48 protein-coding genes and 3 pseudogenes (2 of these 51 only partly in view) are annotated in these 56,297 nt (G+C 68.0%); 22 read left to right on the top strand and 29 right to left on the bottom strand.

Going from position 1 to position 56,297, the window contains the following annotated elements:
• From J2X45_RS07925 to J2X45_RS07915, 3 genes are all read right to left on the bottom strand, one after another.
• Positions 1 to 1,220: the 5' portion of an ATP-binding protein gene (locus J2X45_RS07925; protein WP_310213429.1), read on the bottom strand. 118 nt of this gene lie to the left of the window's left edge; 1,220 of the gene's 1,338 nt are visible here — the first part of the coding sequence; it begins with the start codon at positions 1,218 to 1,220; its stop codon lies off the left edge, out of view.
• Positions 1,221 to 1,360: 140 nt separating this feature from the next.
• A complete protein-coding gene (locus J2X45_RS07920; protein WP_310213427.1) occupies positions 1,361 to 2,062 on the bottom strand; it encodes a response regulator in 702 nt (233 codons plus the stop codon).
• Positions 2,059 to 2,565: a MarR family transcriptional regulator gene (locus tag J2X45_RS07915; RefSeq protein WP_310213425.1), complete on the bottom strand. Its 507-nt coding sequence runs from the start codon at positions 2,563 to 2,565 to the stop codon at positions 2,059 to 2,061. The genes J2X45_RS07920 and J2X45_RS07915 overlap by 4 nt, the downstream gene beginning before the upstream one ends.
• Positions 2,566 to 2,645: 80 nt before the next feature.
• Between J2X45_RS07915 and J2X45_RS07910 the strand changes: the two genes are divergently transcribed.
• The 4 genes from J2X45_RS07910 (at position 2,646) to J2X45_RS07890 (ending at position 7,201) form a co-directional block, all read left to right on the top strand.
• Positions 2,646 to 3,536, top strand: coding sequence for a branched-chain amino acid aminotransferase (locus J2X45_RS07910; RefSeq protein ID WP_310213422.1), 891 nt, complete (start codon positions 2,646 to 2,648; stop codon positions 3,534 to 3,536).
• 223 nt (positions 3,537 to 3,759) lie between these two features.
• Complete coding sequence (locus tag J2X45_RS07900; protein ID WP_310213419.1) at positions 3,760 to 5,925, top strand: TonB-dependent receptor; 2,166 nt, start codon at positions 3,760 to 3,762, stop codon at positions 5,923 to 5,925.
• On the top strand, positions 5,835 to 7,019 hold the full coding sequence (locus tag J2X45_RS07895; protein WP_310213417.1) for a PepSY domain-containing protein: 1,185 nt from the start codon (positions 5,835 to 5,837) through the stop codon (positions 7,017 to 7,019). The genes J2X45_RS07900 and J2X45_RS07895 overlap by 91 nt, the downstream gene beginning before the upstream one ends.
• Positions 6,989 to 7,201 carry a hypothetical protein gene (locus J2X45_RS07890; protein ID WP_310213414.1) on the top strand — a complete coding sequence of 71 codons (213 nt, stop codon included), beginning with the start codon at positions 6,989 to 6,991 and terminating at the stop codon, positions 7,199 to 7,201. Before J2X45_RS07895 ends, J2X45_RS07890 begins: the two co-directional genes overlap by 31 nt.
• Before the next feature lie 6 nt (positions 7,202 to 7,207).
• On the opposite strand, the gene J2X45_RS07885 is transcribed toward J2X45_RS07890, so the two are convergent.
• Entirely contained in the window at positions 7,208 to 8,332 is a 1,125-nt protein-coding gene (locus tag J2X45_RS07885; RefSeq protein WP_310213411.1) for a phosphatidylinositol-specific phospholipase C1-like protein, read from the bottom strand.
• 76 nt (positions 8,333 to 8,408) lie between these two features.
• Between J2X45_RS07885 and J2X45_RS07880 the strand changes: the two are divergent.
• Positions 8,409 to 11,269, top strand: a pseudogene (locus J2X45_RS07880) (TonB-dependent receptor).
• Positions 11,270 to 11,327: 58 nt separating this feature from the next.
• On the opposite strand, the gene J2X45_RS07875 reads toward J2X45_RS07880, so the two are convergent.
• On the bottom strand, positions 11,328 to 11,723 hold the full coding sequence (locus tag J2X45_RS07875; protein ID WP_310213408.1) for a helix-turn-helix domain-containing protein: 396 nt from the start codon (positions 11,721 to 11,723) through the stop codon (positions 11,328 to 11,330).
• A 149-nt stretch (positions 11,724 to 11,872) separates the two neighbouring features.
• On the opposite strand from J2X45_RS07875, the gene J2X45_RS07870 reads away from it, so the two are divergent.
• Positions 11,873 to 13,816 (top strand): TonB-dependent receptor domain-containing protein, encoded by a 1,944-nt coding sequence (locus tag J2X45_RS07870; protein WP_310213406.1) that lies wholly within the window; start codon positions 11,873 to 11,875, stop codon positions 13,814 to 13,816.
• 95 nt (positions 13,817 to 13,911) lie between these two features.
• On the opposite strand, the gene J2X45_RS07865 is transcribed toward J2X45_RS07870, so the two are convergent.
• The 4 genes from J2X45_RS07865 to ahpC form a co-directional block, all read right to left on the bottom strand.
• A complete protein-coding gene (locus J2X45_RS07865; protein ID WP_310213404.1) occupies positions 13,912 to 15,825 on the bottom strand; it encodes a hypothetical protein in 1,914 nt (637 codons plus the stop codon).
• 68 nt (positions 15,826 to 15,893) lie between these two features.
• Positions 15,894 to 17,792 (bottom strand): hypothetical protein, encoded by a 1,899-nt coding sequence (locus J2X45_RS07860; protein WP_310213402.1) that lies wholly within the window; start codon positions 17,790 to 17,792, stop codon positions 15,894 to 15,896.
• A 112-nt stretch (positions 17,793 to 17,904) separates the two neighbouring features.
• Positions 17,905 to 19,488, bottom strand: a complete 1,584-nt coding sequence (ahpF, locus tag J2X45_RS07855) for an alkyl hydroperoxide reductase subunit F (protein ID WP_310213401.1) — start codon at positions 19,486 to 19,488, stop codon at positions 17,905 to 17,907.
• Between the two features lie 150 nt (positions 19,489 to 19,638).
• The gene (gene ahpC / locus J2X45_RS07850) at positions 19,639 to 20,202 is read right to left on the bottom strand and encodes an alkyl hydroperoxide reductase subunit C (RefSeq protein ID WP_310213399.1); all 564 of its coding nucleotides are present in this window, start codon (positions 20,200 to 20,202) and stop codon (positions 19,639 to 19,641) included.
• 172 nt (positions 20,203 to 20,374) lie between these two features.
• Between ahpC and J2X45_RS07845 the strand changes: the two genes are divergently transcribed.
• The 3 genes and pseudogenes from J2X45_RS07845 to J2X45_RS07835 all read left to right on the top strand — a co-directional run.
• Entirely contained in the window at positions 20,375 to 20,884 is a 510-nt protein-coding gene (locus tag J2X45_RS07845; RefSeq protein WP_310213398.1) for a lipocalin family protein, read from the top strand.
• Between the two features lie 91 nt (positions 20,885 to 20,975).
• Positions 20,976 to 21,392 (top strand): MAPEG family protein, encoded by a 417-nt coding sequence (locus J2X45_RS07840; protein WP_310213396.1) that lies wholly within the window; start codon positions 20,976 to 20,978, stop codon positions 21,390 to 21,392.
• A 321-nt stretch (positions 21,393 to 21,713) separates the two neighbouring features.
• Positions 21,714 to 23,672 (top strand): annotated as a pseudogene (locus J2X45_RS07835) (methyl-accepting chemotaxis protein); the annotation flags it as partial.
• Between the two features lie 235 nt (positions 23,673 to 23,907).
• Here J2X45_RS07835 and nadC read toward each other — a convergent pair.
• The 6 genes from nadC to J2X45_RS07805 all read right to left on the bottom strand — a co-directional run bounded on the left by nadC (position 23,908) and on the right by J2X45_RS07805 (position 30,741).
• Positions 23,908 to 24,765 carry a carboxylating nicotinate-nucleotide diphosphorylase gene (nadC, locus tag J2X45_RS07830; protein ID WP_310213392.1) on the bottom strand — a complete coding sequence of 286 codons (858 nt, stop codon included), beginning with the start codon at positions 24,763 to 24,765 and terminating at the stop codon, positions 23,908 to 23,910.
• 4 nt (positions 24,766 to 24,769) lie between these two features.
• Entirely contained in the window at positions 24,770 to 26,284 is a 1,515-nt protein-coding gene (locus tag J2X45_RS07825) for an L-aspartate oxidase (protein ID WP_310213390.1), read from the bottom strand.
• A gap of 156 nt (positions 26,285 to 26,440) precedes the next feature.
• Positions 26,441 to 27,541, bottom strand: a complete 1,101-nt coding sequence (nadA, locus tag J2X45_RS07820) for a quinolinate synthase NadA (RefSeq protein WP_310213388.1) — start codon at positions 27,539 to 27,541, stop codon at positions 26,441 to 26,443.
• 173 nt (positions 27,542 to 27,714) lie between these two features.
• Positions 27,715 to 28,155: a hypothetical protein gene (locus J2X45_RS07815; protein WP_310213386.1), complete on the bottom strand. Its 441-nt coding sequence runs from the start codon at positions 28,153 to 28,155 to the stop codon at positions 27,715 to 27,717.
• Positions 28,156 to 28,165: 10 nt separating this feature from the next.
• Entirely contained in the window at positions 28,166 to 29,071 is a 906-nt protein-coding gene (locus J2X45_RS07810; protein ID WP_310213384.1) for a kinase, read from the bottom strand.
• On the bottom strand, positions 29,071 to 30,741 hold the full coding sequence (locus J2X45_RS07805; RefSeq protein ID WP_310213619.1) for a sensor histidine kinase: 1,671 nt from the start codon (positions 30,739 to 30,741) through the stop codon (positions 29,071 to 29,073). Before J2X45_RS07805 ends, J2X45_RS07810 begins: the two co-directional genes overlap by 1 nt.
• Positions 30,742 to 30,904: 163 nt before the next feature.
• Here J2X45_RS07805 and pgsA point away from each other — a divergent pair, with 163 nt between their 5' ends.
• Positions 30,905 to 31,522 (top strand): CDP-diacylglycerol--glycerol-3-phosphate 3-phosphatidyltransferase, encoded by a 618-nt coding sequence (gene pgsA, locus J2X45_RS07800; protein WP_310213380.1) that lies wholly within the window; start codon positions 30,905 to 30,907, stop codon positions 31,520 to 31,522.
• 22 nt (positions 31,523 to 31,544) lie between these two features.
• Here the strand turns inward: pgsA and J2X45_RS07795 are convergent, their stop codons facing one another.
• Entirely contained in the window at positions 31,545 to 32,186 is a 642-nt protein-coding gene (locus J2X45_RS07795) for a DUF2306 domain-containing protein (RefSeq protein WP_310213377.1), read from the bottom strand.
• A gap of 108 nt (positions 32,187 to 32,294) precedes the next feature.
• Between J2X45_RS07795 and J2X45_RS07790 the strand changes: the two genes are divergently transcribed.
• Complete coding sequence (locus J2X45_RS07790) at positions 32,295 to 33,062, top strand: LytTR family DNA-binding domain-containing protein (RefSeq protein ID WP_310213375.1); 768 nt, start codon at positions 32,295 to 32,297, stop codon at positions 33,060 to 33,062.
• Here the strand turns inward: J2X45_RS07790 and J2X45_RS07785 are convergent.
• Together J2X45_RS07785 and J2X45_RS07780 are read right to left on the bottom strand one after the other, a co-directional pair.
• Positions 33,059 to 34,222, bottom strand: coding sequence for a patatin-like phospholipase family protein (locus J2X45_RS07785; RefSeq protein WP_310213373.1), 1,164 nt, complete (start codon positions 34,220 to 34,222; stop codon positions 33,059 to 33,061). The genes J2X45_RS07790 and J2X45_RS07785 overlap by 4 nt on opposite strands.
• A gap of 132 nt (positions 34,223 to 34,354) precedes the next feature.
• On the bottom strand, positions 34,355 to 34,564 hold the full coding sequence (locus tag J2X45_RS07780) for a cold-shock protein (RefSeq protein WP_004622582.1): 210 nt from the start codon (positions 34,562 to 34,564) through the stop codon (positions 34,355 to 34,357).
• A 301-nt stretch (positions 34,565 to 34,865) separates the two neighbouring features.
• Here J2X45_RS07780 and J2X45_RS07775 point away from each other — a divergent pair, with 301 nt between their 5' ends.
• Positions 34,866 to 35,060, top strand: coding sequence for a hypothetical protein (locus J2X45_RS07775; protein WP_310213370.1), 195 nt, complete (start codon positions 34,866 to 34,868; stop codon positions 35,058 to 35,060).
• Between the two features lie 6 nt (positions 35,061 to 35,066).
• On the opposite strand, the gene J2X45_RS07770 is transcribed toward J2X45_RS07775, so the two are convergent.
• Entirely contained in the window at positions 35,067 to 36,848 is a 1,782-nt protein-coding gene (locus J2X45_RS07770) for an SLC13 family permease (protein WP_310213368.1), read from the bottom strand.
• Positions 36,849 to 37,262: 414 nt separating this feature from the next.
• Here J2X45_RS07770 and J2X45_RS07765 point away from each other — a divergent pair, with 414 nt between their 5' ends.
• The 4 genes from J2X45_RS07765 to J2X45_RS07750 all read left to right on the top strand — a co-directional run bounded on the left by J2X45_RS07765 (position 37,263) and on the right by J2X45_RS07750 (position 44,153).
• A complete protein-coding gene (locus J2X45_RS07765; RefSeq protein WP_310213366.1) occupies positions 37,263 to 38,600 on the top strand; it encodes a PAS domain S-box protein in 1,338 nt (445 codons plus the stop codon).
• A 271-nt stretch (positions 38,601 to 38,871) separates the two neighbouring features.
• Positions 38,872 to 42,171: a carbamoyl-phosphate synthase large subunit gene (carB, locus tag J2X45_RS07760; RefSeq protein ID WP_310213363.1), complete on the top strand. Its 3,300-nt coding sequence runs from the start codon at positions 38,872 to 38,874 to the stop codon at positions 42,169 to 42,171.
• Positions 42,172 to 42,390: 219 nt separating this feature from the next.
• A complete protein-coding gene (locus J2X45_RS07755; protein WP_310213360.1) occupies positions 42,391 to 43,683 on the top strand; it encodes an SDR family oxidoreductase in 1,293 nt (430 codons plus the stop codon).
• The gene (locus J2X45_RS07750; protein WP_310213357.1) at positions 43,683 to 44,153 is read left to right on the top strand and encodes a DUF2269 family protein; all 471 of its coding nucleotides are present in this window, start codon (positions 43,683 to 43,685) and stop codon (positions 44,151 to 44,153) included. The genes J2X45_RS07755 and J2X45_RS07750 overlap by 1 nt, the downstream gene beginning before the upstream one ends.
• On the opposite strand, the gene J2X45_RS07745 is transcribed toward J2X45_RS07750, so the two are convergent.
• Positions 44,150 to 44,692, bottom strand: a complete 543-nt coding sequence (locus J2X45_RS07745) for a hypothetical protein (protein WP_310213353.1) — start codon at positions 44,690 to 44,692, stop codon at positions 44,150 to 44,152. The two genes, J2X45_RS07750 and J2X45_RS07745, sit on opposite strands and share 4 nt — an antisense overlap.
• 238 nt (positions 44,693 to 44,930) lie before the next feature.
• Here J2X45_RS07745 and J2X45_RS07740 point away from each other — a divergent pair, with 238 nt between their 5' ends.
• Complete coding sequence (locus J2X45_RS07740) at positions 44,931 to 46,850, top strand: hypothetical protein (RefSeq protein ID WP_310213350.1); 1,920 nt, start codon at positions 44,931 to 44,933, stop codon at positions 46,848 to 46,850.
• A gap of 9 nt (positions 46,851 to 46,859) precedes the next feature.
• On the opposite strand, the gene J2X45_RS07735 is transcribed toward J2X45_RS07740, so the two are convergent.
• The 4 genes from J2X45_RS07735 to J2X45_RS07720 are packed head-to-tail and all read right to left on the bottom strand — an operon-like array spanning position 46,860 to position 49,526.
• Positions 46,860 to 47,585, bottom strand: coding sequence for a class I SAM-dependent methyltransferase (locus J2X45_RS07735; RefSeq protein ID WP_310213347.1), 726 nt, complete (start codon positions 47,583 to 47,585; stop codon positions 46,860 to 46,862).
• Positions 47,585 to 48,028 carry a GtrA family protein gene (locus J2X45_RS07730; RefSeq protein ID WP_310213346.1) on the bottom strand — a complete coding sequence of 148 codons (444 nt, stop codon included), beginning with the start codon at positions 48,026 to 48,028 and terminating at the stop codon, positions 47,585 to 47,587. Before J2X45_RS07730 ends, J2X45_RS07735 begins: the two co-directional genes overlap by 1 nt.
• Positions 48,025 to 49,017, bottom strand: coding sequence for a glycosyltransferase family 2 protein (locus J2X45_RS07725; protein WP_310213343.1), 993 nt, complete (start codon positions 49,015 to 49,017; stop codon positions 48,025 to 48,027). Before J2X45_RS07725 ends, J2X45_RS07730 begins: the two co-directional genes overlap by 4 nt.
• 50 nt (positions 49,018 to 49,067) lie before the next feature.
• Positions 49,068 to 49,526, bottom strand: coding sequence for an Lrp/AsnC family transcriptional regulator (locus tag J2X45_RS07720; RefSeq protein ID WP_310213338.1), 459 nt, complete (start codon positions 49,524 to 49,526; stop codon positions 49,068 to 49,070).
• A 103-nt stretch (positions 49,527 to 49,629) separates the two neighbouring features.
• On the opposite strand from J2X45_RS07720, the gene J2X45_RS07715 reads away from it, so the two are divergent.
• The 3 genes and pseudogenes from J2X45_RS07715 to J2X45_RS07700 form a co-directional block, all read left to right on the top strand.
• Positions 49,630 to 50,421: a tryptophan 2,3-dioxygenase gene (locus J2X45_RS07715; protein WP_310213336.1), complete on the top strand. Its 792-nt coding sequence runs from the start codon at positions 49,630 to 49,632 to the stop codon at positions 50,419 to 50,421.
• Positions 50,397 to 51,581, top strand: coding sequence for an aminotransferase class V-fold PLP-dependent enzyme (locus J2X45_RS07710; RefSeq protein WP_310213333.1), 1,185 nt, complete (start codon positions 50,397 to 50,399; stop codon positions 51,579 to 51,581). The genes J2X45_RS07715 and J2X45_RS07710 overlap by 25 nt, the downstream gene beginning before the upstream one ends.
• A 73-nt stretch (positions 51,582 to 51,654) precedes the next feature.
• Positions 51,655 to 51,747: pseudogene (locus tag J2X45_RS07700) on the top strand (methanol dehydrogenase); the annotation flags it as partial.
• 2 nt (positions 51,748 to 51,749) lie between these two features.
• On the opposite strand, the gene J2X45_RS07695 reads toward J2X45_RS07700, so the two are convergent.
• The gene (locus J2X45_RS07695; RefSeq protein ID WP_310213331.1) at positions 51,750 to 52,319 is read right to left on the bottom strand and encodes a sigma-70 family RNA polymerase sigma factor; all 570 of its coding nucleotides are present in this window, start codon (positions 52,317 to 52,319) and stop codon (positions 51,750 to 51,752) included.
• 229 nt (positions 52,320 to 52,548) lie between these two features.
• Between J2X45_RS07695 and J2X45_RS07690 the strand changes: the two genes are divergently transcribed.
• A complete protein-coding gene (locus J2X45_RS07690; protein ID WP_310213330.1) occupies positions 52,549 to 52,908 on the top strand; it encodes a CZB domain-containing protein in 360 nt (119 codons plus the stop codon).
• Positions 52,909 to 52,914: 6 nt separating this feature from the next.
• Here the strand turns inward: J2X45_RS07690 and uvrC are convergent, their stop codons facing one another.
• The 3 genes from uvrC to J2X45_RS07675 are packed head-to-tail and all read right to left on the bottom strand — an operon-like array spanning position 52,915 to position 55,378.
• Positions 52,915 to 54,831: an excinuclease ABC subunit UvrC gene (uvrC, locus tag J2X45_RS07685; protein WP_310213327.1), complete on the bottom strand. Its 1,917-nt coding sequence runs from the start codon at positions 54,829 to 54,831 to the stop codon at positions 52,915 to 52,917.
• A gap of 29 nt (positions 54,832 to 54,860) precedes the next feature.
• Entirely contained in the window at positions 54,861 to 55,139 is a 279-nt protein-coding gene (locus J2X45_RS07680; protein WP_310213325.1) for a type II toxin-antitoxin system RelE/ParE family toxin, read from the bottom strand.
• Positions 55,136 to 55,378 (bottom strand): antitoxin, encoded by a 243-nt coding sequence (locus J2X45_RS07675; protein WP_310213323.1) that lies wholly within the window; start codon positions 55,376 to 55,378, stop codon positions 55,136 to 55,138. Before J2X45_RS07675 ends, J2X45_RS07680 begins: the two co-directional genes overlap by 4 nt.
• A 77-nt stretch (positions 55,379 to 55,455) precedes the next feature.
• Here J2X45_RS07675 and J2X45_RS07670 point away from each other — a divergent pair, with 77 nt between their 5' ends.
• On the top strand, positions 55,456 to 56,076 hold the full coding sequence (locus J2X45_RS07670) for a TIGR02466 family protein (protein ID WP_310213320.1): 621 nt from the start codon (positions 55,456 to 55,458) through the stop codon (positions 56,074 to 56,076).
• Here J2X45_RS07670 and J2X45_RS07665 read toward each other — a convergent pair.
• On the bottom strand, positions 56,057 to 56,297 hold the 3' portion of the coding sequence (locus J2X45_RS07665; protein WP_310213319.1) for a DUF393 domain-containing protein. 146 nt of this gene lie beyond the right edge of the window; the window shows 241 of its 387 coding nt (coding positions 147-387); its start codon lies beyond the right edge, outside the window — the gene reads right to left on this strand; the stop codon is at positions 56,057 to 56,059. The genes J2X45_RS07670 and J2X45_RS07665 overlap by 20 nt on opposite strands.

The following is a 56,297-nucleotide window of genomic DNA, read 5'->3' as shown; positions in this document are numbered from 1 at the left end:
TTCTCGTTCTGGTTCCGGCTCTCGTCGAGCCGCGAGAAGGGCTTGAAGGCCTCTTCGTACTTGTCTTCGGGGATGCCGGGGCCGTCGTCGTCGACGGCGACGTCTACCCCGCCGGTCTGGCGCGGGCTGACGGTGACGCGCACGCGGTCGGCGTGGGCCACGCCGTTGTCGATCAGATTGGCCAGGGCCCGGCGGAAGGTGAGGGGGCGCAGGCGGGTCTCCAGCCCTTGGGTGATCTCGGTCTCGATCGCCGCCCCGCCGCGCTCGGCGTCGGCCACCACGCCCTCGACCAGCTCCGACAGGTCGACCACCTGGATCGCCTCGCCGCCCTCGCCGCGGGCGAAGGCCAGGTACTCGTCGATCATGTGCTCCATCTCGGCCAGATCGCCCTTCATGGCCTCCATCTGCTCGCAGGGCTCGGCCATGGCCATTTCCAGCTTCAGCCGGGTCAGCGGCGTGCGCAGGTCGTGGCTGACGCTGGCCAGGAGAGCCGTGCGCTGCTCGATATGGCGCTGGATGCGCAGCTTCATGGCGATGAAGGCCAGGGCCGCCTGGCGCACCTCGCGCGCGCCGTGCGGCTTGAAGTCCGGATCCTCGCCCCGGCCAAAGGCGTCGGCGGCCTCGGCCAAGCGCTCGATGGCCCGCACCTGGTTGCGGATGAACAGTATGGCGATGGCCGTCAGCAGCATGGTGGCCACCACCATCCACAGGATGAAGATGTGGCCCTGGGTGGCGTAGGCGCGGTCGCGCAGGGCGTAGATCTGCAGCACCCCGCCGTCGACCTGCACGCGGATGTCGATATAGGCGCGGTAGCGGGTCGTATCGAACCAGAACGGGTTGTCCAGCCGGTCCTCAAGCGCCTTGTCTAGCGAGCGATCCAGGGCCGCGAACAGCGAGGGACGATGGCTGGTCGGCAGCTTGCGGCCCTTCTGGAAGGCGATCGACAGCGACAGCGAGTCTTCCGCCCGCTTGGCCAGCTTCTCGACGGCGGCGGGGCTGGGATCATCCTCGTAGGACTGCACGGCCCAGGCAATGTCGCCGGCCAGACCTTCCGACAGCTTTGAGGTCACGCTCTGCCAGTGCGCGTCGAAGAACGCCCAGGTCACGGCGATCTGCATGATCGCCACCGGCAGGATGATGATCAGCAGGCTGCGCCCGAACAGCGTGGTCGGCAGCAGACGCTTCAGCGCCGGCGGGATGTCGAGGCGGGTGAGGGGCACCTAAATCCTCCCCCCAGCGGGGGAGGTGGCGCGAAGCGCCGGAGGGGGAAGAGGACAACCCCGCCGCCGGCCGACTTCCCCCTCCGTCCGCTGCGCGGACACCTCCCCCGCGAGGGGGAGGATTTGGACAGCGCCCCCCATCAATCCGGCGCCAACCGGTACCCAACCCCTCGCACCGTCTGCAGGTAGCGCGGGTTCTTCGGGTCGGGCTCGATCTTGCGGCGCAGGCGGGTGACCTGGACGTCGACGGCGCGGCCGGTGGCGTCGGCGGTGTCGCGGGCCAGCTCCAGGCGGTCGACCGGTTCGTGCAGCGAGCGGGCCAGACGCCGCAGCAGCGTCACCTCGGCCTCGGTGATCCGCACGGCCTCGCCGTCGCAGGTCAGCTCGCCCCGGTCGGCGTCGAAGGTGCAGCGCCCCAGACTCAGCGCCTTGGGGCCCACCGGACGGGCCGCCGAGCGGCGCAGGATGGCCTCGATGCGCAGGAGCAGCTCCTGCGGCTCGAACGGCTTGCCCAGATAGTCGTCGACGCCGCTGGACAGGCCCTCGATCCGGTCGGCGGTCTGGTCGCGGGCGGTCAGCATCAGGATCGGCGTGCGGCCGGCCTCGCCGCCCTTGCCGCGCAGGCGCTTGGTGAAGGCCATGCCGTCTTCGCCCGGCATCATGACGTCCAGCACCATCAGGTCGAAGTCCAGGGCCTCGAACAGCTTGTCGGCCCCGGCGGCGCTGGCGGCGGCGGTGACGCGAAAGCCCGCGCGGCTCAGGAATTCCTTGATCAGCTTGCGCAGCCGGTCGTCGTCGTCGACCACCAGCAGGTGGCGTTCGCGGCGCTCGTCAGGGGTCATGTGGGCATCCGTCGTCCGGGGCCGACACCTTGCCGCGATCCGGCCAGCGCCGCCAGGATTCGGCGCGTGCCGGCCACGCCGTCCAGGCCGCCGGTGCGGTAGGCCCGGGCCAGCAGCGCCCGCAGCCGCTCGGCCGTGCGCTGCTCGAAGGCCACGCCCTCGGCGGTCAGGGTGGCGGGGCGGCGGCGGCCGTCCAGATCGCCGGAGATCCGCTCCACCAGCCCCGCCTTCTCAAGGTCGGCCAGGGTGCGGCTGGCGGCTTGTTTCGACAGGCTGGTCAGCTTCGAGAGGTCCTGCACGCCGATCCCCGGCCGGCGACGCAGCAGGAAGGCGGCGCGCCAGTGCGAGCGGCCAAGACCCAGGGCTTCGGTCTCCAGCACCGCGTCCACGGCGGCCCACAGCGCGGCCTCGGCCAGGAGGATCAACTCCAGCCCGCCGTCCAGCTCCTCCTCGCGGAGGATCAGACGGGGATCGTCCGAACCGGGCTGCAGCGGGGCTATCATCGTAACGAGTCCATTTTATTTGACGCATCCCCCCACGGGGCGTCTAAGAACCGCGTTCCCAATAAGGAGGTCTTGGGCCGATGTCTCTGGTTCCCTTCGACGATCGCGACGGTTGGATCTGGCTTGACGGGCAATTTGTGCCCTGGCGCGAGGCGAAGGTGCATGTTTTGACCCATGGCCTCCACTACGCGTCGTCGGTGTTCGAAGGCGAGCGTATGTACGGCGGCGAAATCTTCAAACTGACCGAGCATACCGAGCGCCTGTTCAAGTCGGCCGAGATCCTCGATTTTGAGATCCCCTATACGGTGGCCGAGATCGACGAGGCCTGCAAGGCGACGGCGGCGAAGAACGGCCTGAAGGACTGCTATGTGCGCCCGATCGCCTGGCGCGGCAGCGAGATGATCGGCGTTTCGGCGCAGCACTCCAAGATCCACGTCGCCATCGCCGTCTGGGAGTGGCCCAGCTATTTCGACCCGGCGACCAAGGCCAAGGGCATCCGCCTGACCTGGGCCAAGTACCAGCGCCCGGACCCGAAGACCGCCCCGGTCGCGGCCAAGGCCGCCGGCCTCTACATGATCTGCACCATCTCCAAGCACGCCGCCGAGAAGGAAGGCTATGCCGACGCGATGATGCTGGACTATCGCGGCTATGTGGCCGAGGCGACCGGCGCCAACGTGTTCTTCGTCAAGGACGGCGTGCTGCACACGCCCAAGCCCGACTGCTTCCTGGACGGCATCACCCGCCGCACGGTGATCGACATCGCCAAGGGCAAGGGGATCGAGGTGGTCGAGCGCCACATCCAGAAGGAAGAGCTGTCGACCTTCACCGAGTGCTTCATCGTCGGCACCGCCGCCGAGGTGACCCCGGTCTCGGAAGTCGGCGAGTTCAAGTTCACGCCGGCCAAGCTGTCGCTGGACCTGATGGACACCTACGCCGCCCTGGTGCGCGGCGAGGCCATGGCGGCGGCCTGAGGTTTTATCCTTCTCCCCCTGCGGGAGAAGGTGTCGGCGAAGCCGACGGATGAGGGGTTTCTCGGTACGGCCGTGCGACCCCTCACCCGACCCGCTGCGCGGGTCACCCTCTCCCGCAAGGGGAGAGGGAAAAGCGCGAGTCTCCCTCATCCCGGGGAGGAAAGAGTTGAAACGTCACTGAAGGCCAGATATTGCGACGCACTCGCATTCGCAGGATCTTCCAATGTCGTCTCGTCTCGCCCTTCTGCTGTCGTCCGCCCTGTTGGGAGGCGTCGTGGCCAGCCCCGCCTTGGCGCGCCAGGCCGAGACGACGCGCGTCGATGAAGTGGTCATCACCGGCTCGCAGGTACGCCTGCCGCCCGCCTACGCCGGCGACCAGGTCGCCAAGGGCGCGCGCGTCGGCCTCTTGGGCGCGCTGGACACGATGGACACCCCGTTCGCCATCACCAGCTACACCGAAGCCCTGATCCGCAACCAGCAGGCCCGCAGCGTCGCCGACGTGCTGCAGAACGACCCGACCGTTCGCATGACCAAGGGCTTCGGCAACTTCCAGGAGCTGTACGTCGTTCGCGGCTTCCCGGTCTATTCCGACGACATGACCTATAACGGTCTCTACGGCGTGCTGCCGCGCCAGTTCGTGGCGGCCGAGCTGATCGAGCGGGTTGACGTGTTCCGCGGCGCCAACGCCTTCCTGAACGGCGCGGCCCCCGGCGGCAGCGGAGTCGGCGGCGCCTTCAACCTGACGCCCAAGCGCGCGTCCAGCACCCCGCTCACCCGCTTCACGGCCGGCTGGGACGGCGGCGAGCAGGTCTATGGCTCGGCCGACATCGCCCGCCGCTTTGGCCAGAACGACGCCTATGGCGCGCGCGTGAACTTGGGCCTGCGCGGCGGCGAGACCGCCGTCGACGGCGAAAAGCGCGACCTGACGGTGCTGGGCCTGGGTCTGGATCGTCGCGGCGACCGCGCCCGCTTCTCGGCCGACCTCGGCTGGCAGGATCACCGCATCGAAGGCGCGCGTCCGACCGTGACCCCCGCCGGCGCCATCCCCAAGGCCCCTGCGGCCGACAAGAACTTCGCCCAGCCCTGGACCCACACCGACGAGCGCCAGCTGTTCGGCGCGGCGCGCGGCGAGTTCGACCTGACCGACACGGTCAGCGCCTGGGCCGCCCTGGGCGGTCGTCAGGGCAAGGAGGACAACGTTCTGGCCAACCCGACGGCTCTGGCCGACGGGACGCTCAGCGCCTACCGCTTCGACAACGTCCGCAAGGACTCGATCCTGTCGATGGACGCCGGCCTGCGCGCCAAGTTCGCCACGGGTTCGGTCGGTCACGCCATCGTCGCCTCGGTGGCCCAAGTGAACCTGAAGTCGAAGAACGCCTACGCCTTCTCGAACTTCGCGGGCTTCGCCAGCGACCTCTACAACCCGGTGGTCGTCGCCGCGCCGAACCCGAACTTCTTCGTGGGCGGCTCCAAGAGCGATCCGAACGTCACCGAGCGCGTCAAGAACCGCAGCGTCGCGGTGGCCGACACCCTGTCGTTCCTGGACGAGCGCCTGCTGGTCACGGTGGGGGTCCGCTATCAGGACATCCAGACCCGCTCGTATGACTACAACACCGGCGCCCGCAACGGCGCCTATGACGGCGACGCCACCACCCCGGCCCTGGCGGCGGTGTTCAAGCCCAGCGACAAGGTCTCGCTGTACGCCAACTACGCCGAGGCCCTGGTCCCCGGGAAGATCGCCCCGGCCCAGGTCAACGGCGTGGCCGTGGCCAATGTCGGCGAGATCCTGTCGCCGTTCCGCGGCGAGCAGACCGAGATCGGCGCCAAGTACGACGCCGGCGCGTTCGGCGGTTCGATCAGCCTGTTCCGCACCACCCAGCCGGCCGAATACTTCGAAGCCTCCAGTCGTCGCTACACAGCCGGCGGCGAGCAGGAGAACCAGGGCGTCGAACTGACGGTCTTCGGCCAGCCCGCTCAGGGCCTACGCCTCCTGGGCGGCGCCACCTGGCTGGACGCCAAGGTCAACCGCGCCCTGTCGGCTGCGCTGCAGGGCAAGACCCCGATCGGCGTGCCGGAGTTCCAGGCCAATCTGAACCTGGAGTGGGACATCGCCACCCTCGAGGGCCTGACCCTGGAGGGCCGCGTGGTCCACACCGGTTCGCAGCAGGCCAACACCGCCAACAGCGTGTCGCTGGACGCCTGGACGCGCTACGACCTCGGCGCCCGCTACGCCTTCGAGGCCGGCGGCAAGGCGGTCACCCTGCGGGCCCGCGTCGAGAACCTGACCGATAACAACCAGTGGGTCGCGGTCGGCGGCTATCCGGGCGCCAACTACCTGACGCTGGGCGCGCCGCGAACCCTGCGCCTGTCGATCAGCACGGACTTCTAGCGCCGATGAAGGCCCGGACGCTCCGCGCCTGGTCGTGGGCTCACAAGTGGTCGAGCCTGGTCTCGACCGCTTTCCTGCTGATGCTGTGCGTCACGGGGCTGCCGCTCGTGTTCACCCACGAGATCGAGCACGTCCTGATGGAGGAGCCCTGGACGCCCGCGCGTCCGGACGGCCCCAAGCTGACCCTCGACCAGGTGCTGGAGACCGCGCTCGCCCGCAAGCCGGGCGAGGTTCCGGCCTTCATGAGCTTCGACGAGGATCGGCCGGTGGTGAACGTCACCAGCGTCCAGCCGGGCGGCAAGGCGGGGGTCTACAGCTTCCAGCCCATCGACCACACCAGCGGCGATCCCGCCCCGCCGGTCGCCGGGCATCCGGTCATGGAGTTCCTGCTCCAACTGCACACCGACATGTTCCTGGGCCTGGCGGGCATGCTGTTCCTGGGCGCGATGGGGCTGCTGCTGATCGTGGCCCTCGTTTCGGGCGTGGTGCTGTACGCGCCGTTCATGCGCCGGCTGCCCTTCGGCACGGTGCGGGCCAGCAAGCGGGCGCGCACCCGCTGGCTGGACTATCACAACCTGCTGGGCGCGGTGACGGCGGCCTGGGTGCTGGTGGTCGGCGCCACCGGCGTCGTCAACACCCTGGCCACGCCGATCGTCGACTACTGGAAGAACACGGCCCTCAAGGAACTGACGCAGGCCTATGACAGTCCCGTCGCGCCGGGCCAGCGCAGCTCACTGCAGGGCGCCGTCGACAAGGCCAGGGCCGCGCTGCCGGACAAGGAGCTGCAGTTCGTCGCCTTCCCGGGTTCGGACTATTCGACAGACCACCACTATGCGGTGTTCTTCCACGGCAAGACGCCGCTGACCACGCACTTGACCACGCCCGCCCTGATCGACGCGCGCACGGGCGAGCTGGCCGCGATCGCCCCGACGCCCTGGTACGTGAAGACCCTGTCCCTGTCGCAGCCGCTGCACTTTGGCGACTATGGCGGGCTGGGGCTGAAGATCGTGTGGGCGCTGCTTGATATCGCCACGATCGTGATCCTGGCCTCGGGGCTCTATCTGTGGCTGGCCAAGCGGAAGGCCGCGCGATGAAGGCCGGCCATCATCTGACCCTGTGGCAGGTGTTCGGCGCCCCGGCCCTGATCGCGGCCTTCAGCCTGTTTGGCCTGATCGCCGCGCTGCTCGGCGATGGCCTCTGGGACCTTGTGGGCGCGCTGACGCTGGGCGTGTCGGTGATCGCAACCGCCTGGGCGCTGGTCGCGCGGCGGCGTTAGGGGGGGCTAGCGCCCCTCCAGGTCCCGCCCGCCGCAACCGGTCGGCTGGCGCACGGGATTGCAGACCGCGACCTTGTTCCCCGGCAAGCGCACCGTGTAGCCGCCGGCGAAGCGCGGATCGGCCCACATGTAGTCGGTGGAGACGTACTGGGCGCCGCTGCTAAGGGCGGCGTCGCGCTGTCGGGTGTCATTGACCCGGGCCGCGCGCGTGTCGGCGTCGGCGCGGGTGCGGACGATGAAGCCGGCCTTCACCGCTGCGGCGATGCGGTCCTTCTGGGCGATCGGGTCGTTCAGGGTCAGATAGGCGGCGGCGGGCGAGGCCTCGTCGGTGTTGACGAACATCGCTCGGCCCTCCAGCGAGGCGCGCTGGCCGCGATAGATCGCCACCTTGGTAGGGCTCTCATCGAGGGCGAAGAACACCTTGCCGCGCGCCGCGCCGAGCTTGGGCCAGCCACCGGTCAGCACGCCGTCACGCAGGGTCTTGGCCTTGCCTTGCACCTGGTCGGGTGTGATCAGGCGGTCCTCGCCGAACACCGAGCGGATCTCGGCGTCCAGGGCGTCGAACAAGGCTTCGGTGAAGGGGAGGGGTGTCACGCCGCCCGGCATCGTCGCCGCGCCTTCCTTGGCGTTCAGCATGATCAGGATCGGCGCGTGATCGCGGTGGGCGTCGGACCAGGCGCGCACTTGGCGCAGACAGGCCACGAAGGTCAGGCACGAGGACCGGAAGTCGACATCGGGCATGTGCAGGGTCTTGAAGCCCGGCTTGGCCATGACGGCGGCGAACTCGGGCGTCAGGGCCGCGCCCTTGCTCAGCGCCGTCAACGGCTTGGCGAAGAGACCGCCCTGCGGGTCGGCCACGACGTCGATCTCCAGTTGGCGCGCGCCGGCGACCAGCTGCTGGGTCAGCGGACGGTGGCCGTAGTCGATCCCCAGCGCCGCCGGACCCCGCGCGGCGACCATCGCCGCCATCTCCTCAGGCGGGACGGCCAGCTTGTAGGAGTTGTGCGTGCCCACGGTCAGCAGGTCGGCCATCGGCAGGGCGTCGATCCGCTGGCGCACGCAGGCCGGGCTCTCGTCCGAGGCGGGGCAGGGCGCGGCGGCGACGGCGAGGGCGGCGAGCAGGGTCAGCATCGTGGAACTCCCATATCGAGCCTAGCCCGTATCGTCGGCGCATGACGGTTTCACGTCGCGGGCGTGATGGCTAGCGGTGTCATCAATCCTTGATCGAGTTGAGACGCCGCAGTCATCGATGCTCCCTATTGCCGCGCCAACCGTCGGCGCTCCTCCCCGGATCTTCCGCCGACATCAGTACATGTCAGTACAGGGGGTACTCCAATGTCTCGCAGCAAGATCGCGCTCCTCGTGGGCGCGGCTCAACTGGTCATGGCCGCTCTGGCCCCGGTCGCCCAAGCGCACGCCGCTGACCAAGCCCAGAGCCCGGCCGCCGACGCCGCCGCGTCCGAAGTCGACGCTGTTGTTGTCACCGGTTTCCGCAAGTCGCTGGGCCTGGCCCGCGAGGCCAAGCGGACCAGCGCGATCGTCTCGGACGTCATCGTCGCCGAAGACATGGCCAAGTTCCCCGACCTGAACCTGGCCGAGTCGCTGCAGCGCCTGCCGGGCGTGGCCATCAACCGCGAAGGCGGCGAAGGTCGCCGCGTCTCGCTACGCGGCCTTGGCCCCGACTTCACCCGCGTCCAACTGAACGGCATGGAAGTGCTGGGCAATGTCGACTCGCCGATGGACAGCCGCGGCCAGACCTCGCGCGACCGCGCCTTCGACTTCAACATCTTCGCCTCGGACCTGTTCTCGAAGGTCGACGTGCGCAAGTCGTTCTCGGCCGAGCAGGACGAAGGCGGCATGGCCGGCACGGTGGGCCTCTACACCGCCAAGCCGTTCGACTACGCCGGGACCAAGGGCGCCCTGTCGCTGCAGGCCGGCACCAACAGCGCCACCAAGGACACCCAGCCGCGCGGCGCGGCGATGATCGCCAAGAACTGGGACGAAAAGTTCGGGCTGCTGGCCTCGGTCGCCTATTCCAAGCGCAAGACCGAAGAGCAGGGCTACAACACCTACGGCGCCGGGGTTCAGAAGGCTCAGGCCGCCAACGTCGTGAAGCTGAACCCCGTCGACGCGGCCAAGGCCATGAACGGCGAGCTGGTGTTCCAGCGCGGCAACCGCCTGTCGGTGTGGGGTTCGGACCAGGAGCGCCTGGGGATCACCGCCGCCGCCCAGTGGCGCCCGGTCGAGACCGTCACCCTGACGCTCGACGCCCTGCACGGCAAGTTCACCAACGACCGCACCGAGATCCACTTGGCCACCCGCGCCTCGGTCGGCTCGACGGTGCTGGGCGGTTCGACGCCGCACTCGGGCACGCTGGTCAGCGCCCCGCCGGTGCTGAATTCGATCCAGTACGACAAGCACAACACGATCATCTACGCCGATGTCGACAACACCGTCTTCGCCACCGAGACCCGTCGCCAGGAAGCCAAGAACACCTTCAACCAGCTGGTGCTGACCGGTGAATGGGCGGTGTCGGACAAGCTGCGCTTCGACGGCCACATCGGCCAGGAGACCTCGGACTACGATATCCCGATGTCGGACAAGTTCTACACCGAGGCGTTCGGCGGCCTGATCACCGACTATCGCGGCGACAGCGGCAAGAACACCTACAAGTGGAACACCACCGACGCGAACAACTACCGCGCCCACGAGATCGACTTCTCGGCCACCTACCAGACCACGAAGCTCAAGAACGCCGAGTTCAACGGGGCCTTTGACTTCAACGACGCCCTGACCCTGAAGGGCGGCCTGTCGTATCGCGGCTTCAAGAACGAGGGCTATTCGCAGACCAACGACGACGTGAACCGCACGGCCTGGGAAAAGGGCACGCTGGACGACCGTCTCGACGGCGTGACCAAGGTCTTCACCCAGCACGACGACCAGTCCTGGATCATCGTCGACTGGGACAAGGCCCTGGCCAAGTACGGCGTCACCCGCACCCTGGGCGCGCCGCGCTCGATCTATGCGGTCGAGGAAGACACCACGGCCGGCTATCTGCAGCTGGACTGGAAGGGCGAGTTCCTGGGCCGCCCGGTGCGCGGCAACACCGGTCTGCGCGGCTATGAGACCGAGCTGACGTCGTCGGGCGTCGTGGCGGTCAAGGGCGTCAACACCCCGACCGTCGCCAAGAAGACCTATTCGGGCGTGCTGCCGTCGCTGAACGCGGTGATGGAGGTCTCCGACCGCTTCCAGATCCGTCTCGCCGCGGCCCAGAACATCAACCGCCCGGCCCTAGGCGCCTATGCGATGAACGGCTCGGTCAGCGTCGACGGCACGACCGTCACCGTCTCGACCGGCAACCCGAACCTCGAGCCCTACACCTCGGACGAGTTCGACCTGGCGGCCGAATGGTACTTCGGCGGCGTCGGCATGCTGACGGCGGGCCTGTTCCACAAGAACATTGACGGCCTGATCGCCAGCCAGACGACGACCAATGTCACCTACGCCAGCACCGGCCTGGCCGAAGGCCTCTATCCGGGCGTCACGGCCACGACCAACGTCGCCTCCTACACCCGCCAGGTGAACCTGCGGAACGCCAAGCTGACGGGCGTCGAGCTGTCGGCCCAGAGCGACTTCTTCTTCCTGCCGGGCGCGCTGAAGAACATGGGCGCGGTGGCCAATCTGACCCTGATCGACAGCAAGACGATCAATCTGGTCAACGGCAAGAACCAGGAGACCGACATCTACGGCCTCTCGGACGTCAACGCCAACGCCACGCTGTACTACGAGACCGCCAAGTACGGCGGCCGCATCTCGGCCAACTATCGCTCGGACTATCTGATCGACAGCGGCGCGTTCAACGCCACCACCTATGTCGACGCGGCGGCCTTCTATCAGCTGACCCCGCGCATCCGCCTGTCGCTGGACGCCATCAACCTGACCGATGAGCGCGAGGAGCAGGTCAACAGCTTCAACAGCCCGGGCTTCGGCGAACCCGGCGCCCGCCGCCTGTGGAACTTCACCACCAGCGGCCGGACGGTGTTCGTGGGGGCCAATATCCAGTTCTAAGGACTAGGTTGAGCCTTGAGACCAAGACGCCGCCCGGGAGCGATCCTGGGCGGCGTTTTCATTTTGGCTGTGGGCTCAGCGCCTCGATAATCCGGCAATGATCGATCGTCGTGGCGCAACAGTCGTCGAGGTGACGGACCAGCTCGGCCCGCAGTGCTTTCAGGTCGGCGAGCTTGCGGTCGATCTCCGCGACATTGGCGGCGGCGATGCGATCAACCTCGGCGCAGGATCCCGAGCGATCGTCGGCGAGCCGCAGCAGCGCGCGGACCTGATCCAGCGTGAAGCCCAGATCCCGCGACCGGCGGATGAAGGAAAGCCGGTGCAGATGGGCTGTCTCATAGAGGCGGTAGTTGCCACGTGATCGCGCCGGCGCGGGCAGCAGGCCTTCCGCCTCGTAGTAGCGGATGGTCTCGACGCGGGTCTCGGTCAGTTTGGCTAGGTCGCCGATTTTCATTCTTGACCCTATAGCGACTTCAGGGTGCATCGGTCGACGCCTGCCCCCTCCAGGGTGCGCTTCTGTGGCGCACGCCAAAGTCTGTCGACCGAGAGCCCGCCTTGACGCCTTCCGTTCCTCTGCGCCTGTCCCTCGCGCGCGATACGCTCATGAGCCTGTTGTTGACCGCCATCTGCTGCGCGGCCTTGCCCGCCGCAGCCCAGGAGCGCGAGCCGGCGCATGATGACGAGGCCGAGGTCGAGGCGGTGGTCATCGAGTCCACGCGCTCTGGCCGACGTGTGCAGGATGAGCCGATCCGCGTCGACGTGCTCAGCCGCGAGGAGATCGAGGAAAAGATCGCCATGCGTCCCGGCAACATCGCCATGATGTTGAGCGAGACGAGCGGGCTGCGCGTCCAGGTCACATCGCCGGGCCTGGGCGGCTCGAACATCCGCGTGCAAGGCATGCGGGGGCGTTACACTCAGGTCTTGACCGACGGCCTGCCGCTCTATGGCGGCCAGGCCTCGTCGCTGGGATTGCTGCAGATCCCCCCGACCGATCTTGGCCAGGTCGAGATCATCAAGGGCGCGGCCTCGGCGCTTTATGGTCCCTCGGCCCTGGGCGGCGTCATCAACCTCATCGCCCGGCGCGCGAGCCCCGAACCTGTCGGGGAGATGCTGCTGAACGCCACCACGCGGGGCGGTCAGGACCTGACGGGCTATGCGTCATCGGCGCTGGCGAAGCGTTGGAGCCAGTCTATCGTCATGGGTCTGCACAGGCAGGACACCCAAGACCTCGACAAGGACGGCTATGCCGATCTTGCGGGCTTCGACCGCTGGACGCTGCGCCCGCGCCTGTTCTGGGCGGGCGATGATGGCTCCCGGGCGTTCGTGACGCTGGGGGCGATGGGCGAACAGCGCCGAGGCGGCACGCTTGCAGGGCGCACCGTGGCGGATGGAACGGCTTATCGTGAAGCTCAGGACAGTCGCCGCTTCGATGTCGGGTTGGTGGCGGAGCGCCCGGTCGAGGGACTTGGGCGGTTCCATCTGCGCGCCTCGGCCGTGACGCAGGATCACACCCATCAGTTCGGCGCCGACCGCGAGAAGGACCGGCACGACACCATGTTCTCGGAGCTCTCACTGGCGGGCGGCCAGGGGGCGACCACCTGGCTGGGCGGCGTGGCGGTGCAGAGCGACGTCTATCGCTCGAAGACGTTTCCCGCCTTCAACTACAGCTACGACGTTCCGGCGGTCTTCGCCCAGGTCGAGCATGAGCTGTCTGACGACATGACGGTCGCGGGCAGCGCGCGTCTGGATGCGCACAGCGACTATGGCAGCCATCTCAGCCCCCGTCTGTCGGTGCTATATCGCCCCGGGGCCTGGACGTTCCGGTCATCGATCGGACGCGGGTTCTACGCCCCCACGCCGTTCGTGGAGGAAATCGAGGCCGCCGGCCTGTCGCGCTTGCAACCTCTGTCCCAGCTCAAGGCCGAGACGGCGGAGACCGCCTCGCTGGAAGCCGGCTACGCGCGCGGCCCGTTTGAGGCCAATCTGAACCTCTTCGGCGCGCGCATCCATGACGCGATCCAGCTCGCCGAGGCGAGCGCCACCGGCGTTCGGCTGATCAACGCCCGGGGGCAGACCCGCACCCACGGCGCCGAGGCGCTTTTGCGCTATCGAGTCGGGGAGGTCACCGTCACAGGCTCGTATGTCTACACCGCGTCCAGCGAGCCGGACCCGAACGGACCAGGGCGGCGGGAGATTCCCCTCACCCCCAAGCACGCGGCGAGCTTGGTCGCCGTGTGGGAACGCGAGGGCGTTGGCCGTGTCGGCTTCGAAAGCTACTTCACCGGGCGTCAGTCGCTGGACGACAATCCCTACCGCACGCGATCCAAGCCCTATCTTGTGCTGGGCCTGATGGGCGAGCGCCGGTTCGGAAACCTCAGTGTTTTCGTCAATGTCGAGAACCTGCTCAATGTTCGCCAGTCCAAGACCGGCCCGATGCTGCGCCAACGGCGGGCCAGCGATGGTCGCTGGACACTCGACGCGTGGGGGCCGACGGACGGGCGCGTCGCCAACCTCGGGGTGAGAGTGCGCTTAGGGAGTGAGCCGTAGAGCACACCCTCCACAGCGCGCTGGCGGTGGGCGACTTGCCCGGGCCGCTTGCGCCGTCGGCGCCGGCGGGCGGATCAGGGAGGACCTGGTCGAGGCTAGGACCTCAGCAGCAGGCGATCCAGCCGCGCACGGTCGGTGGGGGAGAGGTCCATCCCGGCCGCCTTGGTCCAGAGCGCACGCGCCGTGTCGCTTCGCCCACGACCGGCCTCGACCTCGCCCCAGACCAGATGCAGCCGGCCCCATTGCGGCGCGCGCTCGGCGGCGGCCTTGAAGGCGCGGACGGCGGCCGCCGCGTCGCCACGGCGCAGCGCGAGCAGACCCTGTTCATAGCGCACCTCGGCCAGGCGCGGCGCGCGCGCCTGCGCCACTTTCAGCGCGGCCTCAGCGCCGGCCAGATCCCCCCGCGCCAGACGCGAGCGGCCGTCGGCCAGATGCGCCCAGGGCAGGCTAGGGGCCAGGGCCTTGGCGCGGGCGAACCAGCGATCGGCCTCGGCCCAGTCCTTCAGCGCCGAAGCGGCCTCGCCCCGGGCGATGACGGCCTGGTAGGCGTCCAGCGGGGTGGACGCCAGGACGTCGCGGGCCTCAGCCGGCCGGCCGGCGGCGATCAGGGCGCGGGCCTTGAGGGGCAGGCCCTCGCTGTCGCGGATGGCCGAATCCAGAGCGCGATACTCTGGTATGTCGTGACGAAGCGGACCATCTGGGCGAATGGGGGTGCGACTACGCTGCTCGATGGCGGATTCCATGACGCCGACCGACACCAGGGCGGCGGGGCCATCGTCCCGCGCCAGCGCGATCTCAGCTTGGAGATGCGCAATCTGGCGTGGCGCGATCCTGTTCTGGTCGATCCCGTCTTGGATCAGTTGCCGTGTGAGGGATGCGTCATGGGCGCGCGCGCTAGTCTGGCCGTCCGAAAGCAGTCGGGTGGGCGCATTACGTTCCTGGCCATTGAGGGTGATGGGGCGATAGTCGCCGGTCAGTAGATTGACCTTGCTCTCGGCCTCGCTGCGCATGCGTCCGATCGACGAGTGATATCGCTTATTCTGAGCGTCGTCCCTCAGAGCCAGCAGCCGGCGCGCGCTCGCCAGAGAGGCTTCATCGTGGCCCAGGACGGCTTCGGCGCGAAACAGGTTCAATTCCGCCGTCATAACGTTCGGATCCAGCGCCAATGAGCGTAGCGCCAGCCGCCGCGTCTGCTGCGGATTGGCGTCGACATTTGACCAGAGGCTGTAGTTGTTGGCCTGCTCCAGGTCGCTGGTTTCGGGGCGTTCGACCAAGCCCTTGACGCTGGCGAGCGCCTCCTCGTAGCGCCCCGTGTTCTTGAGGTATTGCACCCAATTGGTGGGCTCGGCGCGGGAGAAGGCGGTTTCGGCCAGCTTGACGAACAGGCTGTCCAACTGGTCGGCCGGGCCCGTGACGGTCGAAACGCCATGCATGGACGAGCGCAGGACCAGCGTCACCTTGCCGTCGGCGCCATCGACCACCTGGCCATTGACCAGGGTCTGGTTGCCCAGCCAGCGGCCGAGCAGTCGACTGAGTTCCTCGACGGACAGGCCGGTCTGGGCGATCTGGACCGAGATGGCGTCGCTGTTGTCGAGAATTCGGTTACTGGCGAGGAACGAGGTGCGGTTGGTGACCTCGCGTATGGCGCTCATTTCGGAGACCAACCGCAGCGCCGCCGCCTCGCCGGTGAGGCCGCGCGCGGCATAGGCCTCAGGCACGCTGAACGGCTGCACGATGATGCTGCGGTCCTGGCTGGCGCGCCACAGCGCCACGCCCGCGCCGAGCACGGCCACGACCCCGACCAGCATCAGCAGGCCCTGGCTCCAGACCAACATCCGCTCGCGGCGGATTTGCAGCTCCAGCAGCCGGCTCTGACGTAGCAGCAGTGTCCGCGCCGGACTGTCCGGGGCCGGGTCGTGGCGCTCCTCATCCATGGCGATCTCGACCGCGTCGGTCGTGCCTGGAACCTCGTCGCTTTGCTGTGTCTCGCCCGCGCCGCCCTTGGCCATTGCGCTTCCCCGAAGTGCCCCGGGCGCGAAGCTAAACAGTGTTCTGCGAAAGCAAAAGGGCCGCGTGACTAGTGCGCCGCCGCGAGTCCAGCCTCCACCTGGCCGCGGTCTGCGGGCGAGAGGTCCATCCCGGCCGCCTTGGTCCAGAGCGCACGCGCCGTATCGCTTCGCCCACGACCGGCCTCGACCTCGCCCCAGACCAGATGCAGCCGGCCCCATTGCGGCGCGCGCTCGGCGGCGGCCTTGAAGGCGCGGACGGCGGCCGCCGCGTCGCCACGGCGCAGCGCGAGCAGACCCTGTTCATAGCGCACCTCGGCCAGGCGCGGCGCGCGCGCCTGCGCCACTTTCAGCACGGCCTCAGCGCCGGCCAGATCCCCCCGCGCCAGACGCGAGCGGCCGTCGGCCAGATGCGCCCAGGGCAGGCTAGGGGCCAAGGTTTTGGCGCGGGCGAACCACCGGTCGGCGTCCGCCCAGTCCTTCAGCGCCGATGCCGCCTCGCCCCGGGCGATGACGCAGGCGTGGCAATCCTCGGGCGTGCTCGCCGCCAGAGCGCGGGCCTCATCGCGCCGGCCTTGCAGGAGCAGGGCCTGGACTCGCAGGGGGACGTCCCGAGTGAGGCGCGTGAGGTCCTCGGCCGCGCGCATCCGTTCGACGACCGGACCGACGGGGAGGCCGGGCGCCGATAGCCTGGCCTCCAGGTCCGCCTGCGTGGCGCGAAGCCGGTCGAGCGAGATCAGCGCCGCGTCGCCGTCGCCCCGGGCGAGCGCGATGCGCGCCTGGATTCGCTGCGCGTAGTCGTGGTCGAGAACGCCGGTGAGGGTCGATTCCGCAAGCACCGACCGCGCCGTCGCCGTGTCATGCCCCAGCGCCAGTAGCGTCCCCCGTTGCGAGGGAAACTGTTCGGTCACAGGGCGAAAGTCGCCCAGAAGAAGGCTCTGATAATAGCGCGCTTCGGCCCGCATGCGCAGGACCCCCGATCCTCTAAACCTGGAGTGCTGATCCTGTTCGCGCAGGCTCAACACCGTGCGGGAGATTTGCAGAAGCGCCTCGTCGTGGCCCAGCACCGCGCGACGCCGGCCGGCGACGGTCCAGGAGGCCATGAAGGTCGGTTCGTCGCGCAGAGAAAGCGCCAGAAGGTCCAGCGAGCGGCGGGGGTCGGGCTCCTGATCGCCCAGAAGGCCAATATTGTAGCCCGGCGGCAGGTCGCTGAGGGCCGGGTTGCGGGCGAGCCGCAGCGCGGCGGCGTACGCCTCGTCGAACCGTCCCGCCTGACCCAGATACTGCACGCCATTGGTCGGCTCGGCTTTGGTGAACACCGCCTCTGCGAGCTGGGTGAAGAGGCGATCAAGGTCGCCGACGGGGCCAGTCACCCGCGAGAGGCCATGACGGGACGAGCGGGCGATCAGGGTGACGCGGCCATCGCCTTCATCGATGATCTGGCCGCTGATCACCGTCTGGTGGCCGAACCACCGGACCAACAGTTTGTTGAGGTCGTCGATGGTCAGGCCGCCGGACTGCGGGATTTCGATCTTGAGGCTGTCGCCGCCGCCCTGAATCTTGTTGGTGGCCAGGAACGTGGTCGCGCCGACCGTGTCCTTGATCGTCGACAGGCCGTCCAGAAGGCGCATAGCCGCCGCTTCGCCCGTCATCCCGCGATCCGAAAGCGAGGCGGGGGCCGTGAAGGCCTGGACCACGATGCTGCGGTCCTGGCTGGCCCGCCAGATCGCGACGCCCAGACCCAGCACACCGGCGATGACCAAGGCGACGATCAGGCCCTGAGTCCAGACCAGCAGCCGCTCGCGGCGGATCTGCAGATCGAGCAGGCGGCCCTGCTTGACGAGCAGCGTCCGCGCCGGACTGTCCGGCGCCGGGTCGTGGCGCTCTTCGTCCATGGCGATCTCGACCGCGTCGGTCGTGCCCGGCACCTCGTCGTTGTGCTGTGTCTCGCCCGCGCCGCCCTTGGCCATCGCGCTCCCCCGAACCTTCCCCCGGGCGCGAAGCTAAACAGTGTTCTGCGAAAGCAAAAGGGCCGCCCGGCGGATCGCCGGACGGCCCTTTCTGGTTGATCAGCGAGAGGTGCTAAGCCGCTTCCGCCGCCGCCTCCGCCGGCAGGCGGATCAGGTAGTCGAAGGCGCTGAGCGAGGCTTTCGCCCCTTCGCCCATGGCGATGATGATCTGCTTGTAGGGCGTCACCGTCGCGTCGCCGGCGGCGAAGACGCCGGGGATCGTGGTCTCGCCGCGATAGTCGACCTCGATCTCGCCGCGCGGCGACAAAGCCACCCCGGAGTCCTTCAGCCACTCGGTGTTGGGCACCAGGCCGATCTGCACGAACACGCCTTCCAGGTCGACGCGGTGGACGGCGTCGCTGTTGCGGTCCTTGTAGGTCAGGCCGTTCACCTTGGCGCCGTCGCCGTGGATCTCGGTGGTCATGGCCGACTTGATGATCGTGACGTTCGGCAGGCTGGCCAGCTTGCGCTGGAGCACGGCGTCGGCGCGCAGTTGGCTGTCGAACTCGATCAGGGTGACGTGCGCCACGATACCCGCCAGATCGATGGCCGCCTCGACGCCGCTGTTGCCGCCGCCGATCACCGCCACGCGCTTGCCCTTGAACAGCGGGCCGTCGCAGTGCGGGCAGTAGGCCACGCCCTTGTTCTTGTACTCGGCCTCGCCGGGCACATTGACGTTCCGCCAGCGGGCGCCGGTCGACAGGATCAGCGTGCGCGCCTTCAGGCTGGCGCCGTTCTCGAGCTTCACCTCATGCAGGTCGCCCGGCGTCTTGGCCGGGACCAGGCCCACGGCCTTCTGCAGGTTCATCACGTCGACCTCATAGTCCTTGACGTGCTGCTCCAGGGCGGTGGCGAGCTTCGGGCCTTCGGTGTGCGGCACCGAGATGAAGTTCTCGATGTCCATGGTGTCCAGCACCTGGCCGCCGAAGCGTTCGGCCGCGACACCGGTGCGGATGCCCTTGCGGGCGGCGTAGATCGCCGCAGCCGCGCCGGCCGGACCGCCGCCGACGACCAGGACCTCGAACGCGTCCTTGGCCTTGATCTTCTCGGCCATGCGGTCGGCCGCGCCGGTGTCGAGCTTGGCCAGGATCTGCTCGACCTCCATGCGGCCCTGGCCGAAGGGCTGGCCGTTCAGCAGGATGGTCGGCACCGCCATCACTTGGCGCGCCTCGACCTCGGCCTTGAACAGGGCGCCGTCGATGGCGACGTGGCGGATGCGCGGGTTCAGCGCGCTCATCGTGTTCAGCGCCTGCACCACGTCGGGGCAGTTCTGGCAGGACTGCGAGAAGTAGGTCTCGAAATGATAGTCGCCGTCCAGCGCCTTGATGCGCTCGATCACCTCGGCGTCGAGGCGCGGCGGGTGGCCGCCCACGTGCAGCAGGGCCAGCACCAGCGAGGTGAACTCGTGGCCCAGCGGAAGGCCGGCGAAACGCACCTCGGCGTCGTTGGCGGCGCGCTCGATGGCGAACGAAGGCTTGCGGGCGTCGTCGCCGTCGAAGCGGACGCTGACCTTGTCGGAGGTCGAGGCGACGTCGTCCAGCAGGGCGCGCATGTCGACCGAGCCCTTGGAGTCGTCCAGCGAGGCGACCAGCGTGATCGGCTGGCGCAGGTTCTGCAGATAGGAGGTCAGTTGGGCTTTCAGACCGGCGTCCAGCATGGCGGGCTCCCAAAAAGGCGAGGGGAGTTGAAGGGGATGTTCGATTGTCGGGGAGGCGGATCGAACGCGGCGAACGATCGGGTAGATCGGGTAGAGGGCGCGCCGCCCCACCTCGGGCTGGAGGCGGAGCGGCGGCCAGTGTCGAAAGACTTAGATCTTGCCGACCAGGTCCAGCGACGGGGCCAGGGTCTTTTCACCCTCTTCCCACTTGGCCGGGCAGACTTCGCCCGGGTGGGCGGCCACGTACTGGGCGGCCTTGATCTTGCGCAGCAGTTCGATGGCGTTGCGGCCGATGCCTTCAGCGGTGACTTCCATGAACTGGATCACGCCTTGCGGGTCGACCAGGAAGGTGCCGCGGTCGGCCAGGCCGACGCCCGGACGCATGATCTCGAAGTTGTTGGTCACTTGGCCCGACGGGTCGCCGATCATGGTGTACTTGATCTTGCCGATCGCCGGCGAGCTGTCGTGCCAGGCCTTGTGCGAGAAGTGGGTGTCGGTCGACACCGCGTAGATCTCGACGCCCAGGCGCGTGAACACGTCGTAGTTATCCGCGAGATCTTCCAGCTCCGTCGGGCAGACGAAGGTGAAGTCGGCCGGGTAGAAGAAGAAGACCGACCACTTGCCCTTCACGTCCGCTTCGGTGACCGTGACGAACTTGCCGTCCTTGTAGGCCTGGGCGGTGAAGGGTTTGATCTCGGTGTTGATCAGCGACATGAGGCGCTCCGGTTGGAATGGATGGCGGCTGTCTATAATGCACCGCACAATCGATCCAATTGATAAAACTTCTGGATGGTATAGGTTTCATCTATGAGGAGGCGGGCTTGATCCAGGTCAAGATCCGTCCAGCGTAAGGCCTCGCGCGTAACGGCATTCAGGAGGTGACCCCATGCTGAACACCGCTATTGCTCTTTTCGCCCTGGCCCAGGCTGCTGCACTGCAACCTCAAACCCCGCTGATCGATCCCGCCCGCCACTATTCGGGCGTCTGGATGGAGGTGGGCCGCACGCCGATGCGCATCACCAAGGGCTGCGTGGCCGCCACGACGGTCTATAAGCGGGTCGACGAGCGCCGCGTCGCGGTCGAGGACGACTGCCGCCAGGGCGGCGTCGACGGCAAGCGCCGGGCGATCAAGGGCGACGGCGTCATCGAGGACCCGGGGATCAATCGCCGCCTGAAGGTCTCGTACCTGCCGTTCGTCACCTGGCGCTACGAGGTGCTGGACCAGGATCCGGCTGGCGCCTGGTTCATCTCGGCCAGCCCCGACCGTCGCAAGGTCTTCCTCTATACGCGCCAGCCGGCCTCGCCTGAGCTGCTGAAAAGCATGACCGAACGGGCCCGGGCTCTGGGCTATCAGGGCGAGATCGAATACCCCGCGCCGCCGCCGGTCGGACGGTAATCGCCCCGCCTTCCCCTCGCGGCGCCCTTTCAGGTAACGCCGTTGTCTGGTCTGATCCCTCCCAGGAAAGAACAAAGCCTGGGAGGGCGTCTTGCAAACTTCAATGGTCGCGCCGGTGATGGCGCTGGTGGCGTGGTCGCTGGTGATCTGGCTGTGGATGTACGTCCAGCGGATTCCGGCGATGCAGAAGGCCGGGATCAAGCCGCAGGACGCGCGGTTTCCGGGCTCGCTGGACAAGCTGCCTGACGGCGCCCGGCAGGCGGCCGACAACTACAACCACCTGATGGAGCAGCCGACCATCTTCTACGCGGCGGCGCTGGCGATCCAGGTCGCGGGGCATGCCGACGGCATGGCCGTACATTTCGCCTGGGTCTATGTTGGGCTGCGCGTGGTCCACAGCCTGGTGCAGACGACGGTGAACCTGGTGGCCCTGCGGTTCCTGGTCTTCGTGATCTCGACGGGCGTGCTGGCGGCGATGGTCATCCGCGAGCTGATGCGGTTGTTCTAGACCGCCCAAAGCTTCGGCAAGGGCGAGCGAGTTTCTAGCGGGAATTCATCGCCCGACAGCTTGGCTGAGGGTTAGTCGAGAAGCACTCAATAAGTGTATTCTTCGATGGATTTTGTCAGAACCTGCAGCCTCGGCGCGTGAAATCGCCGAGATTGCATCGATAATTCCTTAAAATGCTGCAAAAATGAGCAGCCCCTGGTTGAACAAGTATTGGGTGTGCGGCAATGTGTCGCTCGCCTTTTGGTTTTAACGCTTCGCCGTGAATCCGCCGTTAGCGTTACCGGGTCGCCTTCTTCAGGTGGCGTCGGGGAGTGCGAAGCTATGCGGATCAAGCATCGGATGTTGGCGGCTGTCACGGTGCCGCTTTTGGTTCTGTCAGCTTTGAGCATCAGCATCTGCGTCGGGCTTGCAGGCCAGTACCGGTCGGCCAAGGGCGCCTTAGGGGCGATCGCCGCAGAGGGGCCGATCAGTGCGGCTGTCGACGCCTTGCAGACCGAGCGTGGCGTGACCTCGGGCATGATGGGCGCGTCCGATCGCTCGATGTTCGTGGATAAGGTCAACGCGGCGCGGGTCGATGCGGACGCTGCCATTGTCGCCCTAGACGAAATCCGCAAGAAGGGCGCCCACAGCGACGGTATGGAGAAGGCGCTCGACGAGGTCTGGACTCGCGTCGAGGGCGTCAAGGCGGTGCGCGCGAAGGCTGACGCGCCGGGGAGCGATCGCGCCGAAGTGGTCGGCGAGTACACCCAAACCATCGATGGGCTGATCTCGGCTGCGGAAGAGATCGAGGTCTCCAGCCTCGGTCATGAGGTGGTCGAGGCGGTCAACGCCTATTCGGCGCTGATGCGGGCCAAGGAGTCGGCGGGGCTGGAGCGCGCAGCGGGGGCCGCAGGCTTCGCTGGCGAGACCTTCTCTGCGGACATCCTGGCCAAGATGCGCGCCCTTGAAGGCGAGCAGAGGGGCTGGCTGGGCGACGCCTGCCGAGAGCGAGCGTCAGTCTGCGAACAGGTCAAGGCGGTGGAGGCCAGTCCCGCCGGCGCCAAGGTGATCGCGATGCGGGCCCAGGCGCTGGCCGCCGTTCGAGAAGGTGTCAAGGCGCCGGTGACGGGGCCTGAATGGTTCGACGCGGCCACGGCTCGCATCGCCAAGTATGGCGAAATCCTGAAATCCGAAAACCAGGTCCTGCATGTCATGGCGTCCGAGGCGGCGCGAAGCGCGCTGACCAGCCTGATCATGGCCATCGGCTTCACCCTTGTGGGCGGCCTGGCTGTTCTTCTCGTCTGTAGCCGGGTTTGCGCCAGCATTCTCAAACCGCTGGCCGACCAGACAGGGGCCATGCGCAAGCTGGCCGACGGCGACATCGACATTGAGATTCCGGGCCAGGCGCGGCGGGACGAGTTTGCGGCCATGGCTTCCACCCTGACCGTATTTCAGGCCAACGAGCGCGCCCGTCGCCAGAGCGAGGCCCAGCGCGAGCGCGAGCGGGCGGAGGCGGCCGAAGCCATGGAACGCGCGCGTCTGCAAGCTCAGGCGGCCAGCGAGGCGACGGTCAACACGGCGTTCGGCGGCGCGCTCAAGCGCCTGGCGCAGGGCGACCTGACCACGCGCGTCGACGGCGCTGTGCCGGATGCGTTCAGGCCACTGCAAGCCGATTTCAACGCGGCCGTCGAGACGCTGGGTGCGACCATGACCAGCTTGATCGCGGTCTCGGGCGGCGTCAGCTCGGCCTCTGGCGAGATTCGCTCCGCCGCCGACGATTTGGCGCGCCGCACCGAGATGCAGGCCGCATCGCTCGAAGAGGCCGCCGCCGCCTTGCACGAAGTCAACCAGTCGGTGACGACCGCCGCAGCCGCCGCCGGCTCGGTCCGCGACTATCTGGGCGAGATGCGAGGTGTTGCGACCAGGGCTCGCGACATCGTTCACGAGACCTCCGAAGCCGTCTCGGGCATCGAGCGCTCGGCCAACGAGATCGGCAAGATCATCGGCGTGATCGATGAGATCGCCTTCCAGACCAATCTTCTGGCGCTGAACGCCGGTGTCGAGGCGGCGCGGGCCGGCGAAAGCGGCAAGGGCTTCGCCGTCGTCGCCCAGGAAGTGCGGGCCTTGGCCCAGCGATCGGCTGAGGCCGCCCGGGAAATCAAGGCGCTGATCCAGGACAGCAACAGCCAGGTCCAGAACGGCGTCGAGAAGTCAGTCGCCTCCGGCCAGGCGCTTGAGGACATCGTCGCTCGCGTCGGCGACTTGGTCGAGCGAATCCACGAGATCGCCGCCTCGTCTCGCGAGCAGTCGGCCAGCCTGGGTCAGGTGACGCAGGCGATCACCGATCTCGACGGGGTGACACAGCACAATGCGGCGATGGTGGAAGAAGCCACAGCCGCGGCCAACACTCTGGCGCGCGAGGCTCAGGGCATGGACGAGATGATGTCGAGCTTTGTGCTCCACGGCTCGAGGGAGCGTCGCGCGGCGGCCTGACCGCGCGGGCGCTTTCAGACGACGACGTCCCTAGTCTTCCCGTTCAGGCCGCATCCAGCCCGATATCCAGCACCGGCGCCGAGTGGGTCAGCGCCCCGACGCTGATCACGTCGACGCCCGTCTCCGCGATCGCGCGGACCGTGGTCAGGTTCACCCCGCCCGAGGCCTCCAGCACCGCCCGGCCCTTGGCCAGGGCGACGGCCGCGCGCAGGTCGGCGAGGCTGAAATTGTCCAGCATCACCACGTCCGGGCCGTGCTTGAGGGCTTCTTCCAGCTGGTCGAGGCCGTCGACCTCGACCTCGACCTTGACGAGGTGGCCGGCGTGGGCGCGGGCGCGGCGGACGGCTTCGCCGACCCCGCCGCAAGCGGCGACGTGGTTGTCCTTGATCAGGATCGCGTCATCCAGGCCAAAGCGGTGGTTGACCCCGCCGCCGCAGCGCACGGCGTACTTCTCGAGCGCCCGCAGGCCCGGGGTGGTCTTGCGCGTGTCAACAATGGTGGCGCCCGTCCCCTCGACCAGGCGGACATAGGCCCGCGTCAGGGTGGCGATCCCGGACATCCGGCCCAGCAGGTTCAGGCCCGTGCGCTCGGCGATCAGCACGGCGCGGGCGTTCCCCTCGGCGCGGGCCAGCATCGCGCCCGGGGCGGTGTCGGCGCCGTCGGGTATCACCACCTCGAAGGTCGCGGTGGGATCCATCGCCGCTAGGGCGAGGCGCGCGCAAGACAGCCCCGAGACCCGGCCGTCCTGGCGGCTCACGAAGGACACCGACAGCCGGGCGTCCGGATCGACACAGGCCTGGCCGGTGATGTCGCCGGCCCGGCCCAGGTCTTCGGCCAGAGCAAGATCGACGATCGGACGAACGAGCAGGTCGGGCAGGGGCGAGAGGGCGGTCACGGTCATTGGATCACTCGGCGGCGTAGCGCAGCGCCGCGTCGGCGCTGGCCAGCGTCACGAAGGTGCGGACGGCCTCGCCGGTCGCCGGGAAGTCCGAGCGGTAGTGGCCGCCTCGGCTTTCGCGGCGGGCCAGGGCGCCGTCGACGATCAGGCGCGCGGCGATCACGGTGGGACAGGGGCCGTAGGCGGCCTCCAGCGCCTCGACCTGGGTCAGCAGCCGCGCCAGACCCGCCGCCTCGCGCAGCACCCCGGCGTCGCGGCTCATGGCCTGGCGCAGGGTCTGGAGGGTCGCGTCGGGCAGGTCGGGCAGGGGCGTGAGGTCAATCGGCTCGCCGCCGGGCGTCCCCTCCGCCGCCACCGCGCGGCCGGCGCGGGCGCCGAATACGGCCGCTTCCAGCAGGCTGTTGGACGCCAGACGGTTGGCGCCCTGGACGCCGGTCGAGGCGCACTCGCCGGCGGCGTAGAGGCCCGGCAGGCTGGCGCGGCCGTCCAGGTCGGTGGCGACCCCGCCCATATGGTAGTGCACGGCCGGCGTGACCGGGATCATCTGCCGGCGTGGATCGATCCCCGCGCTCATGCAGGCCTGGAACACGGCCGGAAACTCGTGCGGGAAGTGCTCGCCCACGGCTTGCGTCGCATCGAGGAACGCGCCGCGACCGGCCGCGCGCTCGGCGTGGATCGCGCGGGCGACGACGTCGCGCGGCGCCAGCTCCTTGGCCGGGTGGTAGTCGGCCATGAAGGCCTTGCCGTCAGCATTGCGCAGGATCGCGCCCTCGCCGCGCAGGGCCTCGGTGGCCAGCGGGGCCGGGTCGCGACCAATGTCGATGGCGGTGGGATGGAACTGCACGAACTCCGGATCGGCGATCGTCGCGCCCGCCAGGGCGGCCAGGCCGAGACCCTCGCCGCGTACCTCGGCGGGTGTCGTGGTGACGGCGTAGAGGCCGCCGACCCCGCCGGTGGCCAGGATCACCGCCGTGGACCGGATCTCGACCAAGGCGCCGTCGATCTCGGCGAGCACGCCGACCACACGGCCGGTGGCGTCCTGCAGCAGGCGCCGAGCGCGGGCGTTTTCGCGGATTTTGATCGTCGGCGTGGCGCGGACCGCCGCGACCACAGCCGCCATGATCGCCGCACCGGCGCCGTCGCCGCCGACCCGAGCGACGCGGGCGGCCGAGTGGGCGGCCTCGAGGCTGAGCACGAAGCTGTCGTCCGCCTTGCGGTCGAACGGCGCGCCGAGGGCCGCGAGGTCGCGCACGGCCTGCGGACCCTCGCGGGTCAGCAGGGCCACGGCCTCGGGATCGCACAGGCCCGCGCCGGCGGCGATCGTGTCGGCGGCGTGCAGCGCGGGTGTGTCATCGCTGGCCAGGGCCGCAGCCATGCCGCCCTGCGCCCACGCGCTGGAGCAGCCGGTGGCCAGAGGCGTCGGCGACAGCACCAGCGCGGTCTTGGCCGCCAAGGCGGCGGTGAGACCCGCTAGGCCTGCGCCCAGGATGACGGGGCCTTCGACGGTGATGCGTTCGATCATTCTACGCTCCACTCCCTTCCCCTTGATGGGGAAGGGCCGGGGATGGGGTGAACGCGACGGTTCAGCCTCATCGAGAAAGTCCGGAGAGGGCGGTGAAGCGGACCGGCCGCGCCACCCGCATCCCCAACCCTTCCCCCATCGAGGGGGAAGGGGGCTCTAGATCAGCTCCACATCCACGTGGTGCTTGGCCTTCACCAGGTCGTACCGAGCCGGGACGACCGGGGGCGGCAGGTCGATCATCCGCTGGACGGCCAGCCGCGCGCGGTCGAGGATGTCGGGGGCGACCGTGACCTCGTACTGCTCGTGCACCAGGGCGTCGTAGATGTTCTGCAGCGTGATCCGCTTCATGTGCGGGCACATGTTGCAGGGACCGATGAACTGGGTGGCCGGGCTTTCGGCCTGGACGTTGCTGGCCATCGAGCACTCGGTGATCAGCACCACCTGCGCCGGCTTTTTCGCGGCCACATAGTCGTTCATCGCCGCCGTCGAGCCGGCGAAGTCGGCGGCTTCCAGGATCTCGGCCGGGCACTCGGGGTGGGCCAGCACTTCGGCGCCCGGCCAGGCCGCGCGCATGTCGGCGATGTCCTGGGCGGTGAAGCGCTTGTGGACTTCGCAATGACCGGCCCAGGCGATGATCTTGACGTCCGTCTGGCGCGCGACGTTGCGGGCCAGGAACTCGTCGGGGATCAGGATGACCTTGTCGGTCCCCCATTCCCTGGCGGCCCACTCGACCACCTGCACGGCGTTGGCGCTGGTGCAGCAGATGTCGGTCTCGGCCTTCACGTCGGCGGTGGTGTTGACGTAGGTGACCACCGGCACGCCCGGATAGCGCTGCTTGATCAGCCGCACATCGGCGCCGGTGATCGAGGAGGCGAGGCTGCAGCCGGCCTTCAGGTCAGGGATCAGGATCTTCTTCTGCGGGGACAGGACCTTGCTGGTCTCGGCCATGAAGTGCACGCCGGCCTGGACGATGATCTGGGCGTCGCTCTTGGCGGCCTCCTTGGCCAGGGCCAGGCTGTCGCCCACGAAGTCGCCCACGCCGTGGAAGATGTCCGGCGTCATGTAGTTGTGGGCCAGGATCGCGGCGTTCTTCTCGCGCTTGAGGCGGTTGATCTCGACGATCAGCGGGGCCTGGGCGCGCCACTCCATCGGGGTGACGTGATGCTTGACCTTCTCCCAGATCGACGCGGTCTGCGCCTCGATCTCGGGCGTGAACTCCCCCTTGAACGTTTGGGGGGCGGCGAAGCCGTCAGCCATCTGATCCTCCGTTATGCTCAAAGTGAGCATTACCAGGGCCTCAAAAAACGCCGGGACCATATCGAACGTTCCGACAGGGATCCGGCGTCAGGGTTATGCTGAAATTGAGCATAACTCACGTCTCACATATAGCCCTCCACGGCCGCGATTGCAAACCCCCTGGAAACCGACGTTCAGCGGGCGGGGGGATGGTCGAGCGGCTTGAGGTCGGGGTCGACCCAGTCCAGGCGAGCTTCCGGGGTGAACAGGCGCTCGCGGGACCAATGCGTCAGGGGCCAATCCTTGTCGCCGAGTGGCGTGGCCAGCAGCTGGCGGACGGCTTCGGCGTCGTCCAGGCCGGGCGGTAGGGCGGCGGCGAACGCGCGGATCGCGGCCAGATAGGCCTGGGTGATCGTCTCGTGATAACCGCTCTGGTCGTCGTTCACCCCGCCGACCGCGACATTGTAGGTCCGGATGATGTTCGGGAGGTCGCGCTCGAGGCCCGCATCGCGGGTGCGGACCAGCCGCAGGGTGGCGGTGAGATGCGCGGCATGGGTCCACTCGGCCTTCGGCAGGCTGTGGTCCAGCAAGCGCTGAGCCAGCGCGGCGATCTCGGCGTTGGAAGAGGCGGTCATGGCCAGGGCACTATAGGCCGTGTGTCTCGACGGGCCAGCGGTGGGCGTCCAGGCGGACCACGACATCGGCGTCCTTGGGCAGATCCTGGGCGATCCACTCGGTCAGGCGCTGATAGTGCGCCAGGAAGCGGTCGAGGGCGGCGTCGTCCATCGTCCGCGCGACGTCGCGGCCCTCGGCGGCCAGGCGCGCCCGCAGCTTGGCCTCCTGCTCGCCCCGCCAGACCCGCACGGCGGCGAAGTCGGGAGCGGTGAGCAGCACCAAGCGGTCGAGGCGGGCGAAGAGCGGGCGATAGCAGCCGGCGAGCGCGTCGTTGGCGTAGTTGCGCCACACGCCGTCGGGGTCTTCGCCGGCTTCCAGGGCGTTGATGGGCGAGGCCAGATCGGCCGAGGGCTGCGGGCGGGCGCCCACGCACCAGCCTTCCAGCAGCACGATATCTGCGGGACCCTCGAAGATCGGCCAGTTCGCCTCCGGCGCGCGATCATCGGCGGCCTTGTCGAAGCAGGGCAGCGGCGTGGGACCCGGCCTGGCCAGGGCGTCCAGCACCGCCAGGCCCAGCGTCGGATCGTGCGTGCCCGGGACCCCGCGCGTTCGCAGCAGCGGATGGACGTCGCGGGCCAGGCGCTCTCGGGTGTCGCGAGGCAGGTAGAGATCATCGATCGAGAGATTGGCGGTCCGCAGCCCCCGCGCGGTGAGCAACCGCGCCAGCAGCAAGGCCAGGGTCGACTTGCCCGAGCCTTGCGGACCGCAGACGCCGACCACCAGCGGCCGATCTCGGGGGGCTCGCGCCCAGTCGGCGATACGCGCCGCAAGGGGAAGATGCAGACGCTCCGCCAGGTCGGCGAACGTAGGCGGCAGGCGCTCGTCCTGGATAAACGCGGCCAGCCGGGCGGCCGTGTCGGCCGAGGCCAGGACCATCAGACCGGATTGCTCCAGCGCACCGCCTCGGGCAGCGGCAGCGAGGCCTCGAACACCAGGCCATCGGCCTGGAAGTCGAAGTGCGCCTGGCCCTTCTGTTCGCGTCGGATGGAGCTTTCGATCAGGCGCGTGCCAAAGCCAGGCGCGGTGGGCGGCGTGACCGTGGGACCACCGATGTCGCGCCAGGTGAAGGACAGCACGTCCGTCACCGGATCGAGCCGCCAGGTGAGGGCCACCCGGCCGCCGGGAACCGAGAGCGCGCCGTACTTGGCGCTGTTGGTGGCCAGTTCGTGGAACACCATCGAGAGCCCCACCGCCGTGTGTGGGGCCAGCGCCACCGTCGGGCCCGCGCGCTCCACCCGGTCGACGTGCGCGCCGAGGCTGGCCGCCACCAGGGCCGCCATGTCCGCCTCCCGCCAGCCGGTCCGGGTCAACAGGTCGTGGGCGCCGGACAGGGCGATCAGGCGGTCGGTGAAGACAGCCAGAGATCGCTTGTCGGCCTTGGCGAAGGTCTGGCGGGCCAGGGCCTGGACCGTGGCCAGGGTGTTCTTCACCCGGTGATTCAGTTCGTTGATCATCACGCCCTGGCGGTCTTCCCGGGCCTTCAGCTCCTGGGAGGCGGTCAGCAGGGCGACCTGGACAGCGGCGATCTCTTCGAGACTGTCGCTGGGGGCGGGCCGCAGCGTCTCACCCCGACCGATCGCCGAGGCGTCCTGCACCAGCCGGCGCATGTCGCGATTGATGCGCTGCGAATAGACCAGGGCCAGCCAAAGCCCCAGCCCCAGCAGGAGCAGGAAGATCCCGGTCCCGACCGCCACCGAACGGTTCACCGTGCTGGCCAGCTCCTTGCGGGGGATGGCCACCACCAGGGTCCAGCCGGTCTGGGGCGAGCGCGTGTAGGCGACCATGGTCGGCACCCCTTCCAGCGAGATGCTCTTATTCACGCCTTCAGTGGAGTGGCGCAGGTTCTCGGTCATGTCCGCCGACGCCTGGGCGCCGGTGAATTTCTCGTTGAGCCGCGAGCGGGCGATGACGCGCTGCTTGTTGTCGAGCAGGGTCGCCACCCAGCTATCGGGCACGCGCTGCTGGCGGAACACCGAAGTGAAGGAAGCCGACTCCACGACGTAGGACAGAACATAGAACTGACCCCGCACCGTGATCGGGGTGCCGACGGTGATCACCGGCTTGCCGGCCACCGGGCCCTCAAGGAGGTCCGACACCTTGTTGCGGCCGGTCGAGAAGGCTTCGGTCTCGGCGGGTGTTCGCTGGATGCGTGGCAGGGGGCTGCCGTAAGGCACGAGCGTGTTGATGACCTGCTGACCGTTGGCGTCGGCCACCACGATCCACCCTGAGCGTCGTTCCATGGCGCGGCGCGCGCGAGCGTGGAAGGCGGCCCAGTCGCCGTCGATCAGGGCCTGATCGGTGGCGAGGGTCTCGGCCACCGAGATTCCGGTGGCGGCCTGGCGGTCGACAGCGCCGTTCAGCGCCCGGCCGGTGGTCACCAGCTGCTGGTAGAGGCGTCCGCGCGACTCCCGGTCGGCGCTGGCCAGCAGGAAGCCCATCGCCAGGAGGGCCGGGATCAGCAGGCCGATGGTCAGAAGCACCAGGCGGCCGCGCACCGAGCTGGCGCGTCGTCGCAGACTGTATCCCGCCGTTCCGAGCCCTGGCATGCCGGGGTGCGCCCGCTTCGACAAGAGCGCCGCATCGCTCTCCGGGTTTGTATATCCGAGCGAGTCGCGTCCTGCGTCCGAAAAATCCCTTGTCTCGGTTAACGCGCGGCGGAGCCTATCGCCCCGGTATCCCTTTCCCCGATTTGTGCGTTATGAAACCCGCATGAAAGCGTTGCCCAACATCCTGACCAGCTCGCGCCTCGTGATGGCGCTGTTCATGTTCATCGCCCTGGGGGCGGCGGCCGGGGCGGTGCCCTATGTCAGCGAGCAGCTGACGGCCGAGACCCAGTTCCGCCTCGAGCGCTGGGCCTTCTACGCCTTTGTGGTGGCCGCGGTGACCGACTTCTTCGACGGCTGGCTGGCCCGCAAGCTGGACGCGGTCAGTGTCTGGGGCGCGATCCTCGACCCGATCGGCGACAAGATCCTGGTGTGCGGCGCGCTCCTGGGCCTGATGGCGCTCGGCCCCAACGCCATGGTCGTGCTGCCGGCCGGCCTGATCCTGTTCCGCGAATTCACCGTCAGCGCCCTGCGCGAAGTCGGCGCGGGCAAGGGCGTCAAGCTGCCGGTGACCTTGCTGGCCAAGTGGAAGACGACCCTGCAGCTGGTGGCGATCGGCGCGGAGATGATCCTGGCCTCGTGGAGCGCCTTTGGCCTGCCGCCCGAGCCTGCCCTGGTCGGGGGCTTCACGGTGGTGGCTCATAGCCTGTTGTGGCTGGCCACGGCGGTCACCCTGGTCACCGGCGCACAGTACTGGGAAGCGGCCCGCAAGGCGCTGACCTAGCGGGCGACCAGGCTGGTCGACCTCAACGTCCTGCTGCCGGGTTGGGGCTGAGACTCCGGGACGACGCGGGACCGGGCGCGGCGAACAGCCAGGCCTCGGCCAGCAGCAGGTTGGGAACCCAGCACAGGAAGGCGATGGCGCGATAGGCCTCGACGAAGGGCAGGGGGCCCATCGCGGCTAACGGCAGGTAGAGCCGCAGGGTGACCGCCGCCAAGGTGAGGGCGAACGAACGCATCATCCAGGCGCGGTGCTCGACAATCCGCCCCTGCACGGCGCGGCGCCAGGCGAGGCTCGTCGCGACGATCCAGGCCACGCCCAGAAGGCCAAAGCCGGCGGTTGCGACCGGGCCGGCCGTGGCGCCCAGCGCCAGCGCGACGCCGCCCGCGCCGCCTGACAGGCAGCCCAGCACATAGATCCGCCCCAGCAGCCGATGCAGCCCTGGCCGACGCGCGCGCAGACCCGGCAGCATCTGGACGGGCCCGACCAGCAGGGCGGTCGCGGCGCCCGCCACATGCACGAAGAGGAACGGATCGACGAAGCGATTGGCCATCACATTGTCCGCCAGGGGGCCGATCCGGGGCAGGTAGCGATAGGCGGTCAGGGCGACCAGCAGGCTGAGGATCATCATCAGCAGCCAGGCGGGGCGGGTCAGGGTTTTCGGCATGGTTGGGCTCCGGTTTCGAGCCGAGATTGCAAGCGCTGCGGCGCCGCGCTACGCCAACCGCGTGAGCGGCGCCTATTCTGCGCGAACGGCGCCAGGGGCGGATGATCGATGATTTTGACGGATCGCCGGGGGGCGCTGAAGCGTCTGGCCATCGACCTGTTGCTGCTTACCGCGCTGGGCCTGGTGATGGGCGTGCTGTCGCCCTTCGGCACCGCTCAGCTGTCCGCCAAGGAGAGCTTCGTCTACTGGCTGCTGTCGATCGTCGGCGGCGGCCTGATCGGCGTGGCGGTCGACGAGCTGCTGGGACAGCGGATCGAAGGTTTTGGCCGCCGCCTGCTTGCCGTGACCACCGTCATGACCCCGGGGGTGGTCATCTGGGTTCGGCTGGTCGAGATGATGTTCGGCCAGGAGGGTTTCTGGCTTCCGCTGGTGCTGTGGTTTCGCGTCTGGGTGATCAGCGGCCTCGTCATGACCGTGCGAATCCTGGTCTGGCGCAGGCCGCCGACGCCGGCTCCCACGGTCGAGACCCGGGTGGTCGTCGCCCCGCCGCTGCCCGAGGCCGAGGCCGTCTTCCGCCAGCGCCTGTCGGCCAAACGACGCGCGGCCCGGCTGATCGCCATCGAAGCCCATGACCACTATCTGCGGGTCCATACCGACGCTGGCGTCGAGCTTTTGACGCTGCGGTTCTCGGACGCGCTCGCCGAGTTGTCGGGCGCGCACGGCTTTCAGACCCATCGATCCTGGTGGGTGGCGGGCGAGGCGATCGAGGCCGCGCAGTGGCGACGCGGCGCGGGCGAGCTGCGGCTGGCCGGGAATCTGGTCGCGCCCGTCAGTCGTCGACACGCGCCGATCTTGCGGGCGGCTGGCTGGCTCTAACCCGGCGCTTGGGCCTCATTCGCCGGATCTGTCGGCGCCGCCCATGCCGCGCCGGACTTGCCCAGGTCATGGCCCAGCTTGAACAGCGCCCGCCGCCCTTCCGAGGCGAAGTCCAGGCCTGAGAAGTCGCCCTTGGCGTCGTCGGGAATGGCCGTGTAGCGGAACACCCCGCCGTTGCGCCGCGTGAAGGCGGCGTTGGCGGTCAGGTGGGTGCGCATCTGGGCCTTGTTCATCGCGATCCAGGAGCGACCCACGATCGACAGGGCGTCGCCCTTGGTGAAGCCGAAACCGCCGTCGATCTGACCGTTGACGATCACCGAGACCTCGCCGGGACCGGTCTGGTCACGCCCCGGCAGGATCGACAGCAACAGCGTCTCGGGGGCCACGAAGAAGGGCGTGGTGACGCTGCCGTCGACATGCATTTCCGACAGTTTGCGGTTGGAGCCTTCCACCTCGATCAGGCTGGGCGGGAAGACGCCGGGAATGCTGGCCGAGGCGACCAGCACGTCGCGGAACAGCTGCAGGGCCGCCGCGTCGCCGCGCGAGGCGATGGCGCCCATGTCCCAGATCATCGCCTCCTCGGTGTCGAGATTGGTGGTGGCGATCATCAACCGCCGGCCCTTGGCGTGCTCGATGGCCACCGCATAGAGCAGTGGCGGGTCAACATACTTGGCCACCAGGTCGCGCAGCGCGTTGTTGCGGAAGATGCTGGGCGTGAAGAAGAGGTCCAGGCCCCGCTTCTCCAGGATGCGGTCGGCGGCCGCGCTGGTGTAGGCTTCGGTCAGGCGGCGATCCCAGTCCTTGCCCAGATAGGCGAAGGGCGCGGTCAGGGCTCCGGTCGAGACCCCTGTGACGATATCGAAGTCGGGGCGGTTCCCCGCCGCCGTCCAGCCCACCAGAACGCCGGCGCCGTAGGCGCCGTTTGAGCCGCCGCCCGAGATCGCCAGGACGTTGACCTTGCGCCCGGCGGTGTGGCTATGGACGTCCTGCGCGAACCGCAGGCCGGCGGCCGGATCGGCGGCGCTGAACCGAACGTCGGAGAGCCCCCGGGGCGCGACGGCGCCGAGGTCCTGGGCCGTGAAGGCCTCGCGCGACACCGTCCCGCAGGCCGACAGCAGCAGGCCCAGCATGACGACGGCCAGGACGCGAAAGCCCCGCATTGGAAAGCGTCTCCGAAAAGGCTGGACGATGATTAGCCCTGTGCGTCGCGCGAGGGAATTACCCCAAACGAAAACAGGCCGGCGCAAGCGCCGGCCTGTCGTAGTCTAGAACCCGTGGGCTCGCTGCGGGCTTTACGCCGCTTGCAGCTGGCCGGCCGAGGTCTTGCCGCTGCGGCGGTCGACTTCCGGCTCGTACGAGATCTTTTGGCCTTCGTTCAGCGAGCCGAGGCCCGCGCGTTCAACGGCCGAGATGTGGACGAAGATGTCCGAACCGCCGTTGTCGGGTTGAATGAAGCCGAAGCCCTTGGTGGAGTTGAACCACTTCACGGTTCCAGTCGCCATGGGGATGTTCCTTATAGGCATAGATGTTCGTCGTCCGGAACGCCCGGTCGACGATCAAATTTCGTTGGAAGTTCGGTAGGCGCGTCCGGCGCTCCCGGTCCGGGAGCAAGGAAAAGCAGGCCGAGCGGCAGCGAATTCGATACGACCATAAACACGATATTTCTGGAGATATCAAGGGAAATACCGAACCTCGACTTTTCAGCTATTTCTCCAGATCGCGAATTCTATTCGAAATAGTTGTCTCGCCGCCTCCGGAGGCGGGCGTGGCCGTCGCCCTCAAAGGGCCTTGCCAGACTCCTTAATGCAATTCATTCTCAACTGCATCATCGCGAAGGAGACGACGATGGTTCTGCGAATGACAGGCGCGAGCTGGCTGGCCGCGATGATGCGGGTCGAGCGCGAAGAGGGCGAGGGGTTCGGCGACGACGCCTGGCTGCTGTTCGGTCCCAGCGATCCTGCGGTGGTCGAACCCCGGGACGGACCCTCTGACGAGTAGCGCGGTCTATCCCGTAAACGGCCAGAACCAGGCGATCAGCCAAGGCGCGATCAGCAGGATCAGGATGGTCAGCGGCGCGCCCAGCCGCGCATAGTCGCCGAAGCGATAGCCGCCGGGGCCCATCACCAGGGTGTTGCACTGGTGGCCGACGGGCGTGAGGAAATCGCAACCCGCCCCGACCGCCACGGCCATCAGGAACGGATCGGGCGACAGGCCCAGGCGCTGGGCCACGCCCATGCCGATGGGCGCGGCGATCAGCACAGTGGCGGCGTTGTTCAGGAACGGCGTGGCGGCCATGGCCACGGCCATCATCGCCGTCAGGGTGAGGAGCGGCGGCAGGCCATGGAAGGCCCCCGACAACCAGCTCGCGATCAGGTCGGCGCCGCCGGTCTTCTGCACGGTGTCGCTGACCGGGATCAGCGCCGCCACCAGCACCAGCACCGGCGCCTCCAGGGCCGCATAGGCCTCGCGCATCCGCAGCGCGCCGCAGGCGACCACCAGCACCGCCGCGCCGAAGAAGCCGGCGGCCACGGGCACAACGCCCGTCGCGACCAGCGCCATAGCCACGGCCAGGATGATCACCGGCAGCAGCGCGTGCCGCACGCCGCCCAGCCTCACCTCGCGCTCGGCCAGGGGCAACAGGCCCAGCGCCTGCAGCGCCGAGGGCAGGGCGTGCTCGCCGCCCTGCAGGACCAGAATGTCGCCCGCCCGCAGGCGGATGGTCGCCAGGCGTCCGGCCATCCGATGACCGCTGCGCGACACGCCCAGCAGGTTGACCCCATGGGCGTGGCTGAGCGTCACGCTGCGGGCGGATTCGCCGATCAGGTCGCTTTCGCCGCCGATCACCGCCTCGACGACGCGCACCTCGTCGGTCGGTTCGTTCATCGCCAAGGGACGATCGGCGTCGCTGAGCCGCAGCTTGGCCGCGACGATCAGCTGGTTCAGCTCCTGCTGCTCGCCCTCCAACAGGAGGATGTCGCCCGAATGGATCTTCAGGTTGGAATGCGGCGACTCCAGCCGCTTGCGGCCGCGCAGAACGGCGACCACCGAGACCGCGCCGTCGGCGGCCTTTTTCAGCGCGCCCACGGTATTGGCGTGAAAGCTCCAGTCCTCGGGGACGGCGACCTCGGTGACATAGGCCTTGGCGGCCAGGGCCGCGTCCACGTCAATCGCCGCCTGGCGCGAGCGGGGCAGCAGGCGATAGCCGATCGTCAGATAGGCGATGGCGATGACGGTCAGGATCCCGCCGACCGGCAGGAAGTCGAACATCTTGAACGGCTGGCCCATCGCCTCCTGGCGTACTTCCGAGACGATGATGTTGGGCGAGGTGCCGACCAGCACAGCCAGCCCGCCGACCAGCGAACCGAACGCCATCGGCATCAGCAGGCGGCCCGGCGGGACGCCGGTGCGCTTGGCGATCTGCAGCGCGCTGGGCATCATCAGGGCCAGCGCTCCGACGTTCTTGGTGGCCATCGACAGCACCGCCGTCGCGCCGGCCAGCACCGGCACCTGGCTGCGCTCGTCCTTCAGCTTGGGCAACAGCGGGGCCATGATCATGTCGACAAAGCCGCTGCGCGCGACCGCCGCCGACAGGACGAGAGCGCTGGCGATGATGATGACGATGTCGTTGGCGAAGCCGTCGAACGCCGCCTTCACCGGGATCAGACCCAGCGCCATGCCGGCCGCCAACGCGCCGAGCGCGATCAGGTCATAGCGCCACCGCCCCCAGATGAAGGCGATCACGGTTGCGCCGATCAGCGCGAAGGCCAGGCTCTGCTGCAATGTCACGAAAGAGGTTTCCCCGAAGCTACGCCATCGGGAAACGGACGAGGCTGGAATGGGTTCAGCTTGATTTGCGCGGGGGGTGCGAGGCGGAGCTTGAGGGGGCAGTTCCATACGGAGCGGCTGCAGGGCGTGGCGGCGGTCGACTTCACGGAAGACTGCGGAGCGTTGGTCGAGGTCTCAGGCCATCGGTTCCTTGGAGCTGGTCAATCAAGAGCGATGCTGGCGATCGCCTGCGTACGGCCCGCCGGACAGTTCCAAAAACAAGTGATCATAGCCCGACCGGGCGTAACGAGCCTCTCGCCGTCCCGTTCGCTTTAAGCTTGGCCATAAGCAATATGCTTTGAAAGCATTGCCACCGCGCCAGCACTTAAATAGGCATAATGTTGAGCAATGCGCGCTCAGGCGGAAAAACCGACCATGGCTGGCGTCTTCGGTGTCACAAGCGATCGCCTTGGTCGCATTGTTGAAGAAGCTGCGAGTGAAGTCTACGTCTTCTCAGCAGACGACTTTCTTTTCAGGATTGTGAACAAGGGGGCTCGTGAAAACCTTGGTTACACCATTGAAGAGCTACGCTTGCTGACGCCGTGGGATCTGAAGCCAGGCATAAGTAAAAATGATTTTATAAAACTCATTGAGCCGCTGAAGAATAAAGGCGTTGAGAGATTAGATTTCGAGACGAAGCATAGGAGGAAGGATGGTTCCGAATATCATGTCTCGGTGAAGTTGCAGATTTTTGACGATGAAGATGATGTTGTCTATTACGCCGCCATTAAAGATATAACGACGCACGTTCTCATCGAAGCGGAACTAAGGGATACGGTTCGGCGTCTTGATGCTATTCTAGACAATACATCCATGTCGGTATTCTTGATGAATGAGCAGCAGCGTTGCGTGTTCATGAACAAGGCGGCTGAGAGACTAACGGGCTTTACCTTTCAGGAAACTGCGGGGCGGGTTCTCCACGACGTCATTCATCACTCTCGCCCGGACGGCTCGCCATTTCCGCTCTCGGAATGCGCGATCGACAGGGCTTTTCCCGAGAACGCCGGCACCCAAGGCGAAGAAGTCTTCGTGCACAAGGATGGCTCCTTCTACCCCGTCGCCTTCACCGCCAGTCCTATAAGGGATGACCACGCCAAGGTGATCGGGACGATCATCGAGGTCCGCGACATCAGCCTTGAAAAGCGCCACGAGGAGGCGCGGAAACTTCTGATGCGCGAGGTCGATCATCGCGCGCGGAACGTTCTGTCGATCGTGCAATCCCTGGCGCGCCTGACCCGGGCGGACGGAATGGCCGATTACAAAGCCATTCTTACCGGCCGGATCGACGCGCTGGCGCGCGCGCAGACGTCCCTGGCGACACGCCAATGGGAAGGAGGGCGTCTGGAAGATGTGGTGAGGGAAGAGCTTGACGCTCTGTGTCCCAAAGATCTTGTCGAGGTCGCGGGTCCCAAGGTCAACCTGTCGCCCGAGCAGGTCCAGCCCATCAGCCTCTTGCTCCACGAGTTGGCCACCAACGCCAACAAGTATGGCGCTTGCAGCCAGGGCGGGGGGCGAATGACCGTGACCTGGACGCTCAGCGACAGGGGGGTGACGCTCCAGTGGCGGGAAAGCGGAGGTCCCGAGGTCGTCGCCCCCACGCGACAAGGCTTCGGGTCTATCCTGGTGGACAACGTCGTACGGCAGTTGCGTGGCGTCATTCGTCGCGCCTGGGAGCCTAGCGGCTTGCTCGTCGAAGTCATCTTCCCCCTTTGATCGGGAAGGGAACGCCGACTCCGGACAGTCGGGCCGCATCGTCGGAGCGCGTCGGCGCCAGTCATCCCCGCCCTGGAATGAGGGGGGTGAACTGCGCCGAACAAAGCCCGTCACTGGCGTCCCTCAGGCGGGATGCTCCTCCCCCTTAACCCTGCGCCAACATGCGGGGTTGCGCCAAACCGACTCCGTCTCTACACGGGCGCCTTAACCTGCAAGATGGTCGACAGCGGGCGCGCGGATGTGCGCGACCGTGTCTTTGCGCGAGTTAGCCATGCCCAAGAGAACAGACATCTCCTCGATCCTGATCATCGGCGCGGGGCCGATCGTCATCGGTCAGGCCTGTGAGTTCGACTATTCGGGCGTCCAGGCCTGTAAGGCCCTGCGCGCCGAGGGCTACCGGATCATCCTGGTCAACTCGAACCCGGCCACGATCATGACTGATCCGGACGTGGCCGACGCGACCTATATCGAGCCGATCACGCCCGAGATGGTCGCCAAGATCATCGAGAAGGAGCGCCCCGACGCGCTGCTGCCGACCATGGGCGGCCAGACCGCGCTGAACACGGCTCTGGCCCTGGAAGAGCAGGGCGTGCTCGAGAAGTTCGGCGTCGAGATGATCGGCGCCAAGGCCGAGGTCATCGACAAGGCCGAGGACCGCCAGAAGTTCCGCGACGCCATGGACAAGCTGGGCCTGGAATCGCCCCGCTCGCGCGCCTGCCACACGCTGGAAGAGGCCATGGAAGGCCTGGAGTTCGTCGGCCTGCCGGCGATCATCCGTCCGTCGTTCACCCTGGCCGGCACCGGCGGCGGCATCGCCTACAATGTCGAGGAGTTCAAGGAGATCGTCGAGCGCGGCCTCGACCTCTCGCCGACCACCGAAGTGCTGGTCGAGGAGAGCGTTCTTGGCTGGAAAGAGTATGAGATGGAGGTCGTCCGCGACAAGGCGGACAACTGCATCATCGTCTGCTCGATCGAGAACATCGACCCGATGGGCGTCCACACCGGCGACTCCATCACCGTCGCCCCGGCCCTGACCCTGACGGACAAGGAATACCAGTGGATGCGCGCGGCCTCGATCGCCGTGCTGCGCGAGATCGGCGTCGAGACCGGCGGCTCGAACGTGCAGTTCGCGGTCAATCCGAAGGACGGCCGCATGGTCGTCATCGAGATGAACCCGCGCGTCTCGCGCTCGTCCGCCCTGGCGTCGAAGGCCACCGGCTTCCCGATCGCCAAGGTCGCCGCGCGCCTGGCCGTCGGCTACACCCTGGATGAGCTGAAGAACGACATCACCGGCGGCGCGACCCCGGCCTCGTTCGAGCCCAGCATCGACTATGTCGTCACCAAGATCCCGCGCTTCGCCTTCGAGAAGTATCCGGGTTCGGAGCCGCTGCTGACCACGGCCATGAAGTCGGTCGGCGAGGTCATGGCCATCGGCCGCACCTTCAAGGAAAGCGTCCAGAAGGCCCTGCGCGGTCTGGAGACCGGCCTGTCGGGCTTCGACGAGGTGCTGATCGACGGCGCCGATGATCCCGACAACGGCAAGGCCGCGGTGATCCGCGCCCTGGGCACGCCCACGCCCGACCGCCTGCGCGTCATCGCCCAAGCCTTCCGCCACGGCCTGACCGTGGACGAGGTCAACGCCGCCTGTTCGTATGAGCCCTGGTTCCTGCGCCAGATCGCCGAGATCGTCCGCCAGGAAGGCTGGGTGAAGGCCGGCGGCCTGCCGCAGACCGCTCAGGGCTTCCGCGAGTTGAAGGCCCAGGGCTTCTCGGATGCGCGTCTCGCCAAGCTGACCGGTTCGACCGAGAAGGCCGTGCGCGCCGCGCGTCAGGCCCTGAACGTGCGCCCGGTGTTCAAGCGCATCGACAGCTGCGCCGGCGAGTTCCTGGCCTCCACGCCCTACATGTACTCGACCTACGAGTTCGGCGCCCTGGGCCAGATCCCCGAGTGCGAGAGCGATCCGTCGGCCGCCAAGAAGGCCGTGATCCTGGGCGGTGGTCCCAACCGGATCGGCCAGGGCATCGAGTTCGACTACTGCTGCTGCCACGCGGCGTTCGCGCTGGACCAGGTCGGCATCGAGTCGATCATGGTCAACTGCAACCCCGAGACCGTCTCTACCGACTACGACACCTCCGACCGCCTGTACTTCGAGCCGCTGACGGCTGAGGACGTGCTGGAGCTGCTCCATGTCGAGATGAGCAAGGGCACGTTGGCCGGCGTCATCGTCCAGTTCGGCGGCCAGACCCCGCTGAAGCTGGCCCACGCCCTGGAAGAGGCCGGCGTGCCGATCCTGGGCACCAGCCCCGACGCCATCGACCTGGCCGAAGACCGCGAGCGCTTCCAGCAACTGCTGAACGGCCTCAAGATCGCCCAGCCGGAAAACGCCATCGCCCGCAGCTGGGACGAGGCAAGGGCGGAAGGCGAGAAGATCGGCTTCCCGTTCGTGATGCGTCCGTCCTACGTGCTGGGCGGCCGCGGCATGGAGATCATCCGCGACCATGACGCCATGGAGCGCTACATCGCCGGCGCCGGCGAGATCTCGCTCGAGCACCCGATCCTGCTCGACCACTATCTGAGCCGCGCCACCGAGGTCGACGTCGACGCCCTGTGCGACGGCAAGGACGTGTTCGTGGCCGGCGTGCTGGAGCACATCGAGGAAGCCGGCGTCCACTCGGGCGACTCGGCGTGTTCGATGCCGCCCTTCTCGCTGAAGGCCGAAACGGTGGAGGAGCTGAAGCGCCAGACGGTGCAGATGGCCCTGGCGCTCAACGTGCGCGGCCTGATGAACGTGCAGTTCGCCATCGAAGAGCCGCACAGCGACAACCCGCGCATCTATGTGCTGGAAGTGAACCCGCGCGCCTCGCGCACCGTGCCGTTCGTGGCCAAGACCATCGGCCAGCCGGTCGCCGCCATCGCGGCCAAGATCATGGCCGGCGCGACCCTCGCCGAATTTGGCCTGAAGGACCTTCCCTACGACCACATCGCGGTCAAGGAAGCGGTCTTCCCGTTCGCCCGCTTCGCCGGCGTCGATACGGTGCTGGGCCCGGAAATGCGCTCGACCGGCGAGGTCATGGGCCTGGATTGGAAGCGCGACGGCGAGACCAGCATGGGCCCGGCGTTCGCCCGCGCCTTCGCCAAGAGCCAGCTGGGCGGCGGCGTGAAGCTGCCGACCAAGGGGACGGCCTTCGTTTCGGTCAAGGAAAGCGACAAGCCCTGGATTGTCGAGCCGGTGAAGCTGCTGCAGGCGGCCGGCTTCAAGGTGCTGTCGACCGAGGGCACCCGCGCCTACCTCGCCGAGCAAGGCGTCCAGGTCGAGCACGTGAAGAAGGTCCTCGAGGGCCGTCCGCACATCGTCGACGTGATGAAGAACGGCGGCGTGCAGCTCGTCTTCAACACCACCGAAGGTAAGCAGGCGCTGGAAGACAGCTTCGAGATCCGCCGCACGGCCCTGATGATGAAAGTGCCTTACTACACGACCAGCGCCGGCGCCCTGGCCGCCGCCCAAGCCATCGCCGGCGCCCCGGCCGAGGCCTTGGACGTGCGTCCGCTGCAAAGCTACGCGGCGGAGTAGGTCCTTGAAATCCCTCTCTCTTTGAGAGAGGGGGGGGGCGTCCCGACGCATGTCGGGATGGGAGGGTGAGTGGTTTCACCCTTTCAGATCGAGGCGCTTGAGGCGGCGTTCGGTGCGCGCCCTGACCGGGGTACGCACTCATCCTCCCTTTCTCCCGAGAGCGGGAACCGGGATGGCGACACCTTCTCCCGCTCGGAGAGAAGAGCTACTGAAGGCCCCATGCGCGTCGCCGTCATCGGAGCCTATGGGCTCATCGGCTCATACATCTCCGCCCGACTGGTTGCGGAGGGGCATGACGTCATTGGCGTCGGGCGCGATCTGACCCAGGCGCGGCGGCGGTTTGCGAACCTTCACTGGAAGCGGGCGGATCTGGTGACGGCCAGCCTTGCGGACTGGACCGCGCTGCTCGACGGCGTCGCAGCCGTGGTCAATTGCGCTGGCGCCCTGCAGGACAGTCCGCGCGACGACTTGAACGCGGTGCATGTTGAGGGTGTCCGGCGACTGGCCAGCGCCTGTCGGGCGCAGGGCGTGCGGTTCATCCATATCTCCGCCGCCGGGGTCGAGGCCGGCAAGCCGACGGCTTTCAACACCACCAAACACGCAGCCGAGACGTTGTTGGCCGAATGCGCGGGGCTCGACTGGATTGTTCTGCGTCCCGGCCTCGTGATCGGTCCGGCGGCCTATGGCGGTACGGCGCTGCTGCGCGGCTTGGCGGGCTTTCCGGGGTTTGCGCCTGTCGTCCATGGCGATAGCCGAGTGCAGGTGGTGGCGGCCGACGACGTGGCCGCCGCCGTTGTTCGGTGCCTCGCGCCGGACGCGCCGCTGCGCCAGCGCCTCGACCTCGTGGACGCCGAGGCCGTGGCCTTGAAGGATCTCGTATCTCGCCTGCGGGCTTGGCTGGGTTTTCCCGCCGCGCCGGTCGTCGACCTGCCGCCGGCCCTGGCGCGGATCGCCGCCGTCGGCGCCGACGCCCTGGCCCTTCTGGGCTGGCGCAGCCCGATGCGCACGGCCGCCTTGGCGCAGCTACGGATGGGCGTGCGGGGCGAGGCGGGCGACGCCGCCATGCTGGGCCTGCAGTTCAAGTCGCTGGACGCCCTGCTGGCGGCCATGCCGTCCGGCGTGCAGGAGCGCTGGTTCGCCCGCGCCTATTTCGCCAAGCCGCTGATCTTGCTCGTCCTGTTCGCCTTCTGGCTGGTGTCGGGGCTGATCGGGGTGACGGCGGGCTTTTCGCCGGCGGTGGCGACCCTGACGACGGCGGGGGTCTCGGAGGAACTGGCCGTTGCAGCGGTGGTCGGCGGAAGCGTCGCCGACATCGCCCTGGCGCTGCTGGTCGCCCATCGCCGCACGGCCGGCCTGGCGCTGAGGGGCATGCTACTGGTGACAGCCGGCTACCTGCTGGGCGGAGCGCTGGTGCGGCCCGACCTGTGGCTCGACCCGCTGGGTCCGCTGGTCAAGAGCATCCCCGCCGCCATGCTGGCGGTGGCCGCCCTGACGACGCTGGAGGAGCGGTGATGGAGCTCTATCTACTGATCAAGGCGGCTCACATCATTGGCGCGGCGGTGCTACTGGGGACGGGCGCGGGGATCGCCTTCTTCATGCTGATGGCCCACCACACCCGCGACCCGGTCCTGATCGCCCACACCGCACGGATCGTCGTCCTGGCCGACTTCGTCTTCACCACCACGGCGGTGATCGCCCAGCCGATCACCGGCGGGGCCCTGGCCCATATGGCAGGATTTCCGTTCAACACCGGCTGGGTCGCGCTGAGTCTGGCGCTGTATGTCGTCACCGGCCTATGCTGGCTGCCGGTGGTGTGGATCCAGATGCGACTGAGGCGACTGGCCGAGGCGGCCGTCACGGCGGGCGAGCCCTTGCCGGCTGCTTATGACCGGCTCTTCCGCATCTGGTTCGTGCTCGGCTTTCCGGCCTTCGCCTCGGTGCTGGCCATCGTGTGGTTGATGGTCGCCAAGCCGGCCTTCTAAGGCCCGCGCCGCACCCCGTTCTTCACCGCATAACACCGCCGCCGCCCCAGCTCCGTCCCGCAGAAGCCCGGCTCCATCGTGCCCTGGTTCAGCATCACATAGGGGTCGCGGCGGCACTGGAACCATTCGTGCTGGAAGCTCAGGTGGTCGGTGTCGCGGTGGAACACCGGCTGCTGGTCCACCGTGTAGAACCGGGCCATGGCCGTGAGGCCGCCGAAGCTGCCCCGGCCATTGACCAGGCCGCAGATGCGGCCCGTGCGGGTTGACCACACCGCGCCCAGCTCCAGCGGGTTGGTCTGCTGCAGGCGGGCCTCGAGATTGGCGTGGACCATTCGCCAGTTGGTCCGCGCCAACGGGGCGTAGCGGGCGGCCTGCTCGGGTGTGGCCGCGGGCAGATCGGCGTACGCGCGCTCGAACCGGGCCACATCCACGCCCGTCACGATGATCGCGCCAAAAGCGCCGGCCACGGCGATGGTCGAGAACACCCGCGCGGCCGCCGAGGTGCGGCGGCGGCGGGCGCCGAAATCCAAAGCGGTCATGGCGCGCTCCGTCCCGTGTCGCAAGGAAGAGTGGCGGAGGTTTTGGATTTTACAAGCATAAACTAATTACGGTCGTAATTATCTGGGGCGTCGTCGGCTCGCTCTCCGCGATGCGGGGGCCGAGCGCCCTGGCCGTGGTCCAGCGCAACCTTGGGACGCGGGGTTCTCAGCGGCGACTTTGCTGCTAGTAGTTTCGGACCTGCGTGGGGCGACGCGGAATCGATCGGGGCGACCTCTGATGTTCGAGAACAAGACGGCTTGGATCCGTGCAGGCGGTATCGTGCTGTGGTGCCTGGTGCTGGCGGCCGCGCTCTCGACGAACCGGATGCTGTCGCTCTCCATCGACGCCTCGTATCACCTGCAGGTGATGGAGGTGGTCCGCCGCGCCTTCCTGGTGCCGCCGGTCGGACACGAGTGGATGGCTGAGATGGTCGCCTATCCCAAGCTCAGCCACCGCTTCGCCGGCCTGTTCGCGACCCTGGGCTGGTCGGAGATCAACGCGCTTCTGATGGCTGGCGTGCTGTCGGCGGGCGTGGCGTGGCTGGTGCTGTTCGACCAGGCGCGGCGGGTGTCGCTGACCTATCTGACGATCTGCGCAGGGCTGGCCCTGATCAATGTCTACGCGTTGCGCGGCGTGATCGGCGCCGAGCTGGTGCGCAACTTCTTCTATCCGCAGATGGTCGGCGAAGCCGTGGCGGCGCTGGGCGTCGCGGGCGGGGCGGTGGTGCTGGCCCGCTCGCGGCCGCTGTTCGCCGTCTATGGCGCGGCCATGGTGCTGCTTTGCGGCTGCTTCCACCTGGTGCCGACCCTGCGCCTGTGCGGGGCGCTGATGGCGATGCTGGGACTTGGGGTTTTGCGCGACATGATCCACGCGCGCCGCATCGACGGGATGGGCCTGGCCGGCCTTGCGTTGATCGCCGCCGGCCTGCTGGGCAATCCTTTCTTCTGGAGCATGCGCTGGATGGCCGCCAACAACGGCAGCATCCATTTCGCCATGCCGATGACGTTGAACGGGCTTGCGGGGCTGTCGGCCCTGCTGGTGGCGCTGTCGGCCTGGATTTTCCTGATCGAGGCGCTGCGTCCCCCGGCCGCCGTCGAGGAGGACGCCGGCCCGACTCGCGCAGCCGTCTTGCTCGCCGCCTTGGGCGCCGGCGCCGGCGTATCTATGCTGGCCCAGTACGCCCTCTACGCCCTGCGCGGCGAGGGCTCTGAGTATGCGGTGCTCAAGCACGGGTTCGGAGTCTGCACGCTGCTGGTCTTCGTCATCCCGCTGTGGGGGATGACGGTGCTGGGCGTGCGCGGCGCGGCGTTCGAGGAGCGGTCCGGCTGGGGCGCTCGCCTGGGCGTGATCCCGGCCCTGGCGGCTCAGCTGTTGGTGATGCTGGCGGTGTTCCTGCGGCCCAGCGTCTATGACGTGCCGCAGGTCACCGCGGTGCTGCGCGATGTGCGCGAGGTGCGACTGACGCGCGGCTTGCACGGCGAGCAGGTGATGTTCTCGGCCACACAGGTTCCCGCGGTGGCGACCTATATGGGCACCATCGGCATGCTGCAGTCGCCGCACGGCGGCAATGTGCTGAGCCTGCTGGATGACGGTCGCCCCAACCGTCCTGGCGACGTGCCCTATATCGTCACCCTCGCAGGCGACGCCTATGACAAGCCCGGCTGCCGCTCCGGCGCGCCGCTGGGTCTGGTGGTGGTGGTGGTCGGCGCCTGCGTCGAGCCGCCGTCGCTGATGTTCAAGGCGGGCGGCTCCGGCGTCAGCGCGCTGCGCACGGGATGGAGCGCGCCGGAGGCGGGCGGCGTGTGGGCCGACGGGCGCCAGTCCATCGTCGAGATGCGGCTCTCTGAAGCCCAACGCAGTCTGCCGGGCGCGGTGCTGGAGGTGGCGACGTTCGCCTTTCTGCCGCTGCAGACCTCGACCCGCACGGTCACCGTCTCGGCCGGCGGCGCGTCGGAGACCTTCACCTTCAACCGCCAGAACGCCATCCGGCACGACTACCGGCTGCTGCTTCCCGCCGAGGCGCTCAAGAGCGGCGTGGTGCAGGTGGTTTTCGACACCAAGGATCCGCAGACGCCGGCCTCTCTGGGGCTAGGCGTCGACAACCGGCTGATGGGCGCAGGGCTGGAGGCGATGCGGATCGTCTCCGCCGCGCCCTGAGGCGGGCTTTTAAGCCTTCCGCGCGATCACCGCGATCGACAGGCCGAACGGCAGGCCAGGACCGGTGGCCAGCGGCGTCTCCAGCGAGAACACGCTCGCCAGGGCCTTGTTCAACGCTGCGGGCGGCATGGCGTCGTCGGCGCTCTTGTCGCCCAGCAGACGCTTGGCCGTGCGTTGCACAGCCGCCAGCGGGAACAGCAGGGTGTTGAAATAGGTGGCCGTCTCGATCGTCAGCCCCGCCGCCTCGAACAGCGCGCGATAGGCCGGCAGGCGATAGCGGCGCTTGTGGTGGTGCAGCACGTCGTGGTGGCTCCACATCCACTGATAGGCCGGAACCGTCGTCAGGATCGCGCCGCCGGGCTTGACCAGCCGCGCCAGCGCCCGGACCGAGGCGGCGTCGTCGTCGACATGCTCCACCACGTCGAAGGCGCAGACCAGGTCGAAGCTTTCGGGCGCGTAGGGCAGGCCGTCCGGCAGCAGGCCGGTGTCGACCGCCAGGCCCAGCCGCTCGCTGGCGTAGGCGCGGGACTCGTCGTCGGGCTCCAGGGCGGTGACCGCGCCGAACGCGCGCAGCAGGGGCACGTTGCCGCCGGCGCCGCAGCCGACCTCCAGAATCCGGGCGTCCGGCGGGGTCCCGATCCGTTGCAGCAGGCCGCGCAGGATCCGGCGGCGGCCCACGAACCACCAGTGGTCGGCTTCCAGGTCGCGGATGCGGTCGTAGATCAGGCGGTCCATCAGGCGTCCTTGCCGGATTTCGGGGCGTGGGCAAAGACCCAGAAGTGGCTGAGCAGGAACAGCGCGGCGGTGTAGCTCGCCACCGCCAGTCCCTGCGCGGCGGTGCTCCACAGCGCGCCGGTGGGCAGAACCAGCTTGGCGAGGGACAGGACGCCCTGGTTCAGGGCGAAGGCGGCGGCCACGGCCACGACATAGCGCAGCGGGGCCGAGCGCGCGGTCTGGCGCGCCTTGAACACGAACAGCTTGCTCAGCGCGAAGCTGACACAGATCCCGATCGCATAGCCCGCCGCGTTGGCCAGGTGCGGATCCAGACCCAGGCCTAGATCCAGGGCCAGGATGACGGATAGGCCGACCAGGGTGTTGATCACCCCCGCCAGCCCATAGCGCAGGGCCGAGGCCAGGAAGTCTCGCCGCGCGGGCGTCAGCAGGGCGGTCAGGCTCACGCGTCGAACCCGTAGCGGTCCATCACCACATAGAGCGGCCGGTTCTTCACTTCCTGATAGATGCGGGCGACGTATTCGCCCAGCGAGCCGATGGCCAGCATCTGCAGGCCAAAGCCCATCAGGATCACCACCATCAACGACGGATAGCCAGGCACGTCGCGGCCGAACAGCAGGGTGCGCAGGACGATCAATCCGGCCACGCCGCAGGCCATCACGCCCGCGATCAGGCCCACATAGCTCCAGATGCGGATCGGCACGCTGCTGAACGAGGTGAAGCCGTCCAGGGCGAAGTTCCACAGTTTCCAGTAGCGGAACGAGCTGGTTCCCGCCGCGCGCTCGGGGCGCGCATAGGGCACGGCCACCTGGTTGAAGCCGACCCAGGCGAAGAGGCCCTTCATGAAGCGGTTGCGTTCGGGCAGTTGCTTCAAGACCTCGACCACCCGGCGGTCCATCAGCCGGTAGTCGCCGGCGTTGTAGGGCAGGTTGACGTCCGACAGCTTGTTGAACGCGCGGTAGAAGCCCTGGGCCGTGGCGCGCTTGAGGAAGCCGTCCGAGGTGCGATCGACCCGCACGCCGTAGGCGACGTCCGCGCCGGCCTCCCAGGCCTCCAGAAACTGGCCGATCAGCTCGGGCGGGTCCTGCAGGTCGCAGTCGATGGGCACGACCATGTCGCCGGTCGCCGCGTCCAGCCCGGCCGACAGGGCGGTCTCCTTGCCGAAGTTGCGGGCCAGATTGATGATCTTGACGCGCGGGTCGCGCTGATGGCGGCGCAGCAGCACCGCCAGGGTGTGGTCGCGGCTGCCGTCATTGACGCAGACGACCTCGTAGGCGACGCCCAGCTTGGCCATCTCGGCGTCGATGCGGTCGAAGAACAGGTCCAGCACCTCCTGCTCGTTGTAGCAGGGGGCCACGATCGACAGCGTCTTGCCGGCGCGCGAGCGCGCGACGGCGGGCGGCGACGCGGGGAGGGGCGCAACAGGCTCAACCATGATGCTGGTTTAGCCGTGTTGCGCGCAGGAGGGGAAGGGGCGCTGCGAGGTCACAGTCCCGCGGTCACCATCCCGCCTTCCTTGATGGCCTTCATGCAGACCGTCGTGGTGTAGCGCTGGACGCCGGGCAGTTGGCTCAGCTCCTTGCGCAGCAGGTGATCCAGGTCTTCGACGTCCGCAGCGACGATCCGCAGTAGGTAGTCGCCGGCGCCGGCCGTGGAGTGACAGTCGGTGATCGCGGGGTGGCGCAGCACGGCGGCTTCGAAGGCCTCGTAGCGGGCGAACTCCACCGTGGCGAGGGCAAAGACCGTCAGCCCCTTGCCCACGGCCTTTGCGTCGATGCGCGCGTGGTAGCCGGCGATGACGCCCTGTTTCTCCAGAGCCTGCACGCGGGACCAGCAAGGGGACTTGGACAGGCCGACACGCTCGGCCAGAGCGGCGAACGAGATGCGTGCGTCCGCCTCAAGAATCCGGAGGATTGCGAGGTCGATGCGGCTGAGAACGGTCATCGTTCCGGTCTTTGTTATCTTTGCAGTACATTGTTCTAACCCGCTCGACCGTCGCAGGGCAAACGAGGACAATGTCCGCCAAGACGCCGCCTAAGGTCTCCGCATGGCGCAAGACATGACCTACGCGCGATATCTCGCGCTCGACGAACTGCTCTCGGCCCAGAAGCCCCTGAGCGACCGGCACGACGAACTGCTGTTCATCGTCATCCACCAGACCAAGGAGCTGTGGCTCAAGGAGATCCTCCACGAGGTCGCCCTGGCCATGACGCTGATCGCCGGCGGCGATGTCGAGCCGGCCTACAAGGCCCTGGCCCGGGTGTCGCGGATCCAGACGGTGATGACCCTGTCCTGGGACATCCTGGCCACCATGACGCCGGCGGATTACCTCAGTTTCCGCGATGATCTGGGCACCAGTTCTGGTTTCCAGTCGCACCAGTTCCGGGCGCTGGAATACCTCTTGGGCCTCAAGGACCAGAGCTTCCTGAAGTTCCACGCCGAGCGGCCAGAGGCCCTGGCCATGCTCAAGGCGGCGCTGGAGTCGCCCAGCCTGTATGACGTGGCCATCGCCCAGCTGCCGCGCCATGGCCTGACCGTGCCGGACAGCGCCTTGCACCGCGACTTCAGCCAGACCTATGTTCCCTCCCCCGAGATCGAGGCCGCGTGGCTGGAGGTCTATCGCGACCCCAAGCGCTACTGGGAGCTTTATCAATTGGCCGAGAAGCTCGTGGATCTGGACGACGCCCTGGTCACCTGGCGCCACAAGCACGTACTGACCGTCGAGCGGATCATCGGCGGGCGCCCCGGCACCGGGGGCACCGACGGGGTCGGCTACCTGGCCAGCACCCTGCGCCGCCGCGCCTTCCCCGAGCTGTGGTCGCTGAGGACCAAGCTCTGATGACCGCGCGCAAGGACCTGTTCTCGCGCGCGCTGTCTGCGGCCCCGAACCGCCTGCACATGGCCGCCCACAGCCACCACCTGTGGCCCGACGTGACCCTGGCCGCCCAGGTCGAGGCCTGGGAGGACGCCGCCGTCCTCGCCGACCACAAGTGGGACAAGGCCTTGGGCCAGGTCTATCCGGCCGCGCAGAGCCTGGTGGCGCGCGAGCTGAACCTGCCGTCTCCCGACACCGTGGTCTTCGCGCCCAACACCCATCTCTTGCTGGCGACCCTGGTCTCGGCGATCGACCGGCCGCATCCGGTGCGGGTGCTCTCGACCAACGGCGAGTTCCACTCGTTCCGCCGCCAGGCCCAGCGCTGGGTCGAGTCCGGCGAGATCGCCCTGACCCTGATCGACGCCCAGGCGCCCGACTTCGCCGAGCAGTTCCTGGCCGCCGCGCAGACGGGCGATCACGACCTGATTTTCGTCAGCCACGTGTTCTTCAAGACCGGCTTCGTCTTCGACCGCGTCTGGGAACTGGCCGAGCTTGCGCGCCCGCAGGGGCCGTGGGTAGTGGTCGACGGCTATCACGGCTTTCGCGCCATCCCCACCGACCTCGCGGCCGTGGCCGACCGGGTGTTCTACGTCTCGGGCGGCTACAAGTATGCGATGGCGGGGGAGGGGGCGGCGTTCCTGCACGCGCCGCCCGGCTTTGGTCCGCGCCCGGTGCTGACGGGCTGGTACGCCGAGTTTGGCGACCTTGAAGGTCCGCCCGGCGGGGTCGGCTATGTCACCGACGCTGGCCGCTTCATGGGCGCGACCTTCGACCCCTCGGGCCTCTATCGCTTTGTCGGGGCGGGGCGGATGCTGGAGGCCGAGGGCCTGACCACGCCCGCCGTGGCGGCGCATGCGCGGGCGCTGCAGGTGAGCTTGCTGGACAAGATCGCTGCGGGCGCGGCTGGAGCCTTGCGCGAAGCGGTGGTGCTGAACCCGCCGGGGAATGGCCCGCAAGCGCGGTTCCTGGCTCTGCGCCATCCCAGCGCCAACGCCTGGAAGCACGCCTTGGCGGCCAAGGGCGTGGTGGTCGACGTGCGCGACGACGTGCTGCGTGTGGGGCTGTCGGTGTACCACGACGAGGCGGATATCGTGGCGTTCTGCGGGGTGTGTGCGGGGCTGTAGGGACGCCCCCTCCGTCACGTCGCGTATCCGCGCCGCGACACCTCCCCCGCATCGCGAGGGAGGAGGAAGCACCATCCTCCCCCGTGAAACGGGGGAGGGGGACCGCCCCCGGCTCGCGCGAAGCGCGCGCCCGAGGAAAGGCTCCGCGGTGGAGGGGCGCTTAAGCCCTTAAGCCGCCAGCTGCTCCAGCGTGCGCAGCATTGAGGCCATGGCCTCGCCGGCCGGCTTGCCGTCGCGGACGTAATCGCCGGTCTCGAACAGGTTGACCAGCTCTGCGCGGGCGCGGCTGACGCGGCTCTTCACCGTGCCGACGGCCACGCCGATCATCTCGGCGGCCTCTTCATACGAGAAGCCGCCGGCGCCGATCAGGATCAGCGCCTCGCGCTGGTTCTCGGGCAGCATCATCATCGCCTGGCGCAGGTCGTCCAGGGCGATGGCGCCGTCAAAGTTCGTATTGGCCACCAGGGTGCGCTCCGCCATCTCCTGGTCCAGCGCCACCGAGCGCCAGCTGCGGCGCTTGTCGGAGTAGAACTGATTGCGCAGGATCATGAAGGTCCAGGCCTTCATATTGGTGCCCATGGTGAAGCTGCCCCGGCTGGCCCAAGCCTTGGCCACGGCCTCCTGCGCCAGATCGTCGGCCGCCGCCGCATTGCCGGTGAGCGACCGGGCGAACGCGCGCAGGTGGGGGATCAGGGCGACCAGGTCGCGCTCGAAAGTCTTCTGGGTCTGCAGGTCCATGGGGGCCTCCCTCGACAATAACTCGACCTCTACAACGAGCTGGAGCGGGGGAGGTTCCCCGGAGAACGTCGGTTGGTGAGGCGCCGCCTGTGAGATGGCGATACTCGAAGGTGTGTCCCCAAACCGGGGGAAAACGGCCTCAAGCTGTGGATGTGGGGCGGGGGTGGAAACGGTTCGGAAACCAAGGTGCGCGACATATCGCCTCATGTTTGAACCGGAAGGTTTGGCCATGGATTTCCTGGAACACGCACACCAACACACCCTGATCCGCGAGACGCTCGGCGCGGCGATTTCCGAGCAACGGTCGTTCGATGTCCGCGAGCTGAAGTCGGACCGGCTGTGCCCGACCGGCTGCTGGCTGCATGGCGAGGGCTCGCGCCGCTGGGCGGGGAACCACGCGTTCCTGAACCTTCTGGAAGCGCACCGCGAGTTCCACCTGCGGGCCGCCGAGGTGGCCGAGCTGGCCCAGCGCGGCGCGAGCGTCGAGGCCCAGCGAGCCCTGCGCAACGGCACGCCCTTCGCGCACGCCCTGGCCGACCTCAACGCCGCGTTCCGCCGGATGAAGGCGGCGGCGACGGTGGCGGCTTAAAGGGCTCTACCCCTTCCGGAAAAAACCGAAGATCCGCTCGGCCAGGGCCTGGCTGACGCCGTCGACCTTGATGAGGTCCTCGACGCTGGCGCGGCTGACGCCCTTGGCCGAGCCGAAGGCGTGCAGCAGGGCCTTTTTGCGGCCCGGACCCACCCCCTCGATCTCGTCGAGGGGGTTTTTCTTCAGGTCCATGCTGCGGCGGGTGCGGTGGGCGCCGATCGCAAAGCGGTGGGCCTCGTCGCGCAGGCGTTGCAGGTAATACAGAACCGGCGACTTGGGCTCGAGCATGAACGGGGTCTGGCCGGGGATGAAGAACCGCTCCAGCCCCGCGTCGCGGTCCGGGCCCTTGGCGACGCCGACCACGGCGATGTCGTCGACGCCCAGGTCGGCCATGATCTCGAGCGCCGCATCCAGCTGGCCCTTGCCGCCATCGACCAGCACGAGGTCGGGCCGATTGGCGTCGTCGCCCTCTTCCTCTTCCTTCACGAGGCGCGCGAAGCGGCGGCGCAGCACCTCCTTCATCATGCCGTAGTCGTCGCCGGGCGTGAGGTCGGTCGAGCGGATGTTGAACTTGCGGTACTGGCCTTTCATGAAGCCTTCGGGGCCGGCCACGATCATGCCGCCGACGGCGTTCGTGCCCTGGATGTGGCTGTTGTCATAGACCTCGATCCGCTCGGGCGGCGCGTCCAGCTTGAAGGCCTCGGCCACGCCGGCCAGCAGCTTGGTCTGGGCCGAGCCCTCGGCCATCTTGCGGCCCAGCGCCTCCTTGGCGTTGGTCAGGGCGTGGCCCACGAGATCGGCCTTCTCGCCGCGCTTGGGCACGCTGATCTCGACCTTGCGGCCGCTCTTCAGGGCGAAGGCCTCGGACAGGAGGTCGCTCTCGGCCGGCTGGACATTGGCCAGGATCAGGCGCGGGATCGGCTTGTCGTCATAGAACTGGCCCAGGAACGCGGTGATGATCCGCTGCTCCTCGGTGACGGTTTCGTCCTCGCTCTCGTCGGCATTGCCGGTGATGCGGGGGAAGTAGGCGCGGTTGCCCCAGTTCTGGCCGGCGCGGAAGAAGAACACCTGCACGCAGGCCTGGCCGCCCTCGACGTGCAAAGCGACGACGTCGGCTTCCTCGACGGTCTCGGGATTGATCTGGGTCTCCTGGGCCACGGCCGAAAGCGCGCGGATGCGGTCGCGCAGGCGGGCGGCGCGCTCGAACTCCAGGTCCTCGGCGGCCTCTTCCATCTGCTTGGCCATGCTGGCCATGACCGCGCGAGACTTGCCGCGCAGGAAGGCCTCGGCCTGGTCCACCAGGGCCTGGTAGTCGTCCTTGCCGATCAGGCCGGTGCAGGGGGCCGCGCAGCGCTTGATCTGGTAGAGCATGCAGGGCCGGTCGCGGCTGTCATAGACGCTGTCGCTGCAGGAGCGCAGCAGGAAGGCCTTCTGCAGGGTGTTGAGCGTGCGGTTCACCGCCCAGGCGCTGGCGAAGGGTCCGAAATAGTCGCCCTTGATGGTGTGGGCGCCGCGGTGTTTGCGCAGCTGCGGGGCGTCGTGGTCGCGGCGGATGACGATCTCGGGAAAGCTCTTGTCGTCGCGCAGCAGCACGTTGAAGCGCGGCTTCAGCGACTTGATCAGGTTGATCTCGAGCAGGAGCGCGTCGGCTTCGGTGCGGGTGGTGACGAACTCCATCGACCGCGTGGCGTCGACCATGTGGGCGATGCGGTTGGTGTGGAAGCGGCCTTGCGCGTACTGGACGACGCGCTTCTTCAGGCTCTTGGCCTTGCCGACGTAGAGGACCTCGTCGGCCTCGCCGATCATGCGATAGACGCCCGGCGCGTCAGGCAGGCGCGTGACCTCGTCCTTGATCAGAGCGGCGCCCGAGAGGGCGGGCGGCTGGCGGGCGGCGTCGGTGTCGGAGGCGGGGGTGTCGGTCACGGGGGCAGATATAGGCGAGTCCGGGGCGTTCAGCGACGTTCCAGGCTGTGGAAGACGCGCGACAGCGTGACCCGCTCGGCATGGATGACATATCGCAACACATAGCCGGTCGAGCTGAATTGGACGGTGAGCTCTCTCTGATTGTTGCGAATCAAGCGCCCACGCTCCGGAAACTCAGCGAGCGTCGCGGCGGTCGCGAGGATCAGCCGGACCGCGCGTTTAGAGGCGTTCGGTGCGCGAGCCGCCAGCCAGGCCCGCAGATACTCGATGTCTCGGCGGGCCGCCGCCGAGATTTCGACTGTTCTCATCCAGCGTTTCGCGGCCGCGGTTCAGGCGGCGGGAGTTCGGTGTCCGTATCCCACGACTCCACCCAGCGAATGACGTCCTCTAGCGGAATGCCGCCATCACGCTCGGTCTCTTCCGCGATGCGCTGGACGTCGTCCCAATGGGCCTCATTGTCCTCAAAGCCGGGGCGTTCCACGAAAGGCGGCTGCTGCGCGAAGACTTCGACGCCTTGCTCGGCGGCCTGGGCGGACGATGCGTCCATCTTCGGGGTTATGCTCGCGGCCATGTTCTGACTATGTTCTCTTCGTGCCCGGGCGTCAATCGCGCTATGACCCCGCCATGACCCCACGCAGCCTGTTCGTCACCCCGCTCTATGAGGCCTCCCTGGCCGGCGAGAAGGGCTTTGACGTATTTATCGACGACCTGCACGACGCCTGCGTCGCCATCGCCGAGGAGGACGAGGCCGGTCAGGCCTGGGCCTATAACAAGGGGTATCTGGGCTACACCTCCTACGCCTCGCTCAACGACCTGCCGCTGCGCGACAGCCTGTTCGCCGAGCTGAAGAAGAAGCTCGACAAGCACGCGGCCGCCTTCGCCAAGACCCTGTGCTTCGATCTGGGCGCGGGGAAGCTGGTCATGGACAGCTTCTGGATCAACATCCTGGAGCCGGGCGGCCAGCACACCGGCCATATCCACCCGCACAGCGTCATCTCCGGCACGGTCTATGTGACCATCCCGCCGGGCGCCTCGGCCATCAAGTTCGAGGATCCGCGCCTGCCGATGATGATGGCCGCCCCGACCCGTGAGGCCGACGCGCCCGAGGGTCTGCAGCCGTTCGTCTATGTCCGGCCGGCGCCCGGGGCGATCCTGATGTGGGAGAGCTGGCTGCGCCACGAGGTGACGCCCAACCAGGCCGACGAGCAGCGGATCAGCGTCAGCTTCAACTACGCTTGGCGATAGAGCCGGCCACCAGGCGCTGCAGTCTGGGTCGCACGCGCAGGAAGCGCACGTAAAGCGCCTCCAGGATCTTCAGCGCCCAGGGCGCGCGGGCGATTTGTCCGAACGGCCGCAGCAACGGGATCGCGCGCCACATCGCCGCGAAGGCCGCCGCGCCGGACAGCAGCCGGCCGTCCTCTCGGGCGTGGAAGCGGGCCAGCAGCTCGACGCGATCGATGGGGCAG

Origin of the sequence: Caulobacter sp. BE264 (assembly GCF_031457805.1) — a bacterium.
Classification (GTDB): domain Bacteria; phylum Pseudomonadota; class Alphaproteobacteria; order Caulobacterales; family Caulobacteraceae; genus Caulobacter.
This window is presented reverse-complemented; position numbering and strand designations above follow the sequence as displayed.

Coding starts and splice junctions, on each gene's coding strand:
- J2X45_RS07920 (WP_310213427.1), bottom strand. CDS start 2,062: ATGACCCCTGACGAGCGCCGCGAACGCCACCTGCTGGTGGTCGACGAC.
- J2X45_RS07915 (WP_310213425.1), bottom strand. CDS start 2,565: ATGATAGCCCCGCTGCAGCCCGGTTCGGACGATCCCCGTCTGATCCTC.
- J2X45_RS07910 (WP_310213422.1), top strand. CDS start 2,646: ATGTCTCTGGTTCCCTTCGACGATCGCGACGGTTGGATCTGGCTTGAC.
- J2X45_RS07900 (WP_310213419.1), top strand. CDS start 3,760: ATGTCGTCTCGTCTCGCCCTTCTGCTGTCGTCCGCCCTGTTGGGAGGC.
- J2X45_RS07885 (WP_310213411.1), bottom strand. CDS start 8,332: ATGCTGACCCTGCTCGCCGCCCTCGCCGTCGCCGCCGCGCCCTGCCCC.
- J2X45_RS07875 (WP_310213408.1), bottom strand. CDS start 11,723: ATGAAAATCGGCGACCTAGCCAAACTGACCGAGACCCGCGTCGAGACC.
- J2X45_RS07870 (WP_310213406.1), top strand. CDS start 11,873: ATGAGCCTGTTGTTGACCGCCATCTGCTGCGCGGCCTTGCCCGCCGCA.
- J2X45_RS07865 (WP_310213404.1), bottom strand. CDS start 15,825: ATGGCCAAGGGCGGCGCGGGCGAGACACAGCAAAGCGACGAGGTTCCA.
- J2X45_RS07860 (WP_310213402.1), bottom strand. CDS start 17,792: ATGGCCAAGGGCGGCGCGGGCGAGACACAGCACAACGACGAGGTGCCG.
- ahpF (WP_310213401.1), bottom strand. CDS start 19,488: ATGCTGGACGCCGGTCTGAAAGCCCAACTGACCTCCTATCTGCAGAAC.
- ahpC (WP_310213399.1), bottom strand. CDS start 20,202: ATGTCGCTGATCAACACCGAGATCAAACCCTTCACCGCCCAGGCCTAC.
- J2X45_RS07845 (WP_310213398.1), top strand. CDS start 20,375: ATGCTGAACACCGCTATTGCTCTTTTCGCCCTGGCCCAGGCTGCTGCA.
- nadC (WP_310213392.1), bottom strand. CDS start 24,765: ATGACCGTGACCGCCCTCTCGCCCCTGCCCGACCTGCTCGTTCGTCCG.
- J2X45_RS07825 (WP_310213390.1), bottom strand. CDS start 26,284: ATGATCGAACGCATCACCGTCGAAGGCCCCGTCATCCTGGGCGCAGGC.
- nadA (WP_310213388.1), bottom strand. CDS start 27,541: ATGGCTGACGGCTTCGCCGCCCCCCAAACGTTCAAGGGGGAGTTCACG.
- J2X45_RS07815 (WP_310213386.1), bottom strand. CDS start 28,155: ATGACCGCCTCTTCCAACGCCGAGATCGCCGCGCTGGCTCAGCGCTTG.
- J2X45_RS07810 (WP_310213384.1), bottom strand. CDS start 29,071: ATGGTCCTGGCCTCGGCCGACACGGCCGCCCGGCTGGCCGCGTTTATC.
- J2X45_RS07805 (WP_310213619.1), bottom strand. CDS start 30,741: ATGCCAGGGCTCGGAACGGCGGGATACAGTCTGCGACGACGCGCCAGC.
- pgsA (WP_310213380.1), top strand. CDS start 30,905: ATGAAAGCGTTGCCCAACATCCTGACCAGCTCGCGCCTCGTGATGGCG.
- J2X45_RS07795 (WP_310213377.1), bottom strand. CDS start 32,186: ATGCCGAAAACCCTGACCCGCCCCGCCTGGCTGCTGATGATGATCCTC.
- J2X45_RS07790 (WP_310213375.1), top strand. CDS start 32,295: ATGATTTTGACGGATCGCCGGGGGGCGCTGAAGCGTCTGGCCATCGAC.
- J2X45_RS07785 (WP_310213373.1), bottom strand. CDS start 34,222: ATGCGGGGCTTTCGCGTCCTGGCCGTCGTCATGCTGGGCCTGCTGCTG.
- J2X45_RS07780 (WP_004622582.1), bottom strand. CDS start 34,564: ATGGCGACTGGAACCGTGAAGTGGTTCAACTCCACCAAGGGCTTCGGC.
- J2X45_RS07775 (WP_310213370.1), top strand. CDS start 34,866: ATGCAATTCATTCTCAACTGCATCATCGCGAAGGAGACGACGATGGTT.
- J2X45_RS07765 (WP_310213366.1), top strand. CDS start 37,263: ATGGCTGGCGTCTTCGGTGTCACAAGCGATCGCCTTGGTCGCATTGTT.
- carB (WP_310213363.1), top strand. CDS start 38,872: ATGCCCAAGAGAACAGACATCTCCTCGATCCTGATCATCGGCGCGGGG.
- J2X45_RS07755 (WP_310213360.1), top strand. CDS start 42,391: ATGCGCGTCGCCGTCATCGGAGCCTATGGGCTCATCGGCTCATACATC.
- J2X45_RS07750 (WP_310213357.1), top strand. CDS start 43,683: ATGGAGCTCTATCTACTGATCAAGGCGGCTCACATCATTGGCGCGGCG.
- J2X45_RS07745 (WP_310213353.1), bottom strand. CDS start 44,692: ATGACCGCTTTGGATTTCGGCGCCCGCCGCCGCCGCACCTCGGCGGCC.
- J2X45_RS07740 (WP_310213350.1), top strand. CDS start 44,931: ATGTTCGAGAACAAGACGGCTTGGATCCGTGCAGGCGGTATCGTGCTG.
- J2X45_RS07735 (WP_310213347.1), bottom strand. CDS start 47,585: ATGGACCGCCTGATCTACGACCGCATCCGCGACCTGGAAGCCGACCAC.
- J2X45_RS07725 (WP_310213343.1), bottom strand. CDS start 49,017: ATGGTTGAGCCTGTTGCGCCCCTCCCCGCGTCGCCGCCCGCCGTCGCG.
- J2X45_RS07720 (WP_310213338.1), bottom strand. CDS start 49,526: ATGACCGTTCTCAGCCGCATCGACCTCGCAATCCTCCGGATTCTTGAG.
- J2X45_RS07715 (WP_310213336.1), top strand. CDS start 49,630: ATGGCGCAAGACATGACCTACGCGCGATATCTCGCGCTCGACGAACTG.
- J2X45_RS07695 (WP_310213331.1), bottom strand. CDS start 52,319: ATGGACCTGCAGACCCAGAAGACTTTCGAGCGCGACCTGGTCGCCCTG.
- J2X45_RS07690 (WP_310213330.1), top strand. CDS start 52,549: ATGGATTTCCTGGAACACGCACACCAACACACCCTGATCCGCGAGACG.
- J2X45_RS07680 (WP_310213325.1), bottom strand. CDS start 55,139: ATGAGAACAGTCGAAATCTCGGCGGCGGCCCGCCGAGACATCGAGTAT.
- J2X45_RS07675 (WP_310213323.1), bottom strand. CDS start 55,378: ATGGACGCATCGTCCGCCCAGGCCGCCGAGCAAGGCGTCGAAGTCTTC.
- J2X45_RS07670 (WP_310213320.1), top strand. CDS start 55,456: ATGACCCCACGCAGCCTGTTCGTCACCCCGCTCTATGAGGCCTCCCTG.